Source organism: Kitasatospora sp. NPDC092039, assembly GCF_044756065.1.
Taxonomy (GTDB): domain Bacteria; phylum Actinomycetota; class Actinomycetes; order Streptomycetales; family Streptomycetaceae; genus Kitasatospora.
Genome location: NZ_JBIVSD010000006.1, coordinates 237,540 through 294,234, shown reverse-complemented (window position 1 = coordinate 294,234; position 56,695 = coordinate 237,540). Strand labels below are relative to the sequence as shown.

48 protein-coding genes (1 of these 48 running past the window's edge) are annotated in these 56,695 nt (G+C 73.4%); 28 read left to right on the top strand and 20 right to left on the bottom strand.

Annotation, left to right across the window (positions count from 1 at the left end; translation table 11 throughout):
* From ACIQI7_RS15160 to ACIQI7_RS15150, 3 genes are all read left to right on the top strand, one after another.
* On the top strand, window positions 1-269 hold the 3' end of the coding sequence (locus ACIQI7_RS15160) for a leucine-rich repeat domain-containing protein (protein ID WP_401109403.1). The gene continues 499 nt to the left of window position 1, outside the view; the window shows 269 of its 768 coding nt (coding positions 500-768); the start codon falls outside the window, past its left edge; the stop codon is at window positions 267-269.
* 212 nt (window positions 270-481) lie between these two features.
* A complete protein-coding gene (gene thrS, locus ACIQI7_RS15155) occupies window positions 482-1,813 on the top strand; it encodes a threonine--tRNA ligase (protein WP_401109400.1) in 1,332 nt (443 codons plus the stop codon).
* Window positions 1,814-2,034: 221 nt separating this feature from the next.
* Window positions 2,035-2,319, top strand: a complete 285-nt coding sequence (locus tag ACIQI7_RS15150) for a hypothetical protein (RefSeq protein ID WP_401109397.1) — start codon at window positions 2,035-2,037, stop codon at window positions 2,317-2,319.
* 70 nt (window positions 2,320-2,389) lie between these two features.
* Here the strand turns inward: ACIQI7_RS15150 and ACIQI7_RS15145 are convergent, their stop codons facing one another.
* A complete protein-coding gene (locus tag ACIQI7_RS15145; RefSeq protein ID WP_401109394.1) occupies window positions 2,390-2,797 on the bottom strand; it encodes a VOC family protein in 408 nt (135 codons plus the stop codon).
* A gap of 81 nt (window positions 2,798-2,878) precedes the next feature.
* Here ACIQI7_RS15145 and ACIQI7_RS15140 point away from each other — a divergent pair, with 81 nt between their 5' ends.
* Window positions 2,879-3,385 (top strand): MarR family winged helix-turn-helix transcriptional regulator, encoded by a 507-nt coding sequence (locus ACIQI7_RS15140; RefSeq protein ID WP_401109391.1) that lies wholly within the window; start codon window positions 2,879-2,881, stop codon window positions 3,383-3,385.
* A 75-nt stretch (window positions 3,386-3,460) separates the two neighbouring features.
* Here ACIQI7_RS15140 and ACIQI7_RS15135 read toward each other — a convergent pair whose 3' ends face one another.
* From ACIQI7_RS15135 to ACIQI7_RS15125, 3 genes are all read right to left on the bottom strand, one after another.
* On the bottom strand, window positions 3,461-4,087 hold the full coding sequence (locus ACIQI7_RS15135; protein WP_401109388.1) for a C40 family peptidase: 627 nt from the start codon (window positions 4,085-4,087) through the stop codon (window positions 3,461-3,463).
* Window positions 4,088-4,401: 314 nt separating this feature from the next.
* Complete coding sequence (locus ACIQI7_RS15130) at window positions 4,402-4,890, bottom strand: SRPBCC family protein (protein ID WP_401109385.1); 489 nt, start codon at window positions 4,888-4,890, stop codon at window positions 4,402-4,404.
* Entirely contained in the window at window positions 4,887-5,309 is a 423-nt protein-coding gene (locus ACIQI7_RS15125; protein WP_401109382.1) for an ArsR/SmtB family transcription factor, read from the bottom strand. Before ACIQI7_RS15125 ends, ACIQI7_RS15130 begins: the two co-directional genes overlap by 4 nt.
* Before the next feature lie 231 nt (window positions 5,310-5,540).
* On the opposite strand from ACIQI7_RS15125, the gene ACIQI7_RS15120 reads away from it, so the two are divergent.
* From ACIQI7_RS15120 to ACIQI7_RS15110, 3 genes are all read left to right on the top strand, one after another.
* Window positions 5,541-6,107 carry a TetR/AcrR family transcriptional regulator gene (locus ACIQI7_RS15120; protein ID WP_401109379.1) on the top strand — a complete coding sequence of 189 codons (567 nt, stop codon included), beginning with the start codon at window positions 5,541-5,543 and terminating at the stop codon, window positions 6,105-6,107.
* Between the two features lie 168 nt (window positions 6,108-6,275).
* Window positions 6,276-6,749, top strand: coding sequence for an SRPBCC family protein (locus ACIQI7_RS15115; RefSeq protein WP_401109377.1), 474 nt, complete (start codon window positions 6,276-6,278; stop codon window positions 6,747-6,749).
* Window positions 6,750-6,866: 117 nt separating this feature from the next.
* Window positions 6,867-8,240, top strand: coding sequence for a carotenoid oxygenase family protein (locus ACIQI7_RS15110; protein ID WP_401109374.1), 1,374 nt, complete (start codon window positions 6,867-6,869; stop codon window positions 8,238-8,240).
* Between the two features lie 57 nt (window positions 8,241-8,297).
* On the opposite strand, the gene ACIQI7_RS15105 is transcribed toward ACIQI7_RS15110, so the two are convergent.
* The 3 genes from ACIQI7_RS15105 to ACIQI7_RS15095 all read right to left on the bottom strand — a co-directional run bounded on the left by ACIQI7_RS15105 (window position 8,298) and on the right by ACIQI7_RS15095 (window position 11,269).
* Window positions 8,298-9,578, bottom strand: coding sequence for a hypothetical protein (locus ACIQI7_RS15105; RefSeq protein WP_401109372.1), 1,281 nt, complete (start codon window positions 9,576-9,578; stop codon window positions 8,298-8,300).
* A 77-nt stretch (window positions 9,579-9,655) separates the two neighbouring features.
* Window positions 9,656-10,501, bottom strand: a complete 846-nt coding sequence (locus ACIQI7_RS15100) for a DUF4389 domain-containing protein (RefSeq protein ID WP_401109369.1) — start codon at window positions 10,499-10,501, stop codon at window positions 9,656-9,658.
* A 183-nt stretch (window positions 10,502-10,684) separates the two neighbouring features.
* Entirely contained in the window at window positions 10,685-11,269 is a 585-nt protein-coding gene (locus ACIQI7_RS15095) for a hypothetical protein (protein ID WP_401109366.1), read from the bottom strand.
* 166 nt (window positions 11,270-11,435) lie between these two features.
* Between ACIQI7_RS15095 and ACIQI7_RS15090 the strand changes: the two genes are divergently transcribed.
* The 6 genes from ACIQI7_RS15090 to ACIQI7_RS15065 all read left to right on the top strand — a co-directional run bounded on the left by ACIQI7_RS15090 (window position 11,436) and on the right by ACIQI7_RS15065 (window position 18,892).
* Window positions 11,436-12,848 carry a BTAD domain-containing putative transcriptional regulator gene (locus ACIQI7_RS15090; protein WP_401109363.1) on the top strand — a complete coding sequence of 471 codons (1,413 nt, stop codon included), beginning with the start codon at window positions 11,436-11,438 and terminating at the stop codon, window positions 12,846-12,848.
* Between the two features lie 139 nt (window positions 12,849-12,987).
* Entirely contained in the window at window positions 12,988-14,364 is a 1,377-nt protein-coding gene (locus tag ACIQI7_RS15085; protein WP_401109360.1) for a M14 family metallopeptidase, read from the top strand.
* 621 nt (window positions 14,365-14,985) lie between these two features.
* Entirely contained in the window at window positions 14,986-15,696 is a 711-nt protein-coding gene (locus ACIQI7_RS15080; protein ID WP_401109357.1) for a ScbR family autoregulator-binding transcription factor, read from the top strand.
* 299 nt (window positions 15,697-15,995) lie between these two features.
* Entirely contained in the window at window positions 15,996-16,832 is an 837-nt protein-coding gene (locus tag ACIQI7_RS15075) for a BTAD domain-containing putative transcriptional regulator (protein WP_401109354.1), read from the top strand.
* Window positions 16,833-16,966: 134 nt separating this feature from the next.
* Window positions 16,967-17,677, top strand: a complete 711-nt coding sequence (locus ACIQI7_RS15070; protein ID WP_401109351.1) for a TetR family transcriptional regulator — start codon at window positions 16,967-16,969, stop codon at window positions 17,675-17,677.
* Between the two features lie 423 nt (window positions 17,678-18,100).
* Window positions 18,101-18,892, top strand: a complete 792-nt coding sequence (locus ACIQI7_RS15065) for a putative protein N(5)-glutamine methyltransferase (protein ID WP_401109349.1) — start codon at window positions 18,101-18,103, stop codon at window positions 18,890-18,892.
* A 160-nt stretch (window positions 18,893-19,052) separates the two neighbouring features.
* Here the strand turns inward: ACIQI7_RS15065 and ACIQI7_RS15060 are convergent, their stop codons facing one another.
* Entirely contained in the window at window positions 19,053-19,481 is a 429-nt protein-coding gene (locus ACIQI7_RS15060) for a PPOX class F420-dependent oxidoreductase (protein WP_401109346.1), read from the bottom strand.
* Between the two features lie 213 nt (window positions 19,482-19,694).
* Between ACIQI7_RS15060 and ACIQI7_RS15055 the strand changes: the two genes are divergently transcribed.
* Complete coding sequence (locus ACIQI7_RS15055; protein WP_401109343.1) at window positions 19,695-20,141, top strand: hypothetical protein; 447 nt, start codon at window positions 19,695-19,697, stop codon at window positions 20,139-20,141.
* Window positions 20,142-20,238: 97 nt separating this feature from the next.
* Here the strand turns inward: ACIQI7_RS15055 and ACIQI7_RS15050 are convergent, their stop codons facing one another.
* Window positions 20,239-21,657, bottom strand: a complete 1,419-nt coding sequence (locus tag ACIQI7_RS15050) for a pyridoxal phosphate-dependent decarboxylase family protein (protein ID WP_401109340.1) — start codon at window positions 21,655-21,657, stop codon at window positions 20,239-20,241.
* Between the two features lie 273 nt (window positions 21,658-21,930).
* Here ACIQI7_RS15050 and ACIQI7_RS15045 point away from each other — a divergent pair, with 273 nt between their 5' ends.
* From ACIQI7_RS15045 to ACIQI7_RS15035, 3 genes are all read left to right on the top strand, one after another.
* The gene (locus tag ACIQI7_RS15045) at window positions 21,931-23,334 is read left to right on the top strand and encodes a cytochrome P450 (protein ID WP_401109337.1); all 1,404 of its coding nucleotides are present in this window, start codon (window positions 21,931-21,933) and stop codon (window positions 23,332-23,334) included.
* Window positions 23,335-23,366: 32 nt separating this feature from the next.
* Complete coding sequence (locus ACIQI7_RS15040; RefSeq protein ID WP_401109334.1) at window positions 23,367-24,344, top strand: pentalenene synthase; 978 nt, start codon at window positions 23,367-23,369, stop codon at window positions 24,342-24,344.
* Window positions 24,345-24,454: 110 nt separating this feature from the next.
* On the top strand, window positions 24,455-25,654 hold the full coding sequence (locus ACIQI7_RS15035; RefSeq protein ID WP_401109331.1) for a cytochrome P450: 1,200 nt from the start codon (window positions 24,455-24,457) through the stop codon (window positions 25,652-25,654).
* A gap of 31 nt (window positions 25,655-25,685) precedes the next feature.
* Here the strand turns inward: ACIQI7_RS15035 and ACIQI7_RS15030 are convergent, their stop codons facing one another.
* From ACIQI7_RS15030 to ACIQI7_RS15015, 4 genes are all read right to left on the bottom strand, one after another.
* Window positions 25,686-26,996: an MFS transporter gene (locus tag ACIQI7_RS15030; RefSeq protein ID WP_401109328.1), complete on the bottom strand. Its 1,311-nt coding sequence runs from the start codon at window positions 26,994-26,996 to the stop codon at window positions 25,686-25,688.
* A gap of 37 nt (window positions 26,997-27,033) precedes the next feature.
* The gene (locus ACIQI7_RS15025) at window positions 27,034-27,627 is read right to left on the bottom strand and encodes an ArsR/SmtB family transcription factor (protein ID WP_401109325.1); all 594 of its coding nucleotides are present in this window, start codon (window positions 27,625-27,627) and stop codon (window positions 27,034-27,036) included.
* A 152-nt stretch (window positions 27,628-27,779) separates the two neighbouring features.
* Window positions 27,780-29,273, bottom strand: a complete 1,494-nt coding sequence (locus ACIQI7_RS15020) for an MFS transporter (RefSeq protein ID WP_401109322.1) — start codon at window positions 29,271-29,273, stop codon at window positions 27,780-27,782.
* A complete protein-coding gene (locus ACIQI7_RS15015) occupies window positions 29,270-29,728 on the bottom strand; it encodes a MarR family winged helix-turn-helix transcriptional regulator (RefSeq protein ID WP_401109319.1) in 459 nt (152 codons plus the stop codon). The genes ACIQI7_RS15020 and ACIQI7_RS15015 overlap by 4 nt, the downstream gene beginning before the upstream one ends.
* Window positions 29,729-29,984: 256 nt before the next feature.
* Here ACIQI7_RS15015 and ACIQI7_RS15010 point away from each other — a divergent pair, with 256 nt between their 5' ends.
* Complete coding sequence (locus ACIQI7_RS15010) at window positions 29,985-30,278, top strand: DUF1330 domain-containing protein (RefSeq protein WP_401109316.1); 294 nt, start codon at window positions 29,985-29,987, stop codon at window positions 30,276-30,278.
* Between the two features lie 141 nt (window positions 30,279-30,419).
* On the opposite strand, the gene ACIQI7_RS15005 is transcribed toward ACIQI7_RS15010, so the two are convergent.
* Entirely contained in the window at window positions 30,420-31,136 is a 717-nt protein-coding gene (locus ACIQI7_RS15005) for a TetR/AcrR family transcriptional regulator (RefSeq protein ID WP_401109313.1), read from the bottom strand.
* Window positions 31,137-31,259: 123 nt separating this feature from the next.
* On the opposite strand from ACIQI7_RS15005, the gene ACIQI7_RS15000 reads away from it, so the two are divergent.
* Window positions 31,260-31,961, top strand: a complete 702-nt coding sequence (locus ACIQI7_RS15000) for an NAD(P)-dependent oxidoreductase (protein ID WP_401109310.1) — start codon at window positions 31,260-31,262, stop codon at window positions 31,959-31,961.
* A 230-nt stretch (window positions 31,962-32,191) separates the two neighbouring features.
* Window positions 32,192-32,557, top strand: coding sequence for a DUF4240 domain-containing protein (locus tag ACIQI7_RS14995; RefSeq protein WP_401109308.1), 366 nt, complete (start codon window positions 32,192-32,194; stop codon window positions 32,555-32,557).
* A gap of 314 nt (window positions 32,558-32,871) precedes the next feature.
* Here ACIQI7_RS14995 and ACIQI7_RS14990 read toward each other — a convergent pair whose 3' ends face one another.
* The 3 genes from ACIQI7_RS14990 to ACIQI7_RS14980 all read right to left on the bottom strand — a co-directional run bounded on the left by ACIQI7_RS14990 (window position 32,872) and on the right by ACIQI7_RS14980 (window position 38,802).
* Window positions 32,872-33,762: a transglutaminase-like domain-containing protein gene (locus ACIQI7_RS14990; RefSeq protein ID WP_401109307.1), complete on the bottom strand. Its 891-nt coding sequence runs from the start codon at window positions 33,760-33,762 to the stop codon at window positions 32,872-32,874.
* Window positions 33,763-33,943: 181 nt separating this feature from the next.
* The gene (locus ACIQI7_RS14985) at window positions 33,944-36,970 is read right to left on the bottom strand and encodes an RNA repair domain-containing protein (protein ID WP_401109305.1); all 3,027 of its coding nucleotides are present in this window, start codon (window positions 36,968-36,970) and stop codon (window positions 33,944-33,946) included.
* A complete protein-coding gene (locus tag ACIQI7_RS14980) occupies window positions 36,970-38,802 on the bottom strand; it encodes an RNA ligase family protein (RefSeq protein ID WP_401109303.1) in 1,833 nt (610 codons plus the stop codon). The genes ACIQI7_RS14985 and ACIQI7_RS14980 overlap by 1 nt, the downstream gene beginning before the upstream one ends.
* Window positions 38,803-39,072: 270 nt before the next feature.
* Here ACIQI7_RS14980 and ACIQI7_RS14975 point away from each other — a divergent pair, with 270 nt between their 5' ends.
* Together ACIQI7_RS14975 and ACIQI7_RS14970 are read left to right on the top strand one after the other, a co-directional pair.
* On the top strand, window positions 39,073-39,858 hold the full coding sequence (locus ACIQI7_RS14975) for a class I SAM-dependent methyltransferase (protein ID WP_401109301.1): 786 nt from the start codon (window positions 39,073-39,075) through the stop codon (window positions 39,856-39,858).
* A 43-nt stretch (window positions 39,859-39,901) separates the two neighbouring features.
* Entirely contained in the window at window positions 39,902-40,618 is a 717-nt protein-coding gene (locus tag ACIQI7_RS14970; protein WP_387755676.1) for a flavodoxin family protein, read from the top strand.
* Between the two features lie 529 nt (window positions 40,619-41,147).
* Here the strand turns inward: ACIQI7_RS14970 and ACIQI7_RS14965 are convergent.
* A complete protein-coding gene (locus tag ACIQI7_RS14965) occupies window positions 41,148-44,405 on the bottom strand; it encodes a CHAT domain-containing protein (RefSeq protein ID WP_401109299.1) in 3,258 nt (1,085 codons plus the stop codon).
* Between the two features lie 189 nt (window positions 44,406-44,594).
* Between ACIQI7_RS14965 and ACIQI7_RS14960 the strand changes: the two genes are divergently transcribed.
* The 3 genes from ACIQI7_RS14960 (at window position 44,595) to ACIQI7_RS14950 (ending at window position 47,403) form a co-directional block, all read left to right on the top strand.
* Window positions 44,595-44,927, top strand: coding sequence for a CATRA system-associated protein (locus tag ACIQI7_RS14960; RefSeq protein ID WP_401109296.1), 333 nt, complete (start codon window positions 44,595-44,597; stop codon window positions 44,925-44,927).
* Window positions 44,917-46,488 (top strand): CATRA conflict system CASPASE/TPR repeat-associated protein, encoded by a 1,572-nt coding sequence (locus ACIQI7_RS14955; RefSeq protein ID WP_401109293.1) that lies wholly within the window; start codon window positions 44,917-44,919, stop codon window positions 46,486-46,488. Before ACIQI7_RS14960 ends, ACIQI7_RS14955 begins: the two co-directional genes overlap by 11 nt.
* A gap of 132 nt (window positions 46,489-46,620) precedes the next feature.
* Entirely contained in the window at window positions 46,621-47,403 is a 783-nt protein-coding gene (locus tag ACIQI7_RS14950) for a hypothetical protein (protein WP_401109291.1), read from the top strand.
* Between the two features lie 1,078 nt (window positions 47,404-48,481).
* Here the strand turns inward: ACIQI7_RS14950 and ACIQI7_RS14945 are convergent.
* Window positions 48,482-48,790 carry a hypothetical protein gene (locus ACIQI7_RS14945; protein WP_401109289.1) on the bottom strand — a complete coding sequence of 103 codons (309 nt, stop codon included), beginning with the start codon at window positions 48,788-48,790 and terminating at the stop codon, window positions 48,482-48,484.
* Between the two features lies 1 nt (window position 48,791).
* Here ACIQI7_RS14945 and ACIQI7_RS14940 point away from each other — a divergent pair, with 1 nt between their 5' ends.
* Window positions 48,792-50,507, top strand: coding sequence for a tetratricopeptide repeat protein (locus tag ACIQI7_RS14940; RefSeq protein WP_401109286.1), 1,716 nt, complete (start codon window positions 48,792-48,794; stop codon window positions 50,505-50,507).
* Window positions 50,508-51,074: 567 nt separating this feature from the next.
* On the opposite strand, the gene ACIQI7_RS14935 is transcribed toward ACIQI7_RS14940, so the two are convergent.
* A complete protein-coding gene (locus ACIQI7_RS14935; RefSeq protein ID WP_401109284.1) occupies window positions 51,075-55,124 on the bottom strand; it encodes an AAA family ATPase in 4,050 nt (1,349 codons plus the stop codon).
* A gap of 251 nt (window positions 55,125-55,375) precedes the next feature.
* On the opposite strand from ACIQI7_RS14935, the gene ACIQI7_RS14930 reads away from it, so the two are divergent.
* Both ACIQI7_RS14930 and ACIQI7_RS14925 read left to right on the top strand, forming a co-directional pair.
* Complete coding sequence (locus ACIQI7_RS14930; RefSeq protein ID WP_401109282.1) at window positions 55,376-55,891, top strand: Pycsar system effector family protein; 516 nt, start codon at window positions 55,376-55,378, stop codon at window positions 55,889-55,891.
* A 42-nt stretch (window positions 55,892-55,933) separates the two neighbouring features.
* The gene (locus tag ACIQI7_RS14925; RefSeq protein ID WP_401109279.1) at window positions 55,934-56,587 is read left to right on the top strand and encodes a Crp/Fnr family transcriptional regulator; all 654 of its coding nucleotides are present in this window, start codon (window positions 55,934-55,936) and stop codon (window positions 56,585-56,587) included.
* The last annotated feature ends 108 nt before the right edge of the window (window positions 56,588-56,695 follow it).

Below are 56,695 nucleotides of genomic sequence, written 5' to 3'. Positions count from 1 at the left end.
TGCCGGAGTCCGTCAGCCGACTGGCCGAGCTGCGCGAGCTGGAACTCCGGGAGAACGCCCTCACCGAACTGCCGGCCGTGCTCGCCGGGCTTCCGCGGCTGCGCCGCCTCGACCTGCGCGGCAACCGGATCGCCGAACTGCCCGACTGGCTGGCCGACTCGGGCGCGCTGCCCGCACTGGAGAAGCTGGACCTGCGGTGGAACGAGGTACGGCCGCCGGCCCGGCTGCTGGCGGCGCTCGCCGCACGCGGGTGCGTCACGCTCCACTGAGCCGCCGGACTCCGAGCCGGAAAAAGATCACCGCGGGCGGCGCGGAGCTGTTACCGTGGAACGCATGAAGCGCGCTGCACTCGCCACGACGACGCCGGAGAGAGTCCCGGCGCGCTGACTGCTGACCTAGTCCGAAGCCCCGGGGCCGAGTGCCCCGGGGCTTCGCGGTTCCCGGACCCACTCGCCCCGCACACCGAGTGGAGACCACCCTCATGCACGAGCACCAGCCGAACGAGCACCAGTCGCACGGCCGCCAGTCGCACGGCCGTCAGCCGCACGGCCACGCCCACCAGGCGCAGGCCCACCCGGCGCACGACCACCGCAAGCTCGGCCGCGAACTCGACCTGTTCGACACCGAACCGCTGATGGGCTCCGGCCTGCCGTACTGGCTGCCCGACGGCGCCGCGATCCGGCACTCCCTGGAGGAGTTCATCCGCGGCCGCGAGCGCCGGGCCGGCTACCGCCACGTCTACTCCCCGGTGCTCGGCAAGCGCGAGCTGTACGAGATCTCCGGCCACTGGGCGCACTACCGCGAGGACATGTTCCCACCCATGGAACTGGGCTCCGAGGAGATGGTGCTGCGCCCCAGCCTCTGTCCGCACCACGCCCTGATCTACCGCTCCCGCCCGCACAGCTACCGGGAACTCCCGCTGCGCATGGCCGAGTTGGGTGGCATGTACCGCTCCGAGCTGTCCGGGGTGCTGGGCGGGCTGACCAGGGTCCGGGCGATCCAGCTGAACGACGCCCACGTCTTCTGCACCCCGGAGCAGGCGGCCGACGAGGCCGTCGCCGCCCTGGAGCTGATCCGCGAGGCGCACCGGGCGCTGGGCGTCGTGCCCGTCCGCTACCGCCTCTCGCTGCCCGGTGCGGGCGGCAAGTACGTGGCGGACCCGGCACTCTGGGAGCGGGCCGTCGCGCTGCTCACCGAGGTGCTGGAGCGGTCCGGGGTGCCGTTCGAGGCGGCGGAGGGCGAGGCCGCGTTCTACGGTCCCAAGATCGACGTGCAGATCGCCGACGGTGCCGGGCGCGAGTTCACCCTCTCCACCGTGCAGATCGACTTCCATCAGCCCGAGCGGTTCAACCTGCACTACATCGGCGCGGACGGCGCCAAGCACCGGCCGGTGATGGTGCACCGCAGCGTGATCGGCAGCGTCGAGCGGGTGGTCGCCCACCTGATCGAGCTGTACGGCGGAGCGTTCCCGGCCTGGCTCGCGCCCGTCCAGGTCGTGCTGCTGCCGGTTTCGGACGCCGAGCTGCCGCAGGCCGAACGGTTCCGGCAGCGCTGCCTGGACCTCGGGCTGCGCGCCGAGGTGGCCGGCCCCGAGCACGGCAGCCTCGGCGCCCGGATCCGCGAGGCCCGGCTGGTGCCCTACCAGGCGGTGATCGGGGCGAAGGAGGCCGTGGACGACCGGGTCGCGCTGCGGCTGCGGGACGGACGACGGCTGGAGCCGCTGCCGGCCGAGGAGGCGTGGGAACGGATCGGCGCGCTGGTGGCCGCGTGCGACGCGGAGCTGTGGGCGGAGGCCGCCTCCCCGGTGGTCTGAGCGCCGGGCCCCCTGTGGTGGAAGCGGCCTCCGCCACCGGCGCGGACGGCCGTCGGCAGGATCGGCCGGCGGGACCGTCGGCCGCCGCGCCGGCGGCGTCGGTACGACTAGTGCGGCGCGCGGTGTGTCGGCCGGGCCGTGGGGGGCGGCCGCCCGTCGAATGGGCCGGGCGGCCGGGACCACGGCCGCCCGTTCTCCCCACCCGTACGGAGGTACCCCCGATGCGCATCCCCCGCGGCTTCGCCGCTCCCGTCCTGGCCGGCTGTCTGGCCCTCGCCGGGGCGGCGGCCGCCACTCCGGCCGGCTCGGCCGAGCTGCGCCCGCTGCCCAGCCCCGCCGTCCAGTACTGCGCCGCGGTGCTGGGGCACGTTCCCGGCGCCGGCGCCGCGTCGCAGGCGCTCGGGCGGGCCTGCTCTTCGGACTTCCGGGTCGACCGACTCGCGCCGGACGGCGGCGGGTTCGAGGCCTCGGGGTTGCCGGGCCGGCCCTCGCAGTCGATGGAGTAGCTCCGGCCGGGGGCGCCGCGCCGATCGGCCGCGCCGCACGACGCGCGAGCTCCGGTGCGGCGCGGGCCGGTCAGTAGGACTGGAGCTCGACCAAGCGGCCGTCCGGGTCGCGCAGATGGGCGCTGCGCAGGGTGGGGGCCCACTCCGGGCGGTCGGCCGCCGCACCGGCCGGCGTGCCGCCGTGGCGCAGGCAGAGGTCGAGGGCGGCGTCCACGTCGTCCACCCGGAGCACCAGCATCGCGGCGTCCTGGCCGGGTGCGGCGTGGGCGGGCAGCCCGGCGGTGCCGAGGGTGGCGGCCATCGCGGAGCGGTCGAAGAGTGCCAGGAGGGTCTGGTCGGCGAGGTCCCAACTGGCGTACGGGCCTTCGGGCGCGCCCTTGGCCAGGGCGGCGCCGGTCAGTGGCGGCAGGACGGCGCGGTAGAAGGCGAAGCACTCGGCGAAGCGGGTGACGAGCAGGCGGGAGTACAGGGCGTCCACGGGCGAACTCCTGGCAGGGAAGGGCGGTCTCCGAATTAGTGGGTCGACACCCACTATAGGGAGAGACCCTAGACTGCCGCCATGGCCTCCGAGAACCCGTACCCGGGGAACGCGCACCCGGCGAACCCGCTGCCCGCCGCCGGGCTTCCCCCGACCCTGCTGGACCTCAGTACCTACCTGCTCTCCCGGGTCGGCAAGGCGGCGCGCGGCCGGCTCGCCGAGCGGTTGGCCGAACGCGGCCTGCGGCTGTGGGACATGGCGGTGCTGGCCGCGCTCGCCGACTTCGGCCCGCAGGCCCAGCGGGACCTGGTGCGGCGGCTGGCCATCGACCCGAGCGACCTGGCCAAGGTCGCCGACCAGCTCGCCGCCGCCGGGTACGTCGAGCGCGCCAGGGACCAGGCCGACCGGCGGCGGGTCTCGGTCTCCGTCACCGACGCCGGGCGGGCGCTGCTCGCCGAACTGGACGCGCAGGCACGGGAAGTCCAGGACGAGGTGCTCGCGCCGCTGGACGCGCGGGAGCGGCGGCTCCTGCAGGAGCTGCTGCTGCGGGTGCACCGGGGGACGGGGGAGTGGCGCGGCGGTCTGTGACCGTACGCGGGCCGATCGCCCCCCGGCGGCGGGTTCGGGGCCCTCCCCGGGGGCGGGCTGCCCCGGGCCGTGCTGTCAGGCGGCGGGCTGCCCCGGTCGGCGGGCGCCGGCGAACTCGCCCGCCCAGCGCGGGACGTCGAGCACGTCGTCGACCCGGGCGACCAGGGTGCCCGTCCGCTCGGCGTGGATCATCGCGCCGTCGCCGACATGGATCCCGACGTGGTGCAGCGGGGCGTCGGGGCGGGAGAAGAACAGCAGGTCGCCCGGGGCGAGCGCGTCGCGCGGTACGGGCGCGCTGAGGTTGAACTGCGCGACGGTGTAGTGCCCGAGCTCGACGGTGCCGTGGCTGGCCCGGTACCAGCAGTAGAGCGACAGGCCGCTGCAGTCGAAGCCGACCGTCTTCTCGCCCATGCACTCGCCGTTCAGCCAGCCGTTCTCCTCGTCGCAGAAGCCGAGGCTCGCACCCAGCCGGTCGCCGCCGCCCCAGGCGTAGGGCACGCCGAGCTGGCTCGCGGCCACGTCGGCGACCCGTCGGCCCAGTGCGGCGGCCGGCAGCGACCGGGCCTGCTCGGGCGCGGAATCGGACGCCGCCTGGGCGGCCGGACCGAGCGCGGGGACGAGGCCCGCCCCGAGTGCGAGGCCGAGCATGCGGCGCCGACGGACTCCGGAGGCCTGGTCGCGGTCGGACGGTTTGGGCTCCATGGCGGTGCCTCCCGGTGCTGGAGGTGGGCGGGCGCGCGGGGCGTGGTGCCGGGCGCTCGCACCAGGATTCCGCTCCGACGGGTCGGTTGGCCATCACCCGCAACGGTGAATCGCGGACGTGCTGGACCGTAGGCGGAAAGGGGTTCGCCGGTAGGCGGTTTGACGGACACTCAGAAGGGACCGGCGACGCGCGAGGTGGAGACGGTGGCTGTGTCGCCTCCCTGGATTCGGCGCGACCGGACCGGACTACGTCGGATCGGTCCGGACCACGTCGGACCGGCCCGGGCGGGGCCGGGCCGGTTCCGTCGGGCCGGTCAGGAGCCGGCGAGCAGGGCGTCCAACTGCTGGTAGCCCTCGACCACGCCGTGCTCCATGCCGCTGGCCAGGATGGCGTCCCGGGCCGCCAGACTGTCGACCACCGACAGCACGGTGACGCGGGTGCGGCCCTCCCCGGCGGGCTCGAAGGTGGCGGTCTCCAGCGAGACGCCGTCCGGAACGCCCTCGTAGGTGAAGGTCTGCACCAGCCGGTCGGCCGGCCGGACCTCGTGGAAGGAGCCGTAGAAGGCCGCGATCTCCTGGCCGTCGCGGTGCGCCGAGTAGCGGTAGTGCCCGCCCGTCCGCCCGTCCCAGGTGTCGATCTTCATGTCGAGGTCCTTCGGGCCGAGCCAGCGCACGACCAGCTCGGGATCGATCCAGGCCCGGAACACCCGCTCCCGCGGCGCGTCGAACTCGCGGACGATCCGGATGGTGGGCAGCTTGGGGTCCGCCTCGATGCGGGTCTCGGGGCCGGTGGTGGAGGTCATGACGGGGCTCCTTCGCTCTGCTCGGGTCGGTGGTTCTCTTCGGTGTGGCCGGTGTGGCCGGTGTGGCCGGTCTCCGGGGCTGGTCCGGTGCGTTCCTCGTCGGCCAGGTCGGCGAGCAGGGCGTCCAGTCGGCCGAACCGCTCCTCCGCCTGGCGCCGGTACCGCTCGATCCAGCTCGTCATCAAGTCGAACACCTGCGGCTCCAGATGGCACGGCCGTCGCTGTCCGTCCCGGCTGCGGCTCACCAGCCCCGCCTCCTCCAGCACCTTCAGGTGCTTGGAGACGGCCTGGAGGGACATCGCGTAGGACTCGGCCAGTTCGCCGACGCTCGCGTCCCGGATCGCCAGCCGGGCGACGATGTCCCGCCGGGTCGGATCCGCCAGCGCGACGAACGCCCGGGACAGCTGGTCGACGGCCACCGTTCACCCCTGTTCCTATTCAACCGATCGGTTGAGAACTACGCTACGCCGCCCGCCGGCCATATTCAACCGATCGGTTGAGGAATTGTCCGAGGGAGCGTGACGGCCGCGGCGAGGCGCGCGGAGCCCCGGCCGCTGCCGGGTGGCGCTGGTCGGCTGCTCAAGCGTCGACGGAGGTTCGAGGACGGGCAGGTGTTGACGACGGGAAAGTGTGAGTGGTTGAGTACTCACATGCAGAAGGAACGACCCCGGCAGCTGTCCACCGCCGAGGAGCGTCGCGAGACGGTGCTGCGCACCGCGATCGGGGCGTTCGCCGCGCGGGGGTACTTCGGCACCACCACCACGGAGGTGGCGAAGGCCGCCGGCATCTCGCAGGCGTACGTGTACCGGCTCTTCCCGAGCAAGGAGGCCCTGTTCGTGGCGGTGGTGGAGCACTGCTTCGTGCGGGTCCGGGGGAGTCTGGAGCGCGGTGCGGCGGATGCGAGGGGGAGTTCGCCGGAGGCGGTCCTGGGGTCCATGGGGGACGCCTACGCCAAGCTGATCACCGACAACGACCTGATGCTGGTCCAGCTGCACGCCCAGGCGGCGGCGGTCTCCGAGCCCGCCGTCCGGGAGGCGGTCCGGCAGGGGTACGCCCGCCTGGTCGAGTACGTGCGGGGCGCCTCGGGCGCGGCGGAGCCGCAGGTCCAGGGCTTCTTCGCCACCGGGATGCTCTGCCACCTGCTGGTCTCGATGGGCGCCGACGAGGTCGACGCACCGTGGACGCGGACCCTCGCGGCCGGCATCACCCACTACTGACCACCGCTGTCAAGCGCCACCCACCCCGGCGGGGCGGGAGGTCCGCGCGTACGCGACGGGCCGAACGCCACCGCCGTTTCTTTCGGCCGCGAGTGTGAGTGGTCAACCACTCATCGATCTGAGGTCCGCGTCCACGTCCCACACCCGAACCACCAGGGAGACCGCTCCATGTCCATCCAGACCATCGACACCACCGCCCCCGTCATCGTCCGGCTCACCATCACGGTCGACGCCCCGGCCGCCCTCGTCTGGGCCCTGCACACCGACGTCGAGGCCTGGCCGCGGTGGAACCCCGACATCGAGCAGGCCCGCCTCACCGGCGGCCCGCTCACCGGCCCCGGCGCCTCCTTCGGCTGGCGCACCCACGGCCTGGACATCACCTCGACCGTTCGCGAACTCGTCCCCGGCCGCCGGATCGTCTGGGGCGGCCCGGCCAACGGCGTGGAGGGGGTCCACGTCTGGTCCTTCGAACCCGCCGGCGACGGCCGGGTGACCGTCCGCACCGAGGAGTCCTGGAGCGGACCGGCCGTCGAGGCCATGCCGGAGGCGCTGGAACAGGCGCTGCGGGAGTCCCTGGAGCGCTGGCTGGACCGCCTCAAGGCCACCGCCGAGAGCGCGCACCTCGCGGCCGCCGCCCGCTGAACCCGGTTCGCTGAGCGCCGCCCGCTGAGCCCCGCCCGCTGAACCCAGCCCGTTGAACCCGACCCGCTGAACCCCGTCCTGGCCCTACCCCGAACCGTTCCCGGAAGGATCCCTCCCATGAGCGCCGACGCCACCCCCAAGCCCTACCTGACCGGCCACTACGCCCCCGTCGCCGACGAACTCACCGCCACCGAACTGACCGTCGAGGGCCACCTGCCGCCCGAGCTGACCGGCCGGCTGATCCGCAACAGCCACAATCCCAAGCTTGGCACCACCCCCACCCACTGGTTCAAGGGCAGCGGCATGGTGCACGGCATCCGGCTCCGCGACGGCCGCGCCGAGTGGTACCGCAACCGCTGGGTGAGGACGCCCGCCCTCGACGGCGCCCCGTACCTCACCGAGCACGGCCCCGACCTGACCGCCTCCACCGCCGGCACCCACGTCATCGAGCACGGCGGCCGCCTGCTCGCCCTCTGCGAGTCGGCCCTCCCCTTCGAGCTCACCGCCGAGTTGGAGACCGTCGGCGCCCACGACTGGAACGGCCGGCTCACCTCGGCGATGACCGCCCACCCCAAGGAGGACCCGGCCACCGGCGAACTGCACTTCTTCGCCTCCTCGCCGTTCCCGCCGTACCTGGTCCACCACGTCTCCTCGCCCGACGGCACCGTGCTCACCAGCCAGGAGGTGCCCGGCGCGAGCGCCGCGCTCAAGCACGACTTCGCGATCACCGAGCACCACGTGGTCTTCCTGGAGGGATCGGTCACCTTCGACCCGGCCGACCGCTCGGGCATCCCGTACGGCTGGGACGACGGCCGGCCGGCCCGGCTCGGCGTCATGCCGCGCGGCGCGGGCCGGGCCGCCGAGGTCCGCTGGTTCCCGGTCGAGGCCGGCTTCGCGATGCACCTCGCCAACGCCTACGAGGACGCCGCCGGGCGCATCGTCGTCGAGGGCCCGTCGGTCGGCCGGGACGGCTGGCAGCGCTCCTGGAACTGGTGGGTCGGCGCCCCCGACCGCGGCGCCGAGCCCAACTCCGGCTCCCGCAGCCGCCGTTGGATCGTGGACCTGGCGGCCGGGCGGGTCCGCGAGGAGCAGACCGACGACCTCACCGTGGAGTTCCCGACCATCAACGAGGCGTTCCTCGGCCGCGAGCACCGCTACCAGTACGCGCTGTCCTTCCCCGACGACCAGGGTGTCGGCAACCACGCCCTGGTCAAGTACGACCGCCGCACCGGCGAGCGCCGGCTGCGCCCGGTCGGCACCGGGCAGCTGCCCAGCGAGGCCGTGTTCGTCCCCGCCGACGACCGCCCGGACACCGACGAGGACGCCGGCTGGCTGCTCACCGTCGTCGGCGACCTGAACCTGAACGCCTCGAAGCTGCTCGTCCTGGACGCCTCCGACCTCACCCTCCCGCCGGTCGCCACCGTCCACCTCCCGCGCCGGGTGCCCGCCACGATCCACGGCTCCTGGATCCCCGACACCGCCCTCGCGTAACGCCCCCGGCCCGCACCGACGCCGCCAGCGGCCGCCTTCGCCGACCGCCCCGGCGCACTACGCGGTCGCGCAGTCCAGGACCCGGCCGTCGGCCGTACCGACGAGCAGGCGGCCGGGGCCGGTGGCGGTCAGGGCCGTCGGGACGACGGGGACACCGGCGACGGTCAGCCGGTGGCGCCAGCGCGGGGCGCCGGTGCGCAGGTCGAGGGCCAGGACGTCGCCGTTGCGGTAGCCGAGGTACGCGGTGTCCAGGTCGGTGTCGAGATCGGTGGCGACGTGGTCGGTCCGGAAGGTCCAGCGGGGTGTCCCGTCGGTGGCCGAGCGGCGAACGACGAAGGAGCCACCGGGCTGCAGCCCGTGGCCGTGGTGGACGGTTCCGGCGTGCACCAGGTCGCCGTCGTCGGCCTCCGCGCCGGGGCCGGGGAGGTGGGTCTCCCCGGGCTCCCAGGAGAGCGGGAACAGGGGCCGGACGCCCGCGCCCCCGGGTGAGCGCACCGAGAGCCGGCGCGGCTCCGAGCCCCGGCGGGCCGGTGGGGCCTCGGTGACGTAGTCCCGGCCGGCGTGCCGGATCCGCAGACGGTCCTGAGGGTCGGTGTCGTCCACGGTCCGGTGCCCGATCAGCAGGCCGTCGGGGAGGGCGGTGCACCCGGGCCGTTCCGGGTCGTCCTCGTCCTGGGCGAGGGTGGCCAGGACCGCGCCGTCCGGCAGTTCCTCGACGGCGAGGACGTGCCGCCGGGGCTCCCAGTCCGGGCCCAGGGCGGACAGCGCCCGGTGGGCGTCGGCGCTTCCGTCGGGGCGCGGGGCCGGGACCCGGGGGCCGGCCAGGTCGGCGGCGGTGAGCGAACGGGGTGCGACGGTGCGCCAGTCGGGCCGCCGCACCACGGCGACGTGGCCCTCGACGTGCGCCTTCCGGTCCTTCCAGTCGTCGGGCGGGGCCGTCAGCACGCGCAGGGCCCGGTCGTCGAGCCAGCCCAGTCCGCGGACCTCGCGGCCGAAGTGGTCCTCGATGAGCGAGGTGGTCGCGCCCGTCTCCCAGTCGAGCAGGAGCAGCTCGCCCTCGAAGAGGTAACCGCCGTCGTACCGGCCGGTGCCGACGGCGAGCAACGGCGCACCGGGGTGGAACGCCAGCGCGCGCACCGGGAAACGCGTCCGGAGCACGGCCCGGCAGCCGAGGTCCTCCGTGCCGTACACGCCCACCGTCGCCGTCCCGGCGAACCCGCGTTCGCCGACGACGGCGAGCAGACCGCGCCCGTCGTCCGGCACGGCGAGGACGGGTCGGCCGGCCTCGGCGAACGGGCGGTCGCCGGGACGGCGACGGACGCGGAGCGGGGAGGCCATACCGGCATCGTCCCAGCTGACGGCGTCGGGCCGGCGCGGGGGTGCCGGTGCGGACGACCCCGACGGCCGGACGGGCCTCACGAACCGCCGAGCGGGCTCCGGTCCTCCTGGTCGGCGGGGCCCGGCACCAGGGGCGCGACGACGTTCCGGGCCGGGCCGGTGGTGTCGTCGTGGTCGTAGTCGTCGTCCGAGTTCACCGAGGCGGTGATCGAGCCCGACGCCCAGGAGACCAGGCCGAGGATCAGGAAGAGCACGAGCAGGCCGCGCCCGGCGCCGCTCAGGACCAGTGGGCGGGTGGCCGACACCGGGCCGCCCGGCTCGCTGCCCGGTTCGTCGCCGAACAGCCGCTTGGGGTAGGCGGACGAGAGCATCAGCAGGTAGGCGGTGTAGCGCAGCCGGTAGCGCAGGATCGCGGTCGTCGCCTCGTACAGCGGCTGCGGCATCCGGCCCAGGACCAGCACCACCAGCCAGAGGACGAACGACACCAGCCACCACCCCGCGTACGCCAGGCCCTGCACGATCGAGGCCGGGATGACCAGGAAGACGCGGAACAGCACGGCCAGCCGGTTCAGTTCGCCCGGCCGCAGCTCGACCCGCACCGGGTGGTCGGGCACCTCGAAGCGGAACGGCGGGTAGCGGTCCACGGTGAGCATCAGGTACGCGGTGACGCGGGTCTCGTACGGGACGAACGCGGTGAGGTAGTCCGCCGCGAAGCCGGGCAGCCGGCCGAGCACCAGCGCGCCGAACCAGCCGATGACGGTGACGAGGAACGCCACCACCGACAGCACCCACACCACCACGAACTGGGGGATCAGCAGCAGCGCGCGCAGCAGCACCGTCCAGCGGTTCTGCGGGCCGGGCGCCGGCATGTCCAGTACCGGGAGCCACTCACCACTGACGGGGGCGGGGGGCGTCTGCCACATCCGGGCCTCCACGGATTCGGGACGACGGGGCCCGGCGGTCGGGCGCGGCCGGGTGCCCTCCGAAGATCGCAGTCCCCCGCCGGGGCCGCGCGCCGCGCTGCGCCGGACGGGGTAGTCGGCCGACCCGGCGCGGCCGGGGCGCCCACGGCCCCGGGGTGCGTCCCGGCCGTACGTGCGGCGCGGTCAGGCGATCTTCGCGCAGAGCGGTTCGGCGGAGCCGTGCTCGATGGTCAGCGTCCGGTAGCCGGTGGCACCGATGTCGATGGTGTACACGCCGTCGACGGTGTAGAGGTCGCGCGGCAGGTTGCCGGCGCCCGGGCCGACGCCGAGCAGGACCGGGCCGTGGGCGTGCCAGGTCTGGGAGCCGTCCGGCCGGTAGTCGACGACGGACCGGCCGCCGGCGTCCGCGTCGTACCAGGCGCCGGTGGCGGTGTTGGTGAGCCGCAGGACGAGGGCGCCCCGGAAGGCGGCGCGTCGCACGGTGCTGCCGTCGGGGGCGTACTCCAGGACCCGCCGCTCCACCTCGTCCACCACGGCCGCCATGTGTACGGGGAAGTCGCAGCGGGAGCCGGCCGGGAGGTCGTACGTCGGCGTGGGCGACGGCTCCCAGCCGTCCTGACCGCTGCCGGCTCCGGACGCCCCAGCTGTTCCGGAGGAGCCGAGCGGGCCGGACGCGGCGCCCGCCGGGGCGGCCGCCAGGCCGGTCAGGGCGAGTACGGTGACGGCGGCCAGCGCGGTGGAAGCGGCGGAGAACAGGATTCGTCGCATGATCGGTCCTTCTGGTGAGGTGTCGGGCGGCGTGCGGAGGGCCAGCGTGGCAGGCACCCCTGACCGGATTCTCACCACGCGCCCCGGCCCTCGCCGCCCGGGAACCCGGTGCGGCCCCGCGGACGCGTTCGAGGACAGGCCCGGGCCCTGGCTAGGGTGGCCCGCCATGGAGTTCCGACTGCTCGGGTCGTTCGAGGCCGACCACGAAGGTGAGTCCGTCCTCGGCGGCAGCCGCCGCCAGGAGCGGTGCCTGCTGGCCGTCCTGCTGCTGGAGGACGGCCGGGTCGTCACCACCGACCGGCTGATCGACCTGCTGTGGCACGGCGACCCGCCCGGCTCGGCCCGCGGCACCGTCCACACCTACGTCGGACGGCTGCGGGCCCGGCTGCGCCCGTACGCGGTGGCGATCGAGACCCGGCACCGCGGGTACGCCCTGGTGCCAGGCCGACACGCCGTGGACGTAAGGGAGTTCCTCGAACTGGCCGCCCGGGCGGCCGCCACCGGCGACCCCGGCGAACGGCTGCGCTGCCACGACCGGGCGCTCGCGCTCTGGCGCGGGCCGCTGCTCGCGGACGTCGTGGACGACGAACTGCGCGGACGGCTGGGCCGTCGACTGGCCGAGCTGCGGCTGTCCGCCCTGGAGCAGCGGGCCGAGATCCTGCTGGCCATGGGCCGGCACGAGCAGGTGCTCGCCGGTCTGACCGCGCCCTGGGCCGGGGCGCCCGCCGTCGACGGCTCCGCGCTGACCGGCTCTTCCGTCGACGGCTCCGCCCCGACCGGCTCTCCCGCCGACGACCTCCTCTCCCGCGAGCGCCTCGTCCTCGCCCTGATGACCGCCCTCTACCGGGCCGGCCGGCAGGCCGAGGCGCTCGCCCTCTACCGCCGGACCCGGCGCGTGCTGGTGGACGGCCTCGGCGTCGAGCCCGGCGCCGAACTCGCCGCCCTGCACGACCGGATCCTGCGGGCCGACCCACGGCTGGACCGCCCTCCGGCGCCGCTGTACGCGGTGCGGGTCGGCGACCAGTGGCTGCCGTGGAGCGCGGGCGGCCACCCGGCGCTGGAGTTCTGCAACACCTACGCCGGGTGGGGCGCCGCGCCGACCGCCGGGTCGGACTGGCTGCGCGGCTACCCGGCGCTCGCCGTCTGGGCCGGCCACCACGACCTCGCCGACGGACCGGTCGTCGAGGCGCTGCTCCGCCGGGCGGCCGAACGGCCCGAGGAGGCCGCCGCGGTGCTCGCCGACGCCCGTGCGTTCCGCTCGGCCCTCTACGGCTGCCTGACCGACCCGCAGGACGGCGCCGCCTTCGGCGCGGTGGCGGCGGTGGTGCAGGAGGCCGGCCGGTCCGCGGTCTTCACCCGCAGCGGGGACGGTCTGGCGCACTGGCGGCTGCCGCCGACGGCCGGCCTGCGGCTGCCGCTGTACGCCGCCGCCCGTGCGGCCGGTGAACTGCTCGCCGACCCGCGCCGGTTCACCATCCGGCGCTGCCCCAGCAGCGGCTGCGGCTGGCTCTTCCTGGACGCGAGCGGCCGGCGGCGCTGGTGCAGCCTGGCGACCTGCGGGACCGGGCCGGACTCCTGAGCCGTGCGCGCCGTCCTCCGGCCGTTCTCCGCCCTTCCCGATGTATTGACGAACCCATGACACTGACGGACCATCAAGCTGGCGCGCGCCTCACCTCCTCCACCGTTCCGTCCCCACGGACCCCCACAGGAGGACAGTCATGCGACTGCCCCACCGAGGGAAGCCCGCCGCGGCCACCGCCGTGCTGCTGGCTCTCGCCCTCGCCACCCCGCTCACCGCCCAGGCCGCCTCCGCCGACCGTCCCTTGGCTCCTTCGTCCGCCATCGCCGACACCACCATCGGCACCGCTTCCGACACCGCGCGGCAGTACCGGCTCGACGGCCCCCGGACCGTCGCCGAGCGCACCGCCGTCGCCGCCACCGGCGCCTCCGTCGACGCCGTGCTGCCCGACGCGGTGGTGGTCACCGCGACTCCCGCCGAGGCCGCGCGACTGCGCGCGCTGGGCTGGTCGCCGGTCGCCCTGCCCGGCCCCCGCTACGGCGCCGAGGCCGGCGCCGAGGGCCTGGTCGGGTCGCTGTACGACTTCCCGCAGGCCGACTCCGGGTACCACAACTTCGCCGAGGCGACCGCCGACATCGACGCGGTGGTCGCCGCGCACCCGGACATCATGAGCAAGCGCGTCATCGGTACCTCGTACGAGGGGCGGCCGATCACCGCGGTGAAGATCAGCGACAACGTCGGCACCGACGAGGACGAGCCCGAGGTGCTGTTCACCGCCCACCAGCACGCCCGCGAGCACCTCACCGTCGAGATGTCGCTCTACCTGCTGCACGAGTTCGGTGACAAGTACGCCACCGACAGCCGGATCGCCAACGCCGTCGACAGCCGCGAGATCTGGGTGGTCCCCGACCTCAACCCGGACGGCGGCGAGTACGACATCGCGACCGGCCGCTACCGCAGCTGGCGCAAGGACCGCCAGCCCAACACCGGCAGCAACAGCGTCGGCACCGACCTCAACCGCAACTGGAACTACAAGTGGGGCTGCTGCGGCGGCTCCTCCGGCTCCACCTCCAGCGAGACCTACCGGGGCAGCGCCCCGGAGTCCGCCAAGGAGACCAAGGTGGTCGCCGACTTCGTCCGCAGCCGGATCGTCGGCGGCAAGCAGCAGATCACCGCCGCCATCGACTTCCACACCTACAGCGAACTGGTGCTCTGGCCGTTCGGCTGGACCACCGCCGACACCGCCACCGGCATGACCGCCGACGAGTACAACACCTTCGCCGCCCTCGGCCGCGGCATGGCCGCCACCAACGGCTACACGCCCGAGCAGTCGAGCGACCTCTACATCACCGACGGGGCGATCGACGACTGGCTGTGGGGCGCCCAGCGGATCTTCGCCTACACCTTCGAGATGTACCCCGGCCCGACCGGCAGCGGCGGCTTCTACCCGCCCGACGAGGTGATCGGCCGCGAGACCAGCCGCAACCGCGAGGCGGTCCTGAAGCTGGTGGAGACGGCCGACTGCGTCTACCGCGCGATCGGCAAGCAGCAGCAGTACTGCGGCATCTCGGCCTGACCGGGCGTCCTCGGCCCGGGCCGCGGCACATGCTCCGCGCGGCGCGGCCCGGCGAGGACGGCGGCCGCTGCGTGAGAAGTCGGCCCGGCCGACTTCTCACGCAGCGGTCCCCCCGAGTGCCGGGCGTAGGAGGCAGGGTGTCAGAACATCGGCGGGTGGTCCGGCGTCGGGCCGCCCGCTGTGCCGTGCTCGCCGCCGTGGGCGGTCGCCGCCCCGGGAGGCCCCACCGGATCGAGGAGCGCGTCCAGCGCCCGGGCCGGTCACCCCTCGTCAGCGCCCCTCGCCCCGTCGGAGGCCGTCCGCACCCGCTTCCGTCGCGGAATCCCGCCGATCCGGTGCAACGACCGGGCCGCCCGGGCGGTCGGATGTGTAGGGTGACGAACACCTGGAGGAAACCGTTCGTTCGGTTTTCCGGCGGTGAAGGCGGACTGGTCGGAGACGGAACCGCCGGGACGGTCGAGGCGATTGCTCACCAAGGGGGCGGTGGGCCTTGACGGGTGGTGGGATCGGGGAGTGGTCGGCGGGATTCCTCGACATCGTCTTGTCGGTCGCGGGTGGGGCGCAGCTAAGATACGGGGTGTTTGGTTTTGTTTTCCGGGAGCTGAGGGCGGGTGGTTTTCGGTGGTACGGCAGGAGCGGGCGCTCCGGACACGTCGACTGATCCTGGAGGCGGCGGCCTCGGTCTTCGACGAGTTCGGGTACGAGGGCGCGACCATCGGCGAGGTGGTCTCCCGGGCCGGTGTGACGCGGGGTGCGGTGTATTTCCATTTCGCCTCGAAGCGCGATCTGGCGCAGGGCGTGGTGGAGGAGCAGTTCGTCCAGGACGGAGTTCCCGAACGGAGCTGCAAGCTCCAGGAGTTCGTGGACACCGGGATGGTGGTGGCGTACCTGATGCCGCGTGACCCGCTGCTCAGCGCGGGCGCCCGGCTCTCGCTCGGACAGGACTTCTTCGACGATCTCGGCGGCGGCGCTATCCCCGGCTGGATCAACCGGTTCGAGGCGCTGCTGGTCGCGGCCGGCGAGCGCGGCGAGCTGCTCCCGCACGTCGTGCCGGAGGACACCGCGTGGCTGCTCGTCGCCGCGTGGACCGGGGTGCAGATCCAGTCCCAGAAGCTCTGCGGCCGGGCGGACCTGGAGTCGCGGGTGTCCGGGCTCTACCAGCACCTGATGCCGAGCATCGCGGTGCCGGGCGTGCTCGGTTCGCTGCGGATGGGGCCGACCCGGGGGGCCGAGGTGGTGGCCGAGGCCGCGGCGGCGCGGGCGGCCGCGGAGGGCGGTGGCGCGGGCGGTCCCGTGCGCACCGAGGCGCAGGCGGAGGTCGCGGTGGGCTGACGGAGGCTCACTGGCCCTCCCTGTCAGGGGAGTCCGGGCGGGTGAGGACTGACGGGCGGCGACGGGACCACGGCGGTCCGGCGCCGCCTTTGGTTTGCCCGGAACCGGTCACGGAGGGTAGTGGGAGTCGCGCCCGGGTGACCGGCTGTGTCGTCGTCAGAAACAAACAGCACGTTCGGTTTTGTATTGACAAACCGCGCGTCCTGTTTTTGACTGGGTGCCAGTTGACCCAGGGTGTCGGCCCGGGTGCCGGCCGCGGCGAACGGACTGCGGCGTTCCGTGTGATTGGGGTGGTCATCGTGGAGGTTCGGGTGCTCGGGGCGCTGGACGTCCGGGTGTGCGGGGTCTCGGTGGTGCCGTCGGCGCCGAAGCCGCGGCAGGTGCTGGGGCTGCTGGCGCTGCGGGCGGACCAGGTGGTGTCGGCCGGGATGCTGGCCGACGAGCTGTGGTCCGGCCGTCCGCCGCGCAGCGCGCGCACCACCGTGCAGACGTACGTGCTCCAGGTGCGCGAGCTCATCGACCGGGCGCTCGTCGCGGCCGGTGCGGCGCGGGGGGTGTCCGGCGCCAAGGACGTCCTGGTGACCTCGCCGGGCGGCTACACGCTCAACAGCGGCGGCGGACCGACGGACCTGCGGGAGTTCGAGCGGCTGGCCGGAACGGGCTACCGGGCGATGGACGGCGAGGACTACCCGGAGGCCGCCCGGCTGCTCGGCGAGGCGCTCGCGCTGTGGCGCGGGCCGGCCTTCGCGGACGTCCAGGTCGGCGGCCAACTGGCCGTCGAGGCCCGGCGGTTGGAGGAGACCCGGCTCTGCGCGCTGGACCAGCGGATCGAGGCCGACCTGCGGCTGGGGCGGCACCGGGTGCTGCTCGCCGAACTCACCGTACTCGTGGACCGCTACCGCACCCACGAGAGCCTGCACGGCCAGTACATGGTGGCCCTGCACCGCTCCGGCCGCCGGGGCGAGGCGCTGCAGGCCTACCAGCGCCTGCGGAACACACTGGTGGGGGAGTTGGGCATGGAGCCCTCGGTCGCGCTGCGCCGGCTCCAGCGCTCCATCCTGCTCGCCGGGCCGGAGCGCGAACCCGCCGGGCTGGCCGCCGGGTCGGCGGCGGCCAGGCTCAGCCGGGCGGGCTGAACCGGCCGGTCGTCCGGGTCGGCGCCGCGTCGGCGGAACCGGACCCGGACGGCGGTCGGAGGCCGCGGCGCCCGTCGTGGGGCGGCCGCGGACCGGTCGGAAGCTGCTTGTCGTCGGGAGGGGTGGTGGGACGGGTGGTTCAGGAGAGGTCGGAACGGACACGCGGGCGGCTGGTGGTGGCGGGGGCGGCGCTGTTCGACCGTCGCGGCTACGCCGGGGCCACGCTCGGCGAGATCGCCGCGGCCGCCGGGGTGACGAAGGGGGCGCTGTACTTCCACTTCGCCTCCAAGGAGGATCTGGCCGGAGCGGTGTCCGGCCAGGCCGAGGGCGCACTGCGGTCGGCCTGCGCGGAGCTGCGGGCCGCCTCCTCCCCGCTCCAGGGGCTGATCGACGCCGGGTACTGGCTGGTCGACGCGCTCGGGGCGGACCCGGTGATCCGGGCGGCCTTCCGCCTCGGCCGCGAGGACGCCGGCTGGCAGGCACCGGGGACGGCCAGGGCGGTCGCGGCCGGGCTCGCCATGGCCGGGTCCGCCGCGCTCGATCCCGAGCACCGGGCCCTGGCCGAGCTGCGGGGCTTCCACGGCGTCTGGGCCGGGGAGGTGCGCGCCCTGCTGGTCGGCGCCCGGCGGGCGGGCGAGCTACGCGACCGCTCGGACGGCCTCGGCCCGGAGACCCTGGTGATGACCGCCGCCTGCGGGCTGGAGGTGGTGTTCGCCGACGGCTGCCCCATCGAGGAGCGCGCCCGCCGGGTCGGCGCCCTCTGGGAGTGGCTGCTGCCCTGCCTGGTGCCCCCGGGCGCGGCCGCCGGGTACCGCACCCGGCCCCCGGCCGTGCAGGCGGCGTGAGTCCGGAGCGGTGCCGGTGAGCTGCCCGCCCGTGCGGGACGGTCGGCGGGATCACTTGCTCGGGCGCTACGGTCCGTTGTCGACGTGGCACTGTCAGTGGGTCCGTCGAGGGCTCGGACGAGGGATCGGGGGACCCGGAGCCCCGGTGCGCCACCGGCCGCACGGGGCTCGCCGGGCTCACCGGGCCCGTCGAAATCCGTCCGGCCATCCCCGCGCGACGATGCGGTAGGGTTGCCGGAGCCGATTGTGACCGCGACTCAGGGAGGTGAGACCCATTACCGGAATGTCCGAGCGGGTGCTCCCGGAGCGCGGCCGCGTGGGCGCCTCACGCGCATAGCGCGGACGGCGCGCCGACGCGGTGCCGGCCCTGGCGGGAGCCCTGACGGAGTCATCAGCTTCCCGTCTTTCCCCCAAGGGGTCCTCTTGCCGGTCTTCTCCTCCGCTTCCCTCCGTTCCTCGGTGGTCTCCCGGCTGCGCGCCGCCGGGTGCGTCTTCGCCGAGGACGAGGCGCGGATCCTGCTCTCCGCCGCCGCCTCGCCCGCCGACCTGGCCGTGATGGTCCGCTCCCGCGCCGACGGCCGGCCGCTCGAACACGTCGTCGGCTGGGCCGAGTTCGCCGGGCTGCGGATCGCCGTCGACCCGGGCGTGTTCGTCCCGCGCCGCCGCAGCGAGTTCCTGGCCGCCACCGCCACCGCGCTGACCGCCCCGGGCGCGGTGGTGCTCGACCTGTGCTGCGGCAGCGGCGCGCTGGGCGCGGCGGTGGCCGCCGCGGCCGCGCACCCGGTCGAGCTCTACGCGGCCGACATCGATCCCGGCGCCGTCCGCTGCGCCCGCCGCAACCTGGCAGGCGCCGCGGCGGGGGTCTTCGAGGGCGACCTGTTCACCGCCGTGCCCGCAGGACTGCGCGGCCGGGTGGACGTGCTGATCGCCAACGTCCCGTACGTGCCGACCGACGACCTCGGCCTGCTGCCGCCGGAGGCGCGGCTGCACGAGGCCCGGCCCGCGCTGGACGGCGGATCGGACGGGCTGGACGTGCTGCGGCGGGTGGTCGCCGAGGCGCCGGAGTGGCTGGCGCCCGGCGGGGCGCTGCTGTTCGAAACCAGCGAACGGCAGGCGCCGACGGCCCTCGCGGTGACCCGGGCGGCCGGGCTGGCGGCGGTGGAGAGCTGGCACGAGGACCTGGACGCCACCGTGGTCACGGCGACGCTGGGCTGAACCACCCCGCTGCTGAAGGGAGTTCGCCTCCGGGGCGGAGGCGGAGGCAAAGGCAGAGGCCCGGCCGCCGGTACCGGTACCGGTAGCGGCGGCCGGGCCATTGCGCCGACTGGGACGTGAAGGCGGCCGGGCCGACGTGCCGGTCGGTCCGGTCCGGCGGTCAGAGGTGGGTGCCGTACACGTGGTCGACCGGAATGGTGAGGAGCACCCGGCGGTCGGAGACCATCACCTCGCGGTACTCCGCCCAGTCCGGGTGCTCGCCGGCGGCGCGGCGGTAGTAGTCCACCAGCGCCTCGACCTCCGGCCCGTCGGGGTCGGTGCCCGGCCCGGTCAGGGCGGCCACGCCCTCGGCGGTGGCCCAGGAGCGGCCGTCCGGCCCGGTCACCTCCAGGCTGGCCCGCGGGTCCCGGCGCAGGTTGGCGGTCTTGGCCAGCCCGTCCCGGGTGGAGATCAGGATGGCGTTCGCCGCCCGGTCGTAGAACGGCATGACGGGGGAGAGCTGCGGCCGGCCGTCCGCCTTGATGGTGGCGAGGATGCCGAGCCGGCTCTGTTCGAGCAGCGCGTACGGGTCGAAAGGAGTGGCGGTCATGGCAGCATCATCGGCCCTCACACCGGTGTGAGGGCAAGGTCCGGCCCGCGTGTTGGGCCAGGGAGGCCCCGCGGGACGGCACGGGCGGGCGCGCCGGTGCGGGAGCTTCGGGAAACCGCGGTGATCTCCGGTGCGAGCCGCTAGGGTCGGTCGCGACGATGGTGACGGTGCGTCATCGAGCGCGTACCGTCCGAGCCGAGGGGATGCCGCACGATGGCACGCGAACGCAGGCAGGTGGAACTGCTGGAGTTCTCCGACGACCTCCACACCGACGACGTCACCCCGCTGCAGGCCTTCCTGGCCGCCCGGATGCGCGAGCTGGTGGCGGCCCAACCCGAGGGCAGCAGCGCCCGGTTCGCCGCCGAGCGGCTGGCGCAGGTCACCGCCTGCGACTGCGTCTTCCTCTCGGACGTCCTGGTGGCCTGGGAGGAGGTGGTCCTGGAGGGCCGCAACGACGAGCCGGGCTGGACGCAGCGGATGCGCCAGGACGCCATGCTGTGGTGGGAGCGGCTGTGCGCGACGGCGGCCCGGTTCCGCGACCACCCCGACCACAGCCCCCGCTGGCGACCGCTGCCGTTCATGAACCTCGCCCACGCGGAGTTCATGGCGGGCCTGACCGACCGGGCGGGCGGCGTCTACGGGGACGGCGCGCACCCGTGATCCCGGACGGTCGGGGCGGTGGCCGCAGGGCGACGGCCGGGGCCGGGGGAGCGGGGGCCACGGCCGGAGCCGACCGGCGGGGGCCCCGCCCCGCTGCTCAGGCCGTCAGCTTCCGGACGGCCCGGGCCAGCGCCTCCGCCGTCCGCCGGACGTCCGCCCCGGTGGTGCGCCAGTTGCTGAACGCCGCGCGCAGGGCGGGCCGCCCCGCGTAGCGGGTGGGGGTGAGGAAGGCCTCGTCGGCCAGCTCGGCGGCGAGCGCGGCCAGCCGCTCCGGGGTCGGGTCCGCGGTCAGCGAGAAGCAGACCACGTTCAGCCGCACCGGGGCGAGCAGCTCCAGGCCGTCGATCCGGGTGACGTGCTCACCGAGCGTCCGGGCGCCGGAGACGCAGCGCTCCACGATCTCCCGGTGCCCGGCGCGGCCGTACGCCCGCAGGGTGAACCAGGCCGCGAGGGCGCGCAGCCGGTGGGAGTTCTCCGGCGTGAGGTGGACCAGGTCGGGGTGCTCGCTCAGCGGGCCGAGGTAGGCGGCGGCATTCTGGAAGACCCGGGCCTGGAGGTCCGGCCGGCGGGTGAACTGCACGGCGCTATCGTACGGCACGTTGAGCCACTTGTGCAGGTCGACGCAGACCGAGTCGGCGAGGTCCAGGCCGGCCACCAGCCGTTCGTGCTCCGGCGACAGCGCGGCGAAGGCGCCGAACGCGGCGTCCACGTGCAGCCAGAACCCGTACCGCTCGCGCAGCGCGGCGATCGCGCGCAGGTCGTCGAAGTCGACGGTGTTGACCGTCCCGGCGTTGGCCACCACCACGCACGGCCCGTCCGTCTCGGCCAGCGCCCGCTCCAGTGCGGCCACGTCCACCGCCTCCCGGCCCGGCAGGACGGGCACCGTCCGCAGTGCCGTACGGCCCAGGCCCAGCACCGACAGCGCCTTGGCGACGCTGGAGTGCGCACTGCCCGACAGCACCCGGACCCGCCCCAGCGCGCCGACCCCGTCCTCGGCGACGTCCACGCCGAGCCGCTCGCCCAGCCACTCGCGGGCGACCGCCAGCCCCACCGTGTTGGACATCGTGGCGCCGCTCACGAAGGTGCCGTGGTGCGCCGCCGAGAGCCCGAACAGCTCGCGCAGCCAGCCGACCGTCTCCCGCTCCAGCTGCTGACCGGCCGGGTCCAGGGCGGAGTTGGAGTTCTGGTCCACGGCCGAGGTCAGCCAGTCGCCCGCGAGCGCCGCCGGTGTCGCCCCGCCGGTCACGAAGCCGAAGTAGCGCGGCCCGGCGCTGGCCGACAGTCGCGGCTCCCAGCGCTCGGTGAACTCCGCCAGGGCGGCCGGTATCCCGCCGCCCTCCTCCGGGAGCGGTGCGGCGGCGGACGGTTCGAGGGCGGCTGGTTCGGCCGCGTCGACGGCGGCCCGAGGGACCACCGGCCGCTCGTCGAGGCCCGCCAGGAAGGTGAGCGCCCGCTGCCGGGTCTCCTCCAGCAGCTCGGGCAACCGGCCGAGATCGGCGGCGAGTTGGGGGTGCATGGCGCTTCTCCGGTGATCGACTGGGCGGTGTGCCCGAGGCTATCCGCCGGGTCGGCCGGAGTCCCGGTCCAATCCGGGTCGGGTGGCCTGAAACGCGCGGCGAGGTGGGGGAATTCCCGCCGTTCGGCTCAAAACCACCCCGGCGGTGCATTTTCAGCCGCTCCCTTGACCTCTCCGGAGGTGGCGAACGATGATCACCGTGCACCACGAACGAGCGAATGCTCCATTGTCGGGCGGACTTTCGATCCGAAACCTCAGGGAGGTGCAGGGCTCATGCGTTCCACCACCGCTCCCGGGACGGCGCCCGTGGCGCCGGGGCGCATTCCACTGCTCGGCCACCTGCCGCGACTGGCCGTCCAGCGGGTGGGGTTCCTGCAGTCCATCCGGGCGCAGGGCGACATCGTCAGGATATTCCTCGGGAATCGCCCGGTGTACGTCCTGAACTCTCCGGAGGCCGTCCACGAGGTTCTCCTCACACAGAGCAGGAAGTTCGGCAAAGGACTGCTGTTCGATGTCGCCCGGCCTTTCATCGGGAACGGCATCATCACCTCCGAGCGGGATTTCCACCTCCGCCAACGGCGCGCGCTGCAACCCGCCTTCCACCGGGACAGCATCGCCGGGTGCGTCGGCACGATGACCGACATCGCCGAGGAGCAGGTGTCGGCCTGGCGCCCCGGCGAGGTGATCCCGATGGACCTGGTGCTGCGCCGGATGATGACCGTCATGCTCGTGGCGACCCTGTTCAGCACCGAACGCCCGGACGGTGCCGCGGCCGTCGCCGAACTGGGGGAACGCGTCGCCGAGCAGCTGACCACGGTGATGCGCGGCGTCTTCGTGGGCACCGTGCTGCCCGCGCCGATCGCCTCCTCGCCCCTGCTGGGGCACCGCAGGTACCTGGCCGCGGCCGCGGCGCTGCGCGAACTCGCGGACACCGCCGTCCGGCAGGCCCGGCAGGCCGAGCAGGTCGAACAGGCGGGGTCGGAGGGGCCGGAGCGGCGGGGCGGTGCGGGCCACGGCGACCTGCTGTCGATCATGTTCGCCGGCACCCCGGGCAACCCGCGGGGGATGAGCGACGTGGAGGCCCGCGACGAGCTGCTCTCGCTGCTCATGGCCGGCGCCGAGACCACCTCCACCACCCTCGCCTGGGCGCTCCACGAGATCGGCCGGCGCCCGGAGCTCACCGAACGGATCAAGGCCGAGTGCGACGCGCTGCCCGTCGGCGCCCTGCCCGCCGCGGCGACGCTCCCGTTCACCGAACGCTTCCTCCGGGAGGTGCTCCGGCTGCACCAGCCCAGCTGGCTGCTCATGCGGCGCGCCCTGGAACCGGTGCGGATCCGCGGCGTCGACCTGCCGCGGGGAGCCGAACTGATCTACAGCGCCCTGACGATGCACCGGGACCCGGCCCACTACCCGGACCCGCTGCGGTTCGATCCGGACCGGTGGCTCGACCGCACCGAGAAGGACCTGCCACCGGGCGCCTACGTCCCGTTCGCCCTGGGCAACCGGAAGTGCATCGGGGACCACTTCGCGATGACCGAGATGCTGGTCGTCCTCCGTTCGATCGTCTCGCGGTGGCGGCCGCGGCCGGTCGCGGGGCACCGGGTCCGGCCGGTGGTCCACGCGCTGATCCGGCCCAACGCGCTGCCCATGCGCGTCTCACCCTGGCCGGCCGACTGAACCGGCCCCGTTCCCCGGAGGTGCGCCACCCCATGACATCGACGGCAGAGCCCCTCTCCCAGGACGCGGAGGCACCGGCCCTCGACACCGTGCCCTTCCCGCGCCGGATCAGCCCGGACTTCCGGGCCGCCCACGACCGCCACCTCGCCTGGCCCGAGTCCTTCGGCTTCCTGGCCGCGGAAGCGGAGCGGGCCCACCACCTCAAGGGCCAGTTCCCGCTGATCGCGGCCATGTTCTACCCGAACGCGACCGGGAGCGAACTGGACATCGGCGTCGACCAGCAGAGCTGGTACTTCCTGTTCGACGACGCGCTCGACGAACAGTGGGGCGGGGAGCCGGAGCGGGTCCGCAACCTCGTCGGGCTGGTCAAGGAGGGCGTCACCGGCGAGGCGTCCCCGCTGCCGCTGGCCGCCGCCTTCGCCGACATGCGGCGGCGCAGCTGCCAGGACATGCCCGGGGACTGGATCCAGCGATCGGCGGCCCACTGGTCGTCCTACCTGGACCACCACGTCCACGAGGCGCGCAGCCGGCGGTCCGGCACGCCCCTGACGCTGAGCGCCTACCTGAGGGTCCGGCGGCACACCATCGGGGTGGCGCCGGTCGTCGACCTCGCCGAGCGGCTGTCCTCGTGCGTCCTGCCGGACCACCTGTACGCGCTGCCGCACCTGTCGGTCATGCGCGAGATGACGAAGACCTTCATCATCTGCGACAACGACATCGTCTCCCTGGCGAAGGACGCGGCCCAGGGGGAGCAGAACAACCTGGTGCTCTGCCTGGAACGGGAACACGGGCTCTCCCGCCCCGAGGCCGTCGCCCGGGCCGTGCGCCGCCGCGGCGAGGCCCTGGAGCTGTTCACCGGCGCCCACCGGGCCCTGCTCGGCTCCACGGCGACGGGCCGCCTCGACCCGGCCGAGCGCGACCTGCTGCGGCGTTACTGCACGGAGGCGCTGCAGACCACCATCCGCGGGGCCTTCGACTGGCACCACGCCTCCACCCGGTACCACGGGTAGAGCGCCGCCGTCCGTACCACGACCGCGTTCCCAGGACCGACCCACGACCGCGTTCCCGGGGCCGCACCACGACCGCGTTCCCGGACCGATCCAGCTGAGGAGCCCGCACCATGCCCGAACACCGCTCGGCGTCCTTCGTCGCCTCCGAACGGGACCGCGGCTGCCCGTTCGACCCGTCGCCGGACCTCCGCCGGATGCGCGAGGAGGACGGCCTGCCGCGGCTGCGGGTCTCCCACCCGGTGCACGGCGGGATCGAGGCCGTCGTCCTCACCAGGTACGCCGACGTCCGGGCCGCCTTCGCGGACGACCGCCTGGTGACGGGCAACGGCATCGACCCGTCGCTGCCGCGCACCCTGTTCAACCACCCCGGCTTCCTGCCCGCCTACAGCGGCCCGGAGCACACCCGGCTGCGCCGGATGCTCACCGGCAGCTTCACCGTCCGTCAGGTCGAACGGCTGCGGCCCGCGATCGAGGCGATCGTCGCCGACCACCTCGACGCCATGGCGGAGCGGGGGCCGGTGGTCGACCTGGTCCAGGCGTTCGCCCTGCCCATCCCCTCGCTGGCGATCTGCGAACTGCTCGACGTCCCGTACGGCACCAGGGCGATGTTCCAGCGCTGCTCCCAGGTGATCATGGACGGCACCGCCGATGCCGACCAACTCGTCGCCGCGTCGGCAGAGTTGAACACCGCCATGGCGGACATCGTCGCCCGCAACCGGGCCACCCCCGGCGAGGGCGTGCTGGGCGCGGTGGTGCGGCAGCACGGCGCGGAGCTCACCGACGACGAACTCATCGGCTTCGGCACCACCCTGCTGGTCGGCGGGCACGAGACCACCGCGACCATGCTCGCCCTGAGCGTGCTGGCGCTGCTCCGCCACCCGGAACAGCTCGCCGCCCTCCGCGACGACCCGGAGGTCACCGGCACGGCCGTGGAGGAACTGCTGCGCCATCTCGCCATCCCCGCACCGCTGCTGCGCACGGCCGTGGCCGACGTCGACGTCAACGGCCACCGGATCGCCGAGGGCGAGCACGTCCTGCTCTCCCCGCTGACCGCGAACCGGGACCCCGGCCTCGTCCCCGAGCGCCCGGACGACCTCGACCTGCGCCGCCGTCCGGTCGCCCAGCTGTCCTTCGGCTTCGGTGCCCACCAGTGCCTGGGGCAGCAACTGGCCCGGCTGGAGCTGAAGGTCGCCCTGCCGGCCCTGCTGCGGCGCTTCCCCGGCCTGCGGCTCGCCGTCCCCGACGCCGAGCTGCGCTTCCGCGAGGGCTCGACGGTCTACGGCGTCGAGGCGCTCCCGGTCGCCTGGTGACCGGTGTGCCGAGCGGCTCCCGGGCAGGGGCTCATTCGCGGGTGGTGCGGGGGAGTTCGGCGCGGCGCACGGCGGGGGAGGCGAGCGCGAGCGCGGCGCCGAGGCAGGAGAGGGCGCCGCAGCCGACGAAGACCGGGGCGGTGCCCCAGGCGGCGATGGCGGCGCCGACCAGCGGGTAGCTGAGCGGGGCGAGGCCGACCATGGTCAGCATCGTGACGGAGGTGACCCGGCCCAGGTAGGCGGGATCGGCGGCGGTCTGGATGAGCGTGCTGTCCAGGCTGCCGAAGACCCCCGCGCTCAGCCCGAGCAGGGCGGCGATGACGGAGGCGGTCCACAGCTGCGGGACCAGCGCCATGGCCGCCGCGCCGACGCTGGCCGCCAGCAGGGTGCCGGCCATGGTGAGGCCGGCCCGGGGCAGCCGCCCGGCGACGGCGAGCAACGCGGCACTCGCGGCGGCCCCGGCGCCGAAGCAGCCGACGATCCAGCCGTAGCCGGACGGGCCCCAGCCGCGTTCGGCGTTGAGCAGCACCATGCCGACGTTGAGGGTGCCGGTGAGGCCGAGTTCGCAGACCGCCCCGGCCGCGACCAGCGGGCCGATCAGGCGGTGCCGGCGGATGTAGCGCAGCCCGTCGAGGAGGTCGGCGCGCGCGGTGCCCGGGCGGCGTGCCGGGCCGTCGTGCGGGGCGCTTCGCGGGGCGTCGTGCGGGGTGCCGTCCTGGGCGGCGCGGTCGAGCGGGCCGATCCGGACGGAGAACAGGAGCGGCAGGGAGAGCGCGAACAGCAGGCCCGCGACGCCGAACGCGGCGGCCGGGCCGCCCAGGCCCATGGCCAGGCCGCCGAGCGGCGGCCCGGCGATCTGGCCGAGGCGCATCGACAGCGAGCGCAGTCCGGTGACCCGGGCCAGCTGGTCGGGGGTGGTGATCCGGGGCGGGAGAGCACCCACGGCGGGCACGAACAGGGCGTCCACGGCGCCGAAGACCAGCGCCACCGCCACCAGCAGCCAGAGCGCGGGCGTGGTCAGGGCGATGGCGGCGGCCACCGAGAGGATGAGCAGACAGCGCACGGCGTCGGTGCCGAGGACCACCCGGCGCGGGTCGAGCCGGTCGGCCAGCACACCGCCGCCGAGCATGAGCAGGGCGCGCGGGGCGGCGCCGGCGGCCATGACCAGGCCGACCTCGGCGGGGCCGGCGGACCGCTGGGCGGACCAGCCGAGGGCGGCGAAGTACACGCCGTCGCCGATCAGCGAGGCGGTGTGGGCGGTGAGCCAGCGCAGCACGTTGCCGTCGCGGTGGGCGGGCGGCGGGGCGGTGCGGCCGGGGAGGGTCGGTTCCGCGAGGGCCATCGGGACTCCGGCGGTCGGGGACACGGCGGTGCCGGTGTCAGGGGCGGAAGGGGAACCCGTACAGGTGGACGGAGACGTGCTCGCGGCCCACGGTGTCGCCGGCCGCCCTGGCCGCCTTGCCGCGCTCCCGCCAGCGCCGCGAGAGGGCCTGCAACTCCTGCTCCATCTCGGCGAGTTCGGCGGCCGTGAGGTCGAGCAGCCACTCCGCGCCGAAGGCCGCGTCGGTCCACTCCCTGCCCCAGGCGGACCTCTGGTCGAGGTAGGCGCGGTACTGGGCGGCGCGGGATTCGACCAGGCCCCTGGTCACCGCGTCGACGGCGGCCGCGCCCTCGGGCGTCCCGGTGAGGTCGGACTCCCGGAAGCCCCAGCCCTCCTCGGAGGAGACCTGCCACCACCGCTCCCGGCCGTCGCTGCTCCGGCCGGCGGCCTCGGTGACGAAGCCCTGCTCGGCGAGCTTGCGCAGGTGGTAGCTGACCAGCGACGGAGCCTCGCCGACCTGGGCGCCGAGCTGCGAGGCGGTCGCGCTCCCGGCGGCGTAGAGCAGCCGGTAGATCCGCATCCGCAGGGGGTTGGTGAAGGCCTTCAGACGGGTCAGGTCGGTGATCCGGTCGGGCCGGGGGCTCTCGGGCATGCGACGACGATAGGTCCGCAGGAAAAATTGCGCAATAAAAATTTCAGATTTTCGGGTCGGTCTCGTCGACTCGTCGACATGTCTCCCCGACGCGGGCCAGGGCGACGGGTCGTCACCCTGGCCCGCGAGCCGGTCATCGGCTCGACCGGCCGTTACCCGGCACGCTGGTCGTGGTCGTGGTCGTGGTCGTGGTCGTGGTCGTGGTCGTGGTCGTGGTCGTGGTCGTGGTGGTGGTCGGGTTGCTCTCGGGCGGGCGTCGGCGGGCGTCGGCGGGCGGCGGCGAGGGCGGTCAGGGCGGTGACCGCCATCGCGGCGACGCCGAGCAGCGCGGCGGTGGTGTAGGCGTGGTCGTCCGGGAAGAGATGACCGGTGTCCGTTCCGCCGGCCAGGACCAGGCCGCCTGTCGCACTGCCCAGGGAGTACCCGACGCTGCGGACGACGTAGTTGAAGCCCATCGCGCTCGACGTCTCGCTCTTGGGCGTGACGGCCAGGATGGCGCCGGGCATGGCGGCTGAGAAGCTGCCGACTCCGAAGCCCAGCACACCCATCGCGAGGAGCAGTTCGGCCGGGTTCGACCGGGCCGCGGCGAACAGGACGAACCCGCCGCCGACGACGACGGCGCTGCCGGCCAGGACCACCGGTGCGTCGACCAGCGCCCGGACCCGGGGCGTGAGTCTGCCGGCGACGAACCCCAGCACCGAGAACGGGACGAGGACCAGCCCGGCGACGAAGGTGGTCAGCCCGAAGCCGTAGCCGGCGCTGTGCGGCGTCTGCGCATACCGGGTGACGAGCGTGAGCAGGAGGTACATGCCGCTCCCGCCGACGAACATGGCGATGTTCGCTCCGGCGACCGCCGGGTGCCGCACCGCCCGGACATCGACCAGGGGCGTCTCGCTGCGCAGTTCGGAGGCGGTCCAGACGAACAGCAGCAGCACGGCGACGACGGCGAGGCCCGCCGCCACGGCGAGGTGACGGCTCCACAGGCTCCGCTGGCCGGCCAGGAACAGGACGAGGAACAGCCCACCCGCGAGGACGAGCGCGCCCGCCACGGTCACGTGGGCGGAGCGGCCCTCGGGAGCCGCGGGTACGGAGCGCCACGCGGTCAGGAGGGCGGCCGCGGTGACGACCAGGCCGAAGCCGTAGGCGGCCCGTACACCGCCGATCTCGGCCAGCAGCGCGGTGAGCGGGTAGCCGACCCCGGCGCCGATGATCGAGACCACCGAGATCAGGGCGATCGTCGCCGTGCCGCGCTCCTCGGGGAGGTGGTCCCGGGCCACGCCCATCATCAGCGCGGTCAGACCGAGCCCGACGCCCTGGGCCGCCCTGCCGATGATCAGGCCCGCGAACGGCAGCGGGAGCACGGTGAGCGCGCTGCCGACGACGACGATCGCCAGCGTCGCGAGGATCGTGGCCCGTCGGTGCGGGCCGGCTCCGAGCCGGCCGAGGACGGGCGTGGCGACGGCGCCGCTCAGCAGTGCGACGGTGAGTGTCCACTGCGCGCTGTCGAGCGGGACGTGGAAGGTGGTCGCCACGCGGGTGATCAGCGGCGCCCCGAGGCTGGCGACCGCCGCCACGACCAGGGCGACGAACAGCAGGGCGGGGCCCAGCGACCGCTCGTCGGAGCGCTCCGGGGTGCGCCCCGTCACCGCTTCGGTCCCTCGCGGTCCCGGCCTTCCAGCTCCGCCAGGTGTGCCAGTGCCGGAAGCGCCGCGACCAGGGCCTCGACCTCGTCGTCGGGCAGTTCGTCGATCAGCCGCGCGAACGCGTCGACGCCCGCCTGGTGCCGCGTCCGGACGTACGACGCGCCGGCCTCGGTCAGGCACACCAGCGTGACCCGCCTGTCGGAGGGGTCGCCCCGCCGCTCGACCAGTCCGGACTCCTCCATCACCCGGACCAGCGTGGTCATCGCGGGCTGGGTGACACCCTCGGTCGCGGCCAGATCGGTGATGCGTCGCGGGCCGGTCCGGTGCAGGGTGGCCAGGGTGGCGGCGGACGTGACGCTCATGTCGCGCGGAAGGCGTCGCACGGTCCTGGTGGCCAGCCCGTAGAGGGCCGACCCGATCGCAGCGGACGCGCCACGGGTGGGATCTTGACGGCTCATGGGTGAAGCATACGATATTTATATGAATCCTTTATGTATATCTCGCCGCGAAGGCCGCGCCCCAGCTCAGGGGCGCGAAGACGCCCGGGGTGCCGAGGAAGGCCTCGCCGGGGGAGCGAACCGGCAGCCGCGGGTGGCGGCGTCGAACCAGGCCGCATCGGCACGGACCCACCATGCCCGGTGCCCCGTCGCCGGGAGCGAGCGATCCGAGCGTCGAATCGACGTCGGACACGTCCGACCGAACGCAGGAGGTTCCATGCCCAAGGGCTACTGGGTCAGCGTCTACGGCGCCGTTTCCGACCCTGAGAGGTTGCGTGCCTACGACAGGCTGGCCGGTCCGGCCGTCCGGGCGGGGGGTGGGCGGCTCCTGTCCCGCGGCGGCCGAGTCGTCGCCCATGAAGCCGGAACCACGCAACGCGTCATTCTGATCGAGTTCGACAGCTTCGAACAGGCCGTCGCGGCGTACGAGAGCGAGGCCTACCGGAAGGCGCTGGTGGTCCTCGCCGGCGCCGTCGAACGCGACTTCCGCATCATCGAAGGCATCGACTGACCGGAGGGCTCGGTCATCGCCGAGCGGAGATGACGCGGATCGGCCGGGATGCCGCCGCCCGGCATCCACGGCCCCGGCCGCCCGGCATCCACGGTCCCGCCGGTCCCGCCGGCCCCGCCGGCTCGGCGGGGCCGAAGGCCGTCAGCGCTTCGGCGCGATGCCCAGCGAGGCGACGAGCTGGGTGAGTTCCTCGTGGAAGAGCTTCTCCGGGCTGGTGGTCTGGTTGCGCAGGTGGCCGTAGATCTCCAGCGACACCAGGCCGTGGAGGTGGCCCCAGATGCGCAGGGCCAGAGCCACGCCGGCCGGGGGGAGGTGGGGGAAGGCGGGGCGGACCTTGTCGAGGAGGCCGGCGTCGAAGTCGGACCACTGGAAGTCGCTGTCCGCGTAGAGGCGTTCGGCGTGCGGCCAGGCCGCGACGGCGAGGCCGGTCAGGGCGGTGCAGACCCGTTGCGCGGCATCCGGGGCGGCGCCGCCCTCGGGGGCGACGTAACCGGGCACCGGGTCGCCGTAGACGAGGCGGAAGCCCTCGGGATTGGCGAGCGCCCAGCCGCGGAAGGCGTGCGCCCACGCCCGGATCCGGTCGGCCGGATCCGAGGCGGGGGTGGCGTCCCAGGAGGTGTCCACCGTGTCGGCGAGCGAGGTGTACACGTCGTCGATGAGCGTGGTGACCAGGTCGTCGCGGGTGGCGAAGTAGCCGTAGATGGCGTTGGGGGTCATGCCCATCTCGCGGGCGATGGCGCGCAGCGTGATCGCCCCGGGGCCTCCCGAGGCCATCAACTCCAGTGCCACGCCCTTGATTTCGGCTGTCGTCTCGGCCCGCAGCCGCTCACGTCGTCCCCTGGTCCCGGTGCTCGCCATGCGCGGAGTCTACAGCGTCACGCTATTGCTTGGCGTATCCAAACTATACGGCATATAGTTTCGCCACGCCGTCCAGACGGATGGTGGTGGCCAGTACGTCCGGGCATGAACAAGGGGAGAACCATGCACATCGGAGTGATCGGTGCCACCGGCACCATCGGCAGCCGGGTCGTCACGGAGGCGCTCGGCCGCGGGCACCACGTCACGGCACTCAGCCGCGACGCCTCGCAGATCGACGAGAGCCGAGCGAACGTCACCTGGGCCAGCGTCGACGTCCTCGACCCCGCGAGCATCGCCGCGGTCCTGCCCGGCCTGGACGTGCTGATCAGCGGGTTCCAACCGGGCAACGCGGCCAAGGACCTCGCGGACACCGTGCGGCGGTCCATAGCCGACCCCACGGTCCACTCCGTCGCGGCCCGGGCACTGGTCAAAGCCCTGGAGAGCCACCCCAGGACCCGGCTCATCGTGATCGGCGGGGCCGGCAGTCTGGAGACGGCGCCCGGAGTGGTCCTCGCCGACGACGTCGACCGGATGCACGAGACCCTCGATCAGCTGGGCCTGCCCCGCGAGTACGCGGCCGCGGCGCGCGGAGCCCGGGACGGCCTGAACGTCCTGCGCACGTCGAACCGGCTCTGGACCTACTTCAGCCCCGCCGAGGAGATCGCCCCCGGCGAGCGCACCGGCCGCTTCCGGATCGGCGGCGACCAGGCGGTCCGGGACGCCGACGGCCGCAGCCGCATCTCCGCGGAGGACGCCGCCGTCGCCCTTGTCGACGAGGCGGAACTGCCCCGCTTCGTCCAACGCCGCTTCACCATCGGCTACTGACACACCGCCGTGGCGGCCGCCAAGGGCCCCGCTCCCACGGGGGATCTCGGAGCGCCGTCACGAAGCTCGAAGGCGGCTGTGGGCCTTCGAGCCGGGCGGCCTTCCCGCAGACGTGGTTGCGGCACCCTGGATTTCACCTGATCAAGCAGCACGCAACCGTACCCACTGAGCGGCCGGTGACCGGACGGACTCCCTGCCCGGTGTCGGACCGGACTGCCATGCTCTGGGTCATGGATGCTCAGCCGTTCTGGAAGTTGGTCGAGGACGCTCGATGCCGGGTCTCCGATCCGGCCGATGGGGATGCAGTCGCCGCCATGGCCGTGAACCTGCTTTCCACCCAACCGCGCGACGAGATCATTGCCGCCGATCGCGTCCTGCGGGAGCTGCTGGCCCACTCCTACCGGAACCCGCTCTGGGCAGCCGCCTACCTCATCAACGGTGGGTGTTCTGATGACGCGTTCGACTACTTTCGCGGCTGGCTGATCATGCAGGGTCGACGTGTGTTCGAGCGTGTCCTGGCCGATCCGGACTCGCTGGCCGAACTGCCGGCGGTTCGGGCCGCCGCTCCCGACGGGGTGGTCGATTGCGAGCGCTGACCATTGCCTGGGACGCCCATCTCCGGGCGACGGGCGAGCGACTTCCCGATGATGCCTTCACGATCCAGCATCCTGGTCTGGACTCCGATGGGGGTTTCGACTTCGGTGATCACGTCGAGATGAGGCGCCGTCTGCCTCGACTGGCCGCGCTCCACCTGAGTTGATGCGACCTCTCGGGCCTGCCGCCGATGGATGACGGCCGGACGCTGGTGGTGGGTGACGGCCTGGCCGCTGGGCGGCGGCCAGGTCGTCCGGCCGGTTCGGGGCCGGGGGGCGGCGCCGGCGCCGGACGGCCGGTGGGCCCGGGGCGGGCGTCAGCGCAGGGTGACTTCGCGGGGGCCGTTGAAGGGGGCCAGGGAGAGGACGGTCTTCGGGGTGCGCAGGGCGTCGTGCTCGGTGAAGAGGCGGCGGACGGCGGGGAGGTCGATCGGGCCGACGGTCAGGTGGGCGACCTCGTCGTACGGGGCGTGGGGCGTGTTGGTGGAGCCGGTGCCCCAGGTGTCCCAGAGCAGCGTCTCGACCTTGTTGAGGGCGGCGAGGTCGAGCCGGGTGGAGTGGGCGACGAACCACTCGCCGTTGAGCGGGCCCTCCTCCGGCGGGTGGACGCCGAAGGAGTCGGCGGCGGCCCGGCCGGAGCGGATCGTGCGCCAGGCCCGGCCGGCGACCAGGAAGCGGTCGCGCGGGACGTCCATCGGGTCGAAGTCCACCCGCCAGGCGGCGACGACCCTCGGATCGGCCAGCTGCGGGTCGGCGAGCAGCCAGCCGCGCCGGTCGTCCCAGTACTCGGTGGCCACGTGGTCGCCGTGGAAGCCGTCCGGGCCGAGGTAGTCGGCGAAGCCGCAGCGCAGCCGGGCCGGGATGCCGACATGGCGGAGGAACGAGCAGTGCAGCAGCGCCAGGTCCCGGCAGACGCCGACGAAGCGGTCGGCGGGCGCCCGAGGGTGGTGGAGCGGGGCCGGGTCGCGGCCGGTGATCAGGTCCAGGATGTCGTCGAGGTAGCGCGTCTCGGCGTCGTGGTGGAGCCGGTTCGCGGGGATGGGGTGGTGGAACAGCCGCCCTTCGAGGCGATGGATGATCAGGTTCCGGGCGATCCGGGCGAGTTGGCTCGCATCCTTGGGGAGATCGGCATAGCGGGGCAGGTGGGCCCCGGGGTCGGAGAACACGCTCTGCCCGAGGTAGAAGGCGGGGAAGTCGGCGGAGGGCACGGGGGAACTCCCATGGGGCTTCGGCCGCATGATCGATGGCTGGGCCGCTGGTCCTCACCGTGGCAAATTTCGGGGGCGATTGTCCAGAAGAGCCCGATGGGCAGGGGTGGTTCGGCTGATCGGGGTGGTGCGGCGGGGCGGGGTGATCCGGTCGGGACCGGGGGCAGGGGGCAGGGGAGGTTCAGCGGGCCGGGGTGGGGACGGCGCCGCCGTCGACGTGCTCGACCCGGACGCCCGGCAGGGTGCGGGACCAGGCCTTGGCGAGCGGGGCGAGCCGGTCGGCGGGGAGCGGCGCGGGGCCGAGGCCGATCGGGAGGTGGAGGCGGCCGTCGGCGGTCCGGTACGGGTGGGGCCAGGCGTGCAGCCGGGTGGCCCCGGCGTCCTCCAGTGCGCTCAGCAGGGCGCGGATGCGGCCCCGGACGAAGCCGAGTGACTCCTCGTCGGTGCTCACCACGGCCCAGGCGGCGTGCCGGCGGTGCAGTGGGGGAGCGGCGAGCAGGGCGGGCCAGGGGGATCCGGTGGCCCCAACGGCCCCGGCGGCCTCGGCGATCTCGGTGGTTTCCGAGGCCTCCGTGGTCAGCTCCCAGGCGTGGTAGAGCTCCTCGGTGAGCAGATCCCGGGTGTCGGCGCTGACCTGGGTGGTGCAACTGCGGACCGGGGCGGAAGGGGTGAGGACGGTGAGCGGGCCCGAAGGGAGAGCCGCGGGCTCGGCGGAGAGCGCGACGGGCCGGCGCCAGTCCCAGGTCGCCCAGGTCTCGGTGAACCGCCGGAAGAGGTCCTCCTCGGGAACGCCGGTCGCGTCCAGGACGGTCCGGGCGGCCAGCACCGACCAGGCCAGCGAAGGCAGCTGGCCGAACGGCGCGGAGTCCAGGCCGCGCGCCCGCGCCCAGGCCTTGACCTGGCGCGCCAGTCGGACGAAGCGGGCGTGCCGGTCGCCGAGCGCCGTCAGGATCGCCTCGGCGTCCGTGACGGCGCTCAGCGCGACGGCCGCCGCCTCGCCCAACTCCGCACGGAGGCCGACGGCTCGGGACGGGTCGAGGGTGCCGGTGAAGACCACCACGAGGTCGACCGCCAGGCCGTCGGCCGTCAGCCGCAGCCCCGGCACCCGGGCGCCGCGCACCTCGCGCAGTCCTCGGACCTCCGGCAGTGCGGCCGCCACCCGGGCGCGGACGGCGGGCAGGTCGGCGGGCCCGGGCAGCGCCGCCACCAGGTCCAGGTCGGCGCCGTCCAGCTGGCAGCCCAGCCGGCGGGAGCCGACGGTGTGCACCACCCCGTCGGGCAGGGCCGCCGCGATGCGCCGGGCCAACGCCCGTGCGACAGAGGTTCGTTGAGCGGATTCCGGCGCCGGGGAGGTGGTCGGCGGCTCCGGCACCGGCCGCACCTCGCCCGTCCCCAGCGTGATCACCGCACGCGGCCGCATCGGCTCGGAGCCCCGGCGGGAGAGCACCACCAGCTCGCCGACCCGGGCGGAGGCCCCGGTGAGCCGGGCCGCGCAGTCGGCGGCCGCGCGCTGGGGGTCGTCGCTGCGCCCGAGGGTCAGATGCGGGGTGAAGCCCTCCGCCCGGCCGCGGCAGCGGGGGAAACGGCGCTCCAGCGCGTGCCGCAGCGCCGCCCAGGGTGCGGGGGAGGCGGCGGCCGGGTCCAGCCAGAGGGTGGCGTCCTCGCGGTGCCCGAAGGTGTGGACGCCGTCCAGCCGCGCGGTGAACGGCGCCACCTCGGCGGCGGCCGCGCCCAGCAGTGGCAGGGCGCGGTCGAACTCGGCCTCCGGGACGAAGCCGAACAGCAGGTTGACGTGCGGGGGCCAGCGGCGCAGCTGCGGGTCGTACGCCTCGCGCAGCCGCTGGATCGGTGGCCACAGCTCCTCGGGCGGCAGCCAGGCGACGGCGGTGCGGGCGGTGGGCGGGGCGTCGAGGGCGTCCGGGGTTCCGGTGTTGCGGCCCTCGCGGTGGAGGCTGTGGAGGCCGTGGAAGCCAGGGCCGTGGCGGTCGTCGCGGTGGGGGCCTGTGAGGCCTGCGAGGCCGACGGTGCCGTCGGCGCTGTCGTTGTCGAGGAGGAGGTCGACGGCCACGCCGTAGTGGTCGGAGGGGAAGAGCCCGTCCTCGGCCGGGCGGTCGCCGAGCAGGGCGGCCGCGGTGACGCGGGTGCCGTCGGCGCGGTGCAGGACGCGGTCCAGCCGACCCGGGCGGCCGGTCAGCGAGGAGACCGCGGCGAGCGGGTTGGCCGTCGGGTCGAAGGTCGGGGTGTCGTCGGCCGGTCCGTGCACCTGGCTCCAGGCGTCCCGCAGGCCGAGTTCGGCGGCCGGGCCGGACGGGCCGGAGCGGCCGTCGTTGAAGTCTCCGAGCAGCAGCAGCTCGCCCTCGACTCCCGACAACCCTTCGGCCAGCAGGGTGAGTTCGGCCCGGCGGCGGTCGGCGCCGTCCGCCGAGTGGTCGCTGCTGAGGTGTACGGCGGTGACGGTCAGCGGTGCGCCGGCGGTCCGTAGCGAGAGCGCGGTGACGGCCTTGTGCGGGCCGAGCGCGTGCCGCCCGGCCGCCAGCACCGGCAGCCGGCTGAGCAGCAGCAGGCCGTGGTCGCCGACCTCGGGCCCGAGCGGGTCGGTGCCGAGGGTATACCCGGCGCGGACCCAACGGGCGGCCAGCAGCAGGGCGACCAGGGCGGGCTCGACCTCCTGGAGCGCGATGACGTCGGCGTCGGCGGCCTCCAGCGCGGCGAGCAGCAGCGGGCGGCGCCGGGCGGTGGCGATCCGGTCGGCGTCGTAGCGGTCCCACAGGGTGTTCCAGGTGACCACGCGCAGGCCGGTGGCCGTCGGGACGTCCCGGGCGCCGGCGCCGACAGCGCCAGCGGCTGCGGCGGTTGCGGAGGCGGGGGCAGCATCGGCGGTGTCGGTGGGCCGCCAGCCGCCGTCAGGGTGCCAGGCGTACGGGGTGGTCGCGGTGAAGAAGGGCGCCGGCAGCCGGGGCGGCGCGGTGCGGCGCCCGGCCCCGGTGCTGTCGAGCAGGTCGACGCCCGACGCGCGGTCCCAGACCCGTACGCCGTCGGCCTCGACCCAGTACACCCGGTGCCAGGGGATCTCGCCGGAGGCCGCGAAGCTCTCCAGCGGTACCCGCTCGGTGCGGTCGTCGCGTTGGCGCACGCCCAGGGTGAACCGGGCCGGGTCGAAGCGGGCGTCCCAGCGGATGCGCTGGCAGATCTGTTCGATGGGGCGCATCAGTCGTCCTCTCCGTCGAGCGTGCCCGCCGTGTCCTCCACGGTGCCACCGGGGCCGACGTACCAGGTGCGGTGCGCCTGGCCGGGGTAGGGCGGACCGAAGCGGTGCAGCTGCGCGGTGAGCACGCCGGCGGGCACCGGGTGCGGCCGGACGGCGTTGCGGCGCAGCAGCTCGTCCTCGCCGACCACCAGCACCACCTGGGTGACCAGGGCGTCGCGGCCCTGCGCGACGGCGTGGACGTGGGAGCGCTGCTGGCGGTTGAGCGAGGTGGCGTCCCAGACGACGGTGCCGGGGTTGGTGCCTGCGCCTGTGTCGGTGCCCGCGCCGGTGCCGGTTCCGGGGCCGGTTCCGGCGCCGCTTATGCCCGCGCCCGCACCTCCGAGGCCGCCGGCGGTCGCCAGGGCGGCGTCCAGCCGGGCCAGCCCCTGGCACAGCACGTCGGCGTTGTCGCGCTGGTCGGCGCGCGAGCCCCGGGCGGCGCGCAGGTCGTCCAGGCTGATCCGGGCGGCCACGCCGGTGAGCCCGGCGGCGAAGCGGCTCTTGCCGCTGCCGGACGGGCCGCACAGGTGGACCAGCCGGGGGAAGCGGCCGTCGCGCCAGCGCCAGGTGGCCGCCACGGCCTCGTCGGCGGTGGCGATCCGGCCGAGCGCGTACGCCTCGCGGGCCTGGGCCCAGCAGCGGTCGGCGGCGTCGCGGTCCAGCTCGGCCAGGGCTTCGCGCAGCCCGGCCCGCAGCCGGGCGAGCGGCGCCTCGTCGAGCAGCCCGGCGTCCTCGGCGTACAGCGCCGACCAGGCGACCTGCTCGCGCTCCGCCCGTCCGGGGGCGGCGGTCGCGGCGAGGGCGTGCAGCACCCCGAGGTCGGCGGCGGCGGACAGCCGGACCAGTCCGGCGCGGCGCTCCTCGTCCGGGTACGGCCGGTGGAGGGCGGGGTGCAGTCCGACCAGGTCGGCGACCCGCCGGGCGAGCGGCAGGCCGAGCGGCCCGGCCAGCCGTGGGGCCAGCGACTGGCGGCGGTCGGTGCGCAGCGCGGTGGCGAGCACACCGGCCAACCGGGCGTCCCCGCTCCGGCCCAGTTCGTCCAGCCGGGCCGACACCGCGGCCAACTCCTCGGGTGGACAGGTGAGTTCGGGAACACCCAGGGCGGCCGCGAGGGCCGGGAGTTCGGGCAGCGCACCGGAGCGTACGGCCCAGAGCGCGGCGCTCGGGCCGAGCCCGTTCTCCACCACTGCGGCGTGCAACCAGTGAGTGTCGGTGCGCACGTGCCGCGGGCGGACCCACTTGGCGACCCGCTCGCCGAACCCGGCCCGGGGGAAGCCCCGGACGGTCCGCACCACGTACCCCTCCTGCCGGTCGAGGTCCAACCGCAGGGCGCGCAGCGCCCGTTCGTCGTAGCGGCCGCGCCACAGCACCCGGGGGGCGGGGATGCCGAGGCGGCGCAGGAAGCGGACGGTGTCGTCCCAGTCCAGGCAGTGGTCCTGGCCGTCGGGCCCACCCGTCCAGACCGAGAAGCCGTAGAACCAGCTCTCCAGGTCGGTGTACGGGATCGAGTGCCGGGCGAACAGGTTCTCGCCGCAGATCCGCCAGCCGTCCGGGATGCGCGGGGCGATCCGGCCCTGGAGGCCCTTCACCCAGGCGCGGGAGGGGTGGTGGGCGGAGTCCAGCGAGCGGGCGTGCAGGCCGTCGCGGTAGAGCGTGGTGTTCTCGCCGTCCAGCTTCTCGGTGACGACGACCTCGGCGCCGGCCAGCGCGGACAGGTCCCCGGTCCGTACGTCGTCCGCCGCCGCGCCCGGTGACCAGGGCAGATGCGGCGTCCGGGGGTAGTGCACACGCATGTCCGGCTCCCTGGGCGTTCTTGATCAGGCGGACACTGTAGGAGCGGTCGCGCGGCCCGGGCCACCGATTAATCGCCGCGCTTCCGAAGCCCGCACCTCCGATCACCGGGCCTCCGATCACCGGGCCTCAACCGCCGCGCGTCGACCACCACGCCTCCGGACGCACGGGGGCACGGACGACACGCGGGCAGGAACGTCCCTGCACCCCGGCGCCGCGCCCGTGCGGTGCAATGGCGCGACCCGACACGCCGTCAACAGGGGAGGCCACCGGTGGAGACCAGGACGAAGGACGCGGACCCGGTCCGGGTGCTGGACGTGGCGAGCGCCGACTACCGCCGGGCGTTCGAGCTGTTCCTGGCCGGGACGGACGAGAAGCCCGTCACCCACGCCCGGCTGGGCGAGATCGCGGCCGCCCTGCCGCACCGCCGGGTCCTGCTGGACCTCGGCGCGGGCGACGGCCGCACCACCGCGTACCTGAGCCGTCTCTTCGACCGCACGATCGCGGTGGAACCCAGCCCCTCGATGCGCGAGAAGCTCGGCGCCGCCTGCCCCGACGCCCTGGTCCTCCCGGAGCCGCTCGACCGGGTCCACCCGCCGGAGCAGGGCGACCTCGTCCACCTCTCCCACGTGCTCTACTACGTGCCCGAGGCTGACTGGCCGGCCACCGTCTCCCGCGCCCTGGACTGGACGGCCCCCGGCGGCACCCTCCTGGTCGTGCTCCAGAACCCGGAGAGCCCCTGCATGCGGATGGCCGCGCACTTCACCGGCGCCCGCTACGACCTCAGCCCCCTCGCCGACCGCCTGCGGCAGCGCCACCCCGAGCACGACTACGCCCTCGAAACCCTCGACCTCCACTACCGCGCGCCCGACCTCGCCGAGGCGGTGGACGTCGCCGAGTTCATGGTCAACGTCGCCGACCTGGCCACCCTCGACCCCCGCCCCACCCGCGCGGCCCTGGCCGCCTACGTCCAGGACCACTTCGCCCTCCCCGCCGGCGGCTACGCCATCGGCCACACCCAGGACATGCTCATCATCCGCCGCGCGCCCCAGGCCTGACCGCCGCCTCGAGCGCCCACCCCGGACCAGGACCCCATCACCGATGCCCGACACCGCCCCGTCCTACCGCGACCTCCGCGCCCTGGTGATCAACTGCACCCTCAAGCGCTCCCCCGAACGCAGCCACACCCAGGGCCTGATCGACATCTCCACCGGCATCCTGGAACGCCAGGGCGTCGCGGTCGACGTCCTGCGCGCCGTCGACCTCGACATCGCGACGGGCGTCTGGCCGGACATGACCGAACACGGCTGGGAGACCGACGAGTGGCCGGTGATCTACTCCCAGGTGATGGCCGCCGACATCCTCACCCTGGCCGGGCCCGTGTGGCTGGGAGACAACTCGTCGGTGATGAAGAAGGTCATCGAGCGGCTCTACGCCTGCTCGTCGATCCTCAACTCCGAGGGCCAGTACGCCTACTACGGCCGGGTCGGCGGCTGCCTGATCACCGGGAACGAGGACGGCGCCAAGCACTGCGCGATGAACGTGCTCTACAGCCTCCAGCACCTCGGCTACACCATCCCGCCGCAGGCCGACGCCGGCTGGGTCGGCGAGGCCGGCCCCGGCCCGTCCTATCTCGACGAGGGCTCCGGCGGGCCGGAGAACGACTTCACCAACCGCAACACCACCTTCATGACCTGGAACCAGCTCCACCTCGCCCGCATGCTCAAGGACGCCGGCGGCATCCCCGCCCACGGCAACCAGCGCTCCGAGTGGGACGCCGGCTGCCGCTTCGACTTCGAGAACCCCGAGCACCGCTGAACCGTCGCGCCGATCTCCCGGAATCGGCGCGACGGGTGCCGCTTTCGACAGCGATTACGGCTCCCGAGAGCGGCGGGATGGCTTCAGCCGGAGACCGAACATCCCCGCGACGACGGTCGCCAGGACCGGCGCGTCCGGGCTCAGGCGAGGCGATCGGACCACCAAGAGGATGACCACGATCACGACCGCGGCCCGGGCTTCGCGGGTCGCGTCCGCGAGGGGACGGCGGCGGTGGTTGGAGCTGGGGTCGCACATGGCCGGTCCTTTGGCAAGGCCCGGCTGCGCCGGGCGGTGGGTCCGTTGCTACAGGGTGTTCCCAGCGTGGGGGCAGCGGGCGGCGTTGCGGGAGCGGCAAGGCCCCCAACAGTGCTTTTGCTGCTGCCCGTACGTGCTCATCGATTCAGCGCTTCAGCAGGTGGGGACCGTCAGCACCCCTCGTGGTCCAGGCGCCCCGACAGCCCCGCAGCCCCTTCGGCCCGCCGAAAAGGCGGACAGGCCGCCGCGCTTGCCGAGGGAGTGGGCGGTGGGCCTACGGTCCGACGTGGACCAGTGCCGCCCAGATCTCGGGTGCTTCCGGCCGGTCGCGGACGAGTTGTCGGACAGCCGCCCGGAGCGCGGCTGCGGCGTCGTCGGAGCTGAGCGCCAGGTCGTCAGAGGACCGTCCGGCGAGCAGGTGGTCGTAGAAGGAGACGGCCGCCTGTCGAGCGGATCTGCTGCGCAGGTTCCAGTAGGTGGCGATCACGTGCCGGAAGCCGGCCAGCCGAAGCGCCCCGGCGAGGGTCACCGGCTCGTCGGGGTGGTCGACGGTGGCACGCTGCGTCTGGCACGCCGACAGGTAGGCGAGCTCCGCAGCGCGCAGACGCAGGGCGGCGATGTCGGTGACCTTGAGGTAGTCGCCGCCGATCGGGTCCCAGGTGTAGAGGGTTCCGTCGGGGGTGGAGACGTCCTGACTGCCGTGACCCGCGAAGTGCAGCCAGTCGTGTGCGGGCAGCGCGGCCAGCACCGCCTCCCGGGTCGCGTCCTGCTCTCTCAATGGCGTGGCATTCGGGAACCGCGCGACGACCGCGTCGATCTCGCCGGAGACGTGTGTGAGGGGCGTTCGCCCGGCCGTGCCGGTCTCGACCCCGCCGACGCTGATTGCCAGCATCCGTGGAGCGCGAGCGGGTTGGTCCGAGCCGCCCTTTCGTGCGGACAGCAGGGACCGGAGGGTCGGGACGTAGGAACAGATGGCGCGGTCCACGAGCAGGTCGGGGGGAGCGGACTCGCCGTCGTACGGGTCCTCGGAAAGCAGACCGGCGGCATGGAGGGGCAAGCGGTTGAGAACGTCCGTCGGACAGAGCCACAGGTGCATCGGCCGGCGCGAGCGGCTGTCACGCGACCCGCTGCTCTCGAGGCGGTCCAGCACCGGTCGGATCAGGCTCTGCCAGAGCCATCCCAGGAGATCGACCAAGTAATCCCGCAGTTCCTCGACGCCGTCGGTAGGGGAGTCCATCGCCTCCAACAGTCCGGCCAGCGCCTCCGCCCGGGCCTCGGCCTTCCCGCGGTCGAACGCGGGAAGGGGCACCACGACGACGGTCCCCTGTGTCAGGATGAGCGCGTCACAGCGCACGCCGCTGATGTTGAAGAGGACGACAGGTCCGTGATCGCCCGCGTGAACCAGCTCGTCGAACGACGGCGGGCGTAGGAACCCGGCCATTCCCGGAAGGCGGCGGGCTCGTTCGACCAGGTCCGTCCAGCGCAGGTGGAGCTCACGCCGCCGGCCAGCGTGGGCGAAGGCGTCCCCCACGGCAAGATGCCGGTCAGAGATGAATGGGCCGTTGTCGGTCAGTTGACGTCGGACGCCCTCCAGGTCTTCGGCGAGCGCGGGATCGAGCACGCGGATGTCCTCGAGGTCCGCGTTCATGTCGAGGGCGTGTGACAGGAGTTGCGCCCGGCCCTGTTCGAGGAGCTCCACCGCGCGTTGGGGCTTCCCCAGCAGGATGGCCAACGCCGCCGCATCGCAGACGGCCTCGGACTTGCCGCCCAGCGGGCGCAGCTGGTCCTCTCTGGACAGGCCCGGCCAGGCGAGCTGCGGCAACACCTCGATCGCCGCACTCAGGCCTTCGAGGGCGCCGTCCACGTCCCGCTCCTCGGCCATCAGATGGGCCCAGGCGAACGACGCCGCCCAGCGCTCGGCTGGTGAACCGAAGCGGTGTGTGGCGGCACGCCGATAGAGGTCCAGTGCTTCGGCTCGCATCGCCTTGCGCGCTCTGCGGGCCTTGCGAGATGAGTCAGATGCACCGGAGATCAGTGCGTCGGCGAGGAAGAGCGCCCGTTTCACCCAGCCGGGCGAGTCCTCAGCTCCTTCGAGGCCTTGCCGCATGTGGTGGTAGGCCTCCGCCGCCGCCTCCGGCTGATTCCCGTGAACTGACCAGCCAAGAAGTGCCTCGCCGTACTGCGTGTGGTACGCGGGGCGCGTCACGTGGCCGGACGGAGCGAGCGCGAGCCCTCTGCGCGCGGCCCTGCATGCGGCGGCCAGATCGTCCGTATCCCGGCCCTCACGAAACCGCGCCACCAGGAGGGAGGCCTGAAGGCTGTGAAGCATGTGGCGGTGCACGGCGCTTCGCGAAGTCTCCAGGAGGGCGTGGGCGACGATGTCGATCGCGCGGTCGAGGGCCCCCGGATCGGACGTGATGACCCAGAGCCTCACCAACGCATGGGCCAGGTTCCGCCGGAAGGAGATCTGATGGAGGTCGCTGGGATCAGCCACCATGATCGCGTCCTCCAGGTGGCCGATGGCCTCCGCCATCAGCACCCCGTCCCCCGTCAGCTCCGCGGTACGACTCATGACGACACCACAGTTGTGCGACGCGAGGGCGCGGATTCCCGGGAGACTGCTCCTTGCGATGGCCTGCCGAAGGATCTGCTCTGCCGCACGGAGGTCCTCCGGGCGATCCGAAAGGCTCACGACGTTGGCGTGGTTGGACAAGGCCGTGCTCCACGCGGCCGTGTCGGGTGATGCAGCCTCCATGGCCTCGCGCGTGTGGAGCAGCGCTTGGTGCAGGAGTGCGGGGTCACCGGTCGCCTCGTACTGAAGCCGTTCGATGTCGCCGAGCGTGGAGGACAGCCGCACCCTGTTGTCGGTGGACAGCGTCTGGGTGGATGCCGATGCAAGCGCCCGCTTGGCGTCAGTGACAGCGGACGGCAACTCGTCCCGGTCACCGGTGGCGAGATACAACTGCATCCGCGCCACGGCGAGGGTGTTCAGCGCCCGCCAGTGGAACGAGGGAAGCGTCGCCGTCGCTTCCGCCGCGTCTTGGAGGAGACGCACCGCATCTCGAAGGATCACAGGATCCTCCGCCTGGAGGCCCTGTCGGCGGCGCACATCGGCGTGGAGGTGCAGATGGAGGCCGTAGCCCTGGTCATCCGGCACCTGGACGGCCAACGACTCGCGCGCCAGCCGCTCCGGCACGGTGAGGTCGGACGTCAGCGACGCATCGTACTCGTGGAGGAGAACCTGCGCGAGGTGGTACTGCAGGTCAGCGCGACTCCTCTGCCGATGGGAGACCGTCAGTCCGAGAGCTTCCTCCAGGGCATCGTGCGCGATTCTGAGATCATCGAGACGGCCCCGCAGCTCGTAGCGCAGTTGCCGGAGTCTTCCGGCGAGGTGGAGCCATTGGACGCCGACCTCCGGGCTGCTCGCCGGATCCGGCGACGTTCGCCATCTGCCCAACTGGGTGGAGCAGAGCGCTACGGCTTCCTCGAAGAGCGCTTCGTCGGCGTTCACCGCGTACCTGCGGAACAGCACCCACCCCCGTTCCACGGAGAACCGGTGCCAGCGTGGCCAGACGTCCATCGTGAGCGCCTCCGAGTCCTCGACCCCGTTCCGGGCAGGGCAATTCAGCCCACCTTAGCGTTCGTCAGTAGGCGGCAGTCGCAGGTTGGTTGTTGCCATATCCTGTGGGGCGATCAGGATCGCTTGAGTGAGGGGGGGTGCATGTCGTACGACATCCGGGCAGTCCGTCGGCAGGCCGTTGATCTGTTGTCCGAGGCGCCGACGTGGCGGCTCTCCACACGCGGGTGGTCCCGGGTGGGGGAGTGCCTGGCGGCCCTCCAAGCCGGTGCCGAAGCGGGCGACTCGACGGCACTCAGGCGTGCGACCGGGCGGCTCTCCGACCTCGTCGACGTCTGGCGGGCCCCCCGGTCAATGGCCGAGGGGGAGAACGAGCCCATGCCGCCACAACTCCTCGAAGCCCACGGGGTGCTGATCCGGACGCTGGAGGACGCCAACGGGGGCGGGAGCTCGCAGGACGACACGGATGAGCACTGAGGTCCGCTTCGCGCGGGAGGCTCTGCAACTCCACTACTTCATGGACGTTCAGCAACTCACCGGCCCGGGCCGGACGGTGCTGGACGCCCTCTGGTCCGCGTGCGGGAGGATCGGGATGGACCGACCGGTTCCGTCGACCGGCGATATGGTCCTGCCCCACACGATCGACGCGTCCTCGAGCTTCCACACCGTGCGTAGTCGTCGGAGTAGTGGGCCCGGCGTCTTCGAGGCCCGGGTGTACGTGCTCGGCGGGATCGCGGGCCTGGTCGTGATGCTCGCGCCACCGGACGCCAGCACCTCGCACGGCATGGCGGAGACGGCGACGATCTGGGCCGACCTGGAGCGGGCATGGGACGGTGCCTACACGCCACCGGCGCAAGGGGGCGTGAACCCGCTGATCGGCAGTGTCCGGATCTACCGCGCCCTCGCTGATGCGAGTCCCGGCGCGGCCCTCGACCTCGATGTCGTGGCAGGCCGACTCGCCGGGATCGTGCCGGGTGCTGCGACGGACGGGACCGACCGGATCTCCGAACGGTTGTCGCTGCCGGCCGAACTCTCCATGCGGGAGGTGACGTCCCGAGGGGCCGGGGAGGACCACGTGGATCGGACGTTCGTCACCACCACGAGGGCCACTGATGCCGACGAGGCCTCGCTGGACGCATGGTCCTGGTTCGACGTCCGCAGCCCGATGACGCCGGTCACCAGATACCTGTTGCACGCCGCCGCCGTCCGGGACCAGTACGGGATCCGTCGAGCCGCGGACCCGGGCCTAACGCGGCGTAGGACCGCATTGCGGGAGGACGGGCAGCTCCTGCTCCTGGACTGTCACCGGCTGCTCTCGGCGAGCGGCTACCACAGACGTGCCGCACGGCGGGAGCTGGCCCGCTGGGAGGAACTGGCAGAGCGGGCACACCGGTTGTTGCTCGAGGACGGGATCGCCGCCGACAGGGAGCTGAAGCTGCGTACCATGGGCCGTACGATCGGGGTCCATTCCGCCGCGATGACAGCCGCGTTGAGCACGCCTGCGGACCCGAGTCCCGGCGTCCTGTTCTCGGACGCTGAGTGCGCGACGCGCCTGGCGGACGTCCTGGAGGAGGACGCCTTCTCCTTCGGTGTCGAGCGCGAGCGCGTCAAGGAAGCGGCCCGCATCGCGACCGAGTCGGCCACGCAGCGCCTTCAGAGTCACCAGCAGTACCTGTCACTCGTGCAGACCTCCGTGATCGGGGGGTTGCTCATGGCGCTTACCGCGGTGCAGACGCTGGGGTTCAGGCTTCCGCTGGCCGAGCACGTTCAGGGGCCGTTCATCGCCCTGCTCGCCACGCTCGCGGTCTCGCTGCCCGTGGTGATCACCCGGCGTTGGAGCGGCGGGAACGGGGGACGGCCGGGAGCGGTCTTTGAGATAGCCGGTCTGGCCGGGGCCGGTGCCGCAGTGGGGTGGCTGTTTGCTCGCGGGGCCGGCCACGGAGGCTGGTCCACGGCGATGACGGCGGCCTTCGCGGTCGCCGGTGCCGTCCTGCTCGGCACAGGTGGCGCGTGGCACGCGCGCCGCGCGATCCGATGAGTTCCGTCCCCCGCTGCTGTACCGAGACGAAGGACCCCACCGCCGCGCGGTGAACGCCCCGACCGCGGCCGAGCGCAAGCCGATGGTCCGGCCGTCTGCGGACGGACCCCGAACCGATGTGTGGAGATCCAGGTGACGACCCTCGCCGACAACGACAGCCTCCTGCCCGGCGCTCCCCAGTTCTGGGACGTCGTCAGTGACGTCTTCACCTCGTGGTTCGGCGCCGGCAGCGTGGCCGCCACCGTCACCGCGACCCTCATCGCGGTGCGGATGTGGTACTTGGCGGGGCGGGAGGGCTACCGGGCAGCCCGGGCCGGTGGTCGCACCGTCGTGGCCGCCGCCCGCTTCAGCGCGCGACACCTGGGCCGCATCCCGGGACACCGGAAGCTCTACGCGAGCCTGACGACCCTGGCGGTCCTCGTCCTGCAGGCCCTGTGGCTCGCAGGGACATACTTCTTCATCAGTGTGCTCGTCGCCAACGTGCGCTCCATGTTCGGCGGCGCGCCGGTTGGCGACCTGCACGACCTGCTCAGATGGGACGGCGTCAACGGCTACTACACCGTCGGCTGCTCGCTGCTCCTGGTGGCGGCGTACGCGTTGACCGTCACCGGCAACCGGGAAATGACCTCGGCGCTCGGTGTCCTGCCCGCCGTCCTGCCGGCCCTGACGGCGGGCCTGCTCTTGTTGTTCGCCGTCCTCGCGACGCTCATCTACGGCCTACTCGCGCTCTTCGGTTCCGATGACATCTCCTGGGCCGATGTCGGCTACTTCTGGTGCGCGGTCGTCATCCTGACCCTCTACGCGCTCGCGGGCTTCGCGGCGATGGGCGCCACCGCTCTGACCGGTGCGGCGTGGCGCTCCGACGAGTCGTCCGTCGCCGCCGGCAGACCCACCGAGGCGGAGGGAACTGCCTGATCCGTGGTCGCCGGAACCCCGGTCCGGCCAGTTGAGCCCGGCTCGCACCTCTTGCTTCAGCCGGTTGAAGCAGCATTCGACGATTGTTGCGGCGCCGATGGTGCGGCGGTCGAAGCCGGGCGCAGTCCTGGAATGGCTCGGACGTTGCCGCTGAAACCGGTTCTCACGAGCCTTGGCTTGGATTTCCCTGCCGTCCCCCCGATTCGCCGACGCCTGCGCATCTGGTGGCTTCCAGGTGTGGTTCTCGGACTCCTGCCCCTCCCTGCCACGGGGTACCACCGAGATGGTGGGACGGCCGCACCGTATCTGCTCGTACGCGCTGAGTGTGCGTTCGCTGCGGTATCCACGGAGAGCCACGCGCGGAGTCTCGATCGTCGACCTTTGTTCGCCGGTCGTGGCCATGCCCGTCACACCCGATCTACCGAACGGCGCCCCACTGAGTAAGGCTGCGGCCGAGGCCGACTGGGTGGGGCTCGCCTGCCCTCCCGCAGATCTTTATCGCCACCGCGCCTCCTGACGGCCGTGCCAGTGCTGATGGCCCGACGGGGGAGAAGATCCTCGTTGCGCTGGAGCAGCGCGCCATCGTCCATTCTGCCTGTCACGGGATCACCGACCGAACGGATCCGTCACGGAGCCGGCTCTTGCTCAGCGACCACCAATCCGCCCCGGTGACCGTGGCGAGTCTCGCTTCCGGCATGTCATCGGAACACTCTGAGAGATCGATGGCGCCGTCGCGGAACAGGCCGCGCGGTCGTTCTACCACATCCTCGGGGAGAGCCGGGCGACCTTAGCCCGTGAGTTGGCCGAGGTCGTCCGCGCTCAGTCCACCACCGGAACCCGCTACCAGGCCCAGCAGATCCCGTTCGACGCCGCTGCCCGCGACCAACCGCAGGAGCTCGCGCTCCATGTCGCCGGGTGCGGTGCCAGGGGCCGGACGTTGTCCTGCCGGCGCAGCGGGTGGCCGGGCGGTACGTCGTCGGGTATCGGCGGGCCGGGCGGCCGGCCACGACCACCCTCATGCCCCCGGCGGGACGGGCGGGCAGCAGCGCCGCGATGTTGTAGCTGTCCGGGCCGGCTGTCACGCCCCGTCCTCGTCCAGCCCGTCCATCACCAGGACCAGGCGTTCGCCGTGGTCGGTACACCGGAGGGCGGCGCGCTCCAGCGCGTCGAGCAGCTGCTCGTCGCGAGTATGGTCGCTGACCACGGGCGCCTGCTTGCCGAGGATCTCGTACAACTGTCGCTGGACGACCTCGCAGAAGGCCACGGGGTCGTTCTGCCGGGTGAGTCGCGCAGTGACGAAGAAGGCCACCACCCGTACTCCGGTCGGTGGCTCCAGCACGAACTCGGCCAGCAGCGCGGTCTTGCCCGCCCAGGCGGGTGCCTGCACGGTGGTGTGGCTGAACGAAGCGCAGCACTACCTCGGTGACCCCCGATTCGGGGAGCGCATCGCGGCCGCGCTCCACGACCTGCTGACCGATGCCGACCGGGGACCGGTGCTGGTCCTGGGCACCCTGTGGCCCCGGTACTGCGACGACTACACGGCCCTGCCCTCTCCCAGCGGCCTGGACCCCCACAGCCGGACGCGCGAACTGCTCGCCGGTCGCATCCTCACCGTCCCCGACACCTTCGACCACGACGCCCTGGCCGCCGCGCACGCACTCGCCCTGGGCGGGGACGGGCTGCTGGTCGACGCGCTCACCCGGGCCGCCGCGCACGGGCGGCTCGCACAGGACCTCGCCGGCGCCCCCGAACTGCTGCTCCGCTACGCCCATGGCAGCCCAGCAGCCCGTGCCCTGCTGAACGCCGCGATGGATGCCAGACGCCTCGACGTCCAACTGCACCTTCCTCAGCCGTTTCTCACCGAGGCCGCCATCGGCTACCTCACCGACCACGACTGGGAGCAGCTCCCCGATGACTGGGCCGAAGCCGCCTTCGCCGAACTCGCCCGCCCCGTCCACGGCAAGCAGGCCGCGCTGCGCCGCACCGCAACCCGCCCGCTGCGGAGCACCCCCGGCACCCCGCCGTCCGTCGCGATGTCCGCTCCGGTCGGGGTATCGATGGTTCGGCTCGCCGACTACCTCGAACAGCACGGCCGTGCCACGCGGAGCCGGGTGTGCCCGCCGGCGTCCTTCTGGCACGCCGCCCAGGCTCACCTCACAGGCCCGGACGACCTCTACAACCTTGCGAACGCCGCCGAGGACAGGCACCGCCGACGGTGGGCCGACCACCTCCGCCACCGAGCTGCCGACGCCGGACACCCCAACGCCCTGAGCAGCCTGGCACGCAGGCGGGACATGGCCGGAGACTGGAGGGAGGCCGAAGCTCTCTACTGGCGGGCGGCCGAGGCCGGTCACCCCGACGGCCTGCTCGACCTCGCTTGGATGTGTCAGAGGCTCGGCGAACTCGGAAGCGCCGAGATTCTCTACCAGCAGGCCGCCGACACCGGGAACCCCATCGGTCTGCTCGGTCTGGCGGAGGTCCGGGAGGAGAAGGGCGACTTCGACGGTGCCGAAGCCCTCTACCAGCAGATGGCCGACACCGGTGACGTCGTCGCGCTCGCCAATCTGATGCGGATGAAGGAACAGGCCGGCGAGCGGGTGGAGGCTGAGGCCCTGGCGCGGAAGGCCGCCGACGACGGTGACCCCGAGATCCTGATCAACCTGGCGCTCCTACGGGGCGAGAACGGGGCGCCGGATGACGCCGAGGCGCTCTACCGGTACGCCGCCGGCACCGGTCACTTCGCGGGTGTGCTCGGCCTGGCGGAGATCCGGGAGGATGAGGGCGACTTCGACGGTGCCGAGGCCCTCTACCGGCAGGCGGCCGGCACCGGCCACCCCTCGTCACTCGGCGGGCTGGCGCGGCTGCGGGAGGAGGCAGGTGACCGGGAAGAGGCCGAAGTCCTCGCCTGGAAGGCCGCCGGTTCCGGCTACCCCGACGCCCTGGACCTCCTGGTCCGGATGCGGGAACACGCCGGTGACCGAGATGGGGCCGAAGCCCTGGTCCGGCAGGCCGCCGATGCGGGTCAGCTCTCCACCGATCCCGGCAAGGAGCGCTGGCCGTACGGACTGGACCCGGACGGCTCACCCACGCTTCCATGGTGCTGAGGACGGCTCACCGACCCGGTCCTCATCGGCCACGGCGAACCGGGCCTGGTGAACTGCCAGCTATGGCGGCCGGACCCCGCACCGGGCGACGGCACCGCCCGCGCTGCGGCGGAGAGGGGGAGCGGATGATCCTCTGTGCGCTGTCCCGCAAGCCGTAGCGGCCGTGGCCATCACGCTGGTCGGGTGCTGCCCACGACCCTGTGCGCGTTCTCGGTGAATGCAGTGCCGGTGGGTCCTCCGGCTGAGGTAAGCAGCGCCCGGCCTCGCGCGCACACGGGGCAGAGCGACTCGCACCTGTAGGGAACCAACCGGGCGAGAAGTCACGCACCTTGGAACAGCACCCTTGCCGGTGCCGAGGGACAGAGAGCTGTTGGGCAGCCAGACACTGGTCGCCTTGAATCGACGGTCAAGGCTGATTCCTCAGGGCGTGCACGCAAGTCGGTTGCTTCGCAGGTCAGGTAGGGCGCCAGAGTGTTCCGCCGATCTGGGCTGGGGGGACGCTCTGGTCAGAAGTCGGTCAGGGCACTGCGCAGTCAGGCTTGCGATCGTAGTCCTCCGATCAGCTGCTTAGTCCTCGGCGCCGATGGCGGAGGAACTTCCCGGGCCCTGCCAGCCGCTGGCCGAGGGCCAGAGGACGGAGACGTCGAGGACCCGCTCGACGAGGTCGGGGACCCACGGCTCGTCGGGCGGGGAGGTGAGGACGACGTGGAGCCGCTCGGGAGTCCCGCCCGACACCTCTCCGATCTCCCGCACTCGGACGGCGCCGGACCGTACGGCGTGGTACGAGGTATGGCCGGCCGGAAGGACCTCATAGACGATCGGACCCCGCCCTCCGGGCCGGACGACATCGATGATCGACGAGTCCTGCGGCTTGTGGCCCGCCCCGAAGAGGGCGGCCATGAGTTGATGGCGCACCGCCTCGTGCCGGAGGCACGTCCGGTCTGCCTCGGCCGCGACTGCGAGCTCGGCCGTCAGGACGGTGGCGGGCGCGGCCGAGGCCGGCGCCTTCGAGGACTCCTCACCTGTGAGCTGGGCCAGGGCGGCGACCGCTCGGTCCCGCCAGCCGCTGCTCCGCAGGACCTCGCTGAGCCGTTCCGGCTCGGCCGCGTCCGCTGACCGTACGGCCTCCGGGAGACGGAGGGAGATGTCCCGCAGTACCGTCAGGTCGGCGAAGGGCGGGGATCCCAGGAGCCGCCAGACGGGGAGCCAGTCGGCCTGGTCACGGCGGAGGCAGCCGCCGACCAGACCATCCAGTTCCGAGAAGCCAGTCTCGGGTGGCTCCGCCGGGACGCCGTCGCCGAAGGCAGTCAGGATTGCCAGTGCGGCCCTGTATCGTTCGGCTGAGCGCTCGGAGATCGCATGGCGCCCGAAGTCGTTCGCCGACACGACGTACACACCGGAGCGACGTCGCACGACCCAGACGTCCAGTTCCTGGCCGGCCTCGGGCATCCGGTCATTGGGCCTCAGTTTCAGGATGTACCGCCGCTGCCGGTCCTCTGGGATTGGGGTGACCCTCCAGTAGAGCTGGTCACCGTGGGCGAGGGCGCGCACCCGCAGCTCGGTGCCGGGCGCGAGTTCCGCCGCCTTCTCCAGACCGGCGGCCGCCAGGATCTCCGCATCCAACGGGGTGGGCCTGCGGACGAAGAGCACCGAACCGCCGCCTGGCGAGAGGTTCCAGGTGCGGGTGGGACCGAGGACGAGGTGGTTGCCCCGCGGCGGGGTCGTCTCGATGTGGCCGCCGGACAGATCCGCCGCGAGCGCGCTGCGGAGCCGGCCGAGGAAGGCGTCGGCGTCCGTCTGCTCAGACCGGTCCGAGGTGAGGTCGGCGTACGCGCTGCGCGTCTCGGCGCTCACCTGGATGTCCTCGACCGTCAGGGCGCGCACCGACGCCGGGTCCTGGAGGGCGGGGCCGCGGTCGGCGGCGAGCCCGGAGAACCGGTACCGGGACGGGACCCCGGCCAGGAACTGCGCCGGGCTCCGCTCGCCGTGCACGCTGCGGTAGCCGGTCAGGGCCGTCCCGTCGTGGCTCAGCACGAACCGGTAGCCGTTGAGGTCGACGAGCCGGTAGCCGTCCGACTGCTGCGCCTGGCGCCCGTCGGTCAGGAAGGTGGCGATCACGTCGCGCATCTCGGCCTCGGCCTCCGGCTCGCCGCCGCCGTGCGCGGTCACGAAGGCCCGTACGGCGGCCCTGGTCACCCGGAGCCCGTCGAGGAACGCCTCCGAGGCGTCCAGCCGGGCCCCGAGGTCGGCGTCGGCGGGCACCCTGGGCAGGTTGCGCGAGGTCGGCCGCTCCGGCACCGCGCTCGTCCGAAAGCCGCCGCAGGAGCTGTCCCGGCACCAGCCGTCGGCGTTCCCGGTGAGCAGTTCGCAGCGCTCGCCGTCCAGGTGGAATCGCGAGCAGACGCGGCCCCGCGCCGGGTCGGACGGGGGCTCCGGGGTGAAACCGTCCGGCCCGGGGGAGGGCGACGGATCGGCGGCGGGCAGCATGACCGCGGGCAGCGGCGAGGCGTGCAGCACCGTCAGCGTCTGGGTGCTCCGGGTCAGGGCCACGTACAGCTGACGCGGGCCCTCGGCACCGCGGGCGGTGATGGTCGCGGGATCCAGGACGAGGACGTGGTCGAACTCCATGCCCTTCGCCTCACCGGCGGTCAGGACGGTCACAGCCTCGCGGACCTCGTCGGTCATCGCCTCCGTGGAGTCGACCAGGAGCTGGACCTGCTGGAGCCAGTCCGAATCGTCGGGGACGACCAGGGCGATCGAGCGCTGACTGTGACCGTCCGATCCGGCCAGCCGGGCCGCGTGCCCGACCGCCTCGGCGAGGAGCTGCCAAGGTGTCGTCTCGACGATCCGCACGGGCTCCCCGTCCGCCTCCTTCACTGCGGCCGGGAACGGAACGGACGGGGCCACCGCCCGGGCGAGCGGAGCGACGAACTCCATGATCTGCGCTGGCACCCGGTAGCTGGTGGTGAGCTCTTCGAGGTGCCAGCCGCCCTCGCCGGCCAGGATCCGGCCGATCCGCTCCCAACTCGGGTAGCCGTGCGGCCCGGTGGCCTGCGCGAGGTCGCCGAGCACCGTCATCGACCCCTGCGGATTGCGCCGCCGCAGTGACCGGGCCTGCATGGGGGTCAGGTCCTGGGCCTCGTCCACGACAACGTGCGGGTAACGCCGTGGTGTCTCGCCCGAGATGAGGGTCTGCAGCTCTTCGAGGCACACCAGGTCGTCCAGGGTCCACGGCTCGTCCTCGGCACGCTCGGCGGCCGGGCGCGACAGCAGTGCCTGCTCCTCCGGGGCGAACACGTCGGCGGCGCACTCGGCCAGCCGGCCCGACGAGTTCAGCAGGCTCCGCAGGGCCTCCTCCGGGCTGAGCGGAGGCCACGCGCGTTCGACGAGCGAGGCCACCTGGCGGTGGCGCTCGATGCTCTGACGGACGGCCCGGTCCCGGGCGCGCTGGGGGAAGCCCTGTCGCAGAGCGGCCAGCAGGAGGTCGACCAGCATGTCGCGGAAGCGGTCCCGGCGGGCCCGGTAGTGGCCCGGTCCGCTACGGGCGGCCTCGAAGACGCGGCGGACCTCGGCTGCCGGGATCCGCAGCGGCGCGCTGCCCAGGACGATGGTGAACATCGCCTCGTCGTGCTCGTTCGCGGCCGGGATGACTGCGGCGTCGACAGCGGCCGGCCGGCAGTTGCCCTCGACCCGGCGGCGCAGCACCTCCGCCATGCGCTCGTCCGACTTGATCCGCCGCACCGGCGGGGCGTCCTCGGCCCGCACGGTCCCCTCCCAGAGGAAGGAGAGCTCGACCGTGGTGACGTTGCGGGTGCCCAAGGTGGGGAGCACCCGGCCGACGTACTCCAGGAACCGCCGGTGCGGGCCCACCACCAGGATGTCCTGCGCCTGGAAGCGCTTGTTGTCCACCAGCCAGGTGACCCGGTGCAGGCCGACGACCGACTTCCCGGTGCCGGGACCGCCCTGGACGACCAGGACGTCGGTGGACGGGCCGGCTACCAGGGCCATCTGGTCGGGCTGGATGGTTTCGACGATGTCGCGCATGCGGGCGCGGCGGGCGCGGTCGAGGTCCCGGAGCAGCAGGTCGTCCACGGCCGGCCGCCGGGCTGCGGCGGCGGGGCCGAAGACGTCTCCGGGGGACGGTACGCCCGCCCCCGGGCCGGCGGCGGCCGGGACTGGAGGGGCTATCTCGTCGCGGTAGTCGCGGACCGTCCGCTGTTCGCAGTCTAAGCGCCGCCGCAACCGGACCTCCCCCGGGGCGTCCGGCGTGGCCAGGCGCCATGCGGTGGCGAGGGCGTTCGTCCATTTGATGACCACGGTGTCGCTGGTCTCGGCGTCGTGCACCGTCCGCCGCCCGAGGTAGAAGACTTCCGGCTCGCTCGTGTCGTCCGACCGGGTGTCCACTCGCATCGTGACGAGGTTCTCGCCCTCCAGACGGAACATCTCGGCCCGGGCTGAGGACTCAGCCCGGGCCGAGATGCCGTCCTTCCCACTGGCTGCTGCCCGGGCCGACGCGTCGCCGGACAGTTCGGCGAGCTTGGCTTCGTAACAGGCGTATGCGCGGTCGACCGCCAGCTGTTCGGTAGCGATGACGGCCGACCTCGATGACGTGCTCATGTGTTTCCCCTCCCGCGGGAGCCGCACAGCGCGACCACCCGCCTCCAGCCGCCACCTGACTACCAGAGGGTGCACGCACGTCGGGTGCGGAATGCCGCATTCGTTGCGGAAGCGTAGGGTCCCAGAGCCTCTGTGAGGTACACCGTTGTGGTGCAGGAAACAGTAACGGTGCCCGGTATTGGGCTTCTGCTGGCACCCGTTTCCCGGAAGGTGGAGATGGCCGAATCGTCCGACCATCTCAAGGAGTTTCGATGCCGAATGCGAACAGCGGGACTGCAGATCCCTCGCCCGTTTCGGTGGAAGCGGTGCTCGGGGCGAGGTCGACGGCGGTGCTCGTGGAGCTCCAGCGTGCTGACGGGAAGGCTGCCGCGCTCTGCGCGCTGGCCGGCGGTATGTTGGCTGCGGCGGTGGCGGCCCTCCCGGTCTGGTCTACCGGATCGGCGCTGCGGACCGCGGCCGTGCTGTGTGGCTGTGCACTCCTGATTGCCGCTGCGACGGCTGCGCTTCTTGCAATCCGGCCCGTGCTCCCGAGGGGTCGGTCATTGGCCGATCTTGGGTCTTTCCGGTCCGGTCCGGTGTCGGCGAGAACCCTCGCCGACCTGGCGACTCTGGATCGGCAGGCCTTGATCGAACTGGAGGCGCAGCGCCTGCAGCGGCTGGCGAGCCTCGCCCAGCGGAAGTTCCGGGCCGTCAGGACTTCTGTGGACCTGATTGCCGCAGCAGGCGCTGTGACTGGAATCGGTCTTTTGATTTCCTATGCGAATTGAGAGCATCGTGCCCCTGTTGTCCGCGGAAATTCAGGGGGGCACATGTATCTTCGCCATGAATCTATCATTGGCGATCGACTGTGGTCGGAACTGCGCAATCTCGCGCCGGAACGCAGTCGTCCCGCCAGATCCATGTTGCTCCGCCAAGGGGACCCCGCCACCCAGGTGATCCTGCTCAGCTCCGGATCCACGCTGGTCACCCTGGTGGGCGCCAACGGGGAGAAGACGCTGCTGGCCGTCCGTGGCGCCGGCGAACTGTACGGCGAACTCGCGGTCCTGGATGCCCAACCGCGCTCGGCCTCGGTGATTGCTGCCGAACCGTGCCGCGTCCACCTCATCCCTGCTCCCGACTTCCTCGCCTTTGTCTACGAACACGATCTGACAATTCCCTTGCTGCGGCACGCCATCGCGCGTGTTCGGGAAGCGGAGGCGGTCAGGCTGGAAATGGCGACCGCGGCGGTGCCGGTGCGCTTGGCAGCGGCTCTGGGTCGACTGGTCCGGGAGGCTTCCCGGCAGGGTGCCGAGACCATGGTGCGGTTGACCCAGACCGAACTGTCGCAGTTGATCGGAGCCTCCCGGAACAGCGTGGGCTGCGCGATCAGGCCGTGGCGGGAACGGGGCTGGCTCGGGACCGAGGCCGGCGGGGGACTGGTCATCCACAACATGTCGGCCATCCAGGCCGACGTGCTCGCCTGAGTGACGCAGGCCACCGTGGCGGGGGGCCGGGCCGGGGGCCCCCCCCCCCCCCCCCCCCCCCCCCAAGCGGGCCCGTGAAACCGCCCCACAGAGGGAAAACCGCCCCCA

Bases quoted from the DNA above. Each gene is read 5' to 3' on its own strand.
- thrS (WP_401109400.1), top strand. From the start codon at position 482: ATGCACGAGCACCAGCCGAACGAGCACCAGTCGCACGGCCGCCAGTCG.
- ACIQI7_RS15150 (WP_401109397.1), top strand. From the start codon at position 2,035: ATGCGCATCCCCCGCGGCTTCGCCGCTCCCGTCCTGGCCGGCTGTCTG.
- ACIQI7_RS15140 (WP_401109391.1), top strand. From the start codon at position 2,879: ATGGCCTCCGAGAACCCGTACCCGGGGAACGCGCACCCGGCGAACCCG.
- ACIQI7_RS15135 (WP_401109388.1), bottom strand. From the start codon at position 4,087: ATGGAGCCCAAACCGTCCGACCGCGACCAGGCCTCCGGAGTCCGTCGG.
- ACIQI7_RS15130 (WP_401109385.1), bottom strand. From the start codon at position 4,890: ATGACCTCCACCACCGGCCCCGAGACCCGCATCGAGGCGGACCCCAAG.
- ACIQI7_RS15120 (WP_401109379.1), top strand. From the start codon at position 5,541: ATGCAGAAGGAACGACCCCGGCAGCTGTCCACCGCCGAGGAGCGTCGC.
- ACIQI7_RS15115 (WP_401109377.1), top strand. From the start codon at position 6,276: ATGTCCATCCAGACCATCGACACCACCGCCCCCGTCATCGTCCGGCTC.
- ACIQI7_RS15110 (WP_401109374.1), top strand. From the start codon at position 6,867: ATGAGCGCCGACGCCACCCCCAAGCCCTACCTGACCGGCCACTACGCC.
- ACIQI7_RS15105 (WP_401109372.1), bottom strand. From the start codon at position 9,578: ATGGCCTCCCCGCTCCGCGTCCGTCGCCGTCCCGGCGACCGCCCGTTC.
- ACIQI7_RS15100 (WP_401109369.1), bottom strand. From the start codon at position 10,501: ATGTGGCAGACGCCCCCCGCCCCCGTCAGTGGTGAGTGGCTCCCGGTA.
- ACIQI7_RS15095 (WP_401109366.1), bottom strand. From the start codon at position 11,269: ATGCGACGAATCCTGTTCTCCGCCGCTTCCACCGCGCTGGCCGCCGTC.
- ACIQI7_RS15090 (WP_401109363.1), top strand. From the start codon at position 11,436: ATGGAGTTCCGACTGCTCGGGTCGTTCGAGGCCGACCACGAAGGTGAG.
- ACIQI7_RS15085 (WP_401109360.1), top strand. From the start codon at position 12,988: ATGCGACTGCCCCACCGAGGGAAGCCCGCCGCGGCCACCGCCGTGCTG.
- ACIQI7_RS15060 (WP_401109346.1), bottom strand. From the start codon at position 19,481: ATGACCGCCACTCCTTTCGACCCGTACGCGCTGCTCGAACAGAGCCGG.
- ACIQI7_RS15055 (WP_401109343.1), top strand. From the start codon at position 19,695: ATGGCACGCGAACGCAGGCAGGTGGAACTGCTGGAGTTCTCCGACGAC.
- ACIQI7_RS15050 (WP_401109340.1), bottom strand. From the start codon at position 21,657: ATGCACCCCCAACTCGCCGCCGATCTCGGCCGGTTGCCCGAGCTGCTG.
- ACIQI7_RS15045 (WP_401109337.1), top strand. From the start codon at position 21,931: ATGCGTTCCACCACCGCTCCCGGGACGGCGCCCGTGGCGCCGGGGCGC.
- ACIQI7_RS15040 (WP_401109334.1), top strand. From the start codon at position 23,367: ATGACATCGACGGCAGAGCCCCTCTCCCAGGACGCGGAGGCACCGGCC.
- ACIQI7_RS15035 (WP_401109331.1), top strand. From the start codon at position 24,455: ATGCCCGAACACCGCTCGGCGTCCTTCGTCGCCTCCGAACGGGACCGC.
- ACIQI7_RS15030 (WP_401109328.1), bottom strand. From the start codon at position 26,996: ATGGCCCTCGCGGAACCGACCCTCCCCGGCCGCACCGCCCCGCCGCCC.
- ACIQI7_RS15025 (WP_401109325.1), bottom strand. From the start codon at position 27,627: ATGCCCGAGAGCCCCCGGCCCGACCGGATCACCGACCTGACCCGTCTG.
- ACIQI7_RS15015 (WP_401109319.1), bottom strand. From the start codon at position 29,728: ATGAGCCGTCAAGATCCCACCCGTGGCGCGTCCGCTGCGATCGGGTCG.
- ACIQI7_RS15010 (WP_401109316.1), top strand. From the start codon at position 29,985: ATGCCCAAGGGCTACTGGGTCAGCGTCTACGGCGCCGTTTCCGACCCT.
- ACIQI7_RS15005 (WP_401109313.1), bottom strand. From the start codon at position 31,136: ATGGCGAGCACCGGGACCAGGGGACGACGTGAGCGGCTGCGGGCCGAG.
- ACIQI7_RS15000 (WP_401109310.1), top strand. From the start codon at position 31,260: ATGCACATCGGAGTGATCGGTGCCACCGGCACCATCGGCAGCCGGGTC.
- ACIQI7_RS14995 (WP_401109308.1), top strand. From the start codon at position 32,192: ATGGATGCTCAGCCGTTCTGGAAGTTGGTCGAGGACGCTCGATGCCGG.
- ACIQI7_RS14985 (WP_401109305.1), bottom strand. From the start codon at position 36,970: ATGCGCCCCATCGAACAGATCTGCCAGCGCATCCGCTGGGACGCCCGC.
- ACIQI7_RS14980 (WP_401109303.1), bottom strand. From the start codon at position 38,802: ATGCGTGTGCACTACCCCCGGACGCCGCATCTGCCCTGGTCACCGGGC.
- ACIQI7_RS14970 (WP_387755676.1), top strand. From the start codon at position 39,902: ATGCCCGACACCGCCCCGTCCTACCGCGACCTCCGCGCCCTGGTGATC.
- ACIQI7_RS14960 (WP_401109296.1), top strand. From the start codon at position 44,595: ATGTCGTACGACATCCGGGCAGTCCGTCGGCAGGCCGTTGATCTGTTG.
- ACIQI7_RS14955 (WP_401109293.1), top strand. From the start codon at position 44,917: ATGAGCACTGAGGTCCGCTTCGCGCGGGAGGCTCTGCAACTCCACTAC.
- ACIQI7_RS14935 (WP_401109284.1), bottom strand. From the start codon at position 55,124: ATGAGCACGTCATCGAGGTCGGCCGTCATCGCTACCGAACAGCTGGCG.
- ACIQI7_RS14930 (WP_401109282.1), top strand. From the start codon at position 55,376: ATGCCGAATGCGAACAGCGGGACTGCAGATCCCTCGCCCGTTTCGGTG.
- ACIQI7_RS14925 (WP_401109279.1), top strand. From the start codon at position 55,934: ATGTATCTTCGCCATGAATCTATCATTGGCGATCGACTGTGGTCGGAA.